General features: G+C 35.0%; 66 protein-coding genes and 2 pseudogenes (2 of these 68 cut by a window edge). 18 read left to right on the top strand and 50 right to left on the bottom strand.

Going from position 1 to position 57,520, the window contains the following annotated elements:
* Positions 1–119: the 3' portion of an acid-soluble spore protein SspO gene (sspO, locus tag ABH957_RS06345; protein WP_000518057.1), read on the top strand. 31 nt of this gene lie to the left of the window's left edge; 119 of the gene's 150 nt are visible here — the last part of the coding sequence; its start codon lies off the left edge, out of view; its stop codon occupies positions 117–119.
* A 37-nt stretch (positions 120–156) separates the two neighbouring features.
* On the opposite strand, the gene pdaB is transcribed toward sspO, so the two are convergent.
* Positions 157–882: a polysaccharide deacetylase family sporulation protein PdaB gene (pdaB, locus tag ABH957_RS06350; protein WP_404456570.1), complete on the bottom strand. Its 726-nt coding sequence runs from the start codon at positions 880–882 to the stop codon at positions 157–159.
* A 45-nt stretch (positions 883–927) separates the two neighbouring features.
* Positions 928–1,191: a hypothetical protein gene (locus ABH957_RS06355; RefSeq protein WP_002014282.1), complete on the bottom strand. Its 264-nt coding sequence runs from the start codon at positions 1,189–1,191 to the stop codon at positions 928–930.
* Between the two features lie 121 nt (positions 1,192–1,312).
* Here ABH957_RS06355 and ABH957_RS06360 point away from each other — a divergent pair, with 121 nt between their 5' ends.
* Both ABH957_RS06360 and ABH957_RS06365 read left to right on the top strand, forming a co-directional pair.
* The gene (locus ABH957_RS06360; protein ID WP_002014281.1) at positions 1,313–1,456 is read left to right on the top strand and encodes a small acid-soluble spore protein P; all 144 of its coding nucleotides are present in this window, start codon (positions 1,313–1,315) and stop codon (positions 1,454–1,456) included.
* A gap of 125 nt (positions 1,457–1,581) precedes the next feature.
* Positions 1,582–1,962: an Hsp20/alpha crystallin family protein gene (locus ABH957_RS06365; protein ID WP_002014278.1), complete on the top strand. Its 381-nt coding sequence runs from the start codon at positions 1,582–1,584 to the stop codon at positions 1,960–1,962.
* A 58-nt stretch (positions 1,963–2,020) separates the two neighbouring features.
* Here the strand turns inward: ABH957_RS06365 and ABH957_RS06370 are convergent, their stop codons facing one another.
* Positions 2,021–3,259 (bottom strand): MDR family MFS transporter, encoded by a 1,239-nt coding sequence (locus ABH957_RS06370; protein ID WP_002014277.1) that lies wholly within the window; start codon positions 3,257–3,259, stop codon positions 2,021–2,023.
* Positions 3,260–3,343: 84 nt separating this feature from the next.
* A complete protein-coding gene (locus ABH957_RS06375) occupies positions 3,344–3,736 on the bottom strand; it encodes a hypothetical protein (RefSeq protein ID WP_002137716.1) in 393 nt (130 codons plus the stop codon).
* Positions 3,737–3,869: 133 nt separating this feature from the next.
* On the opposite strand from ABH957_RS06375, the gene ABH957_RS06380 reads away from it, so the two are divergent.
* Positions 3,870–5,072 (top strand): alanyl-tRNA editing protein, encoded by a 1,203-nt coding sequence (locus ABH957_RS06380; RefSeq protein ID WP_404456567.1) that lies wholly within the window; start codon positions 3,870–3,872, stop codon positions 5,070–5,072.
* Between the two features lie 234 nt (positions 5,073–5,306).
* On the opposite strand, the pseudogene ABH957_RS06385 reads toward ABH957_RS06380, so the two are convergent.
* Positions 5,307–5,749 (bottom strand): annotated as a pseudogene (locus ABH957_RS06385) (NUDIX hydrolase).
* A 104-nt stretch (positions 5,750–5,853) separates the two neighbouring features.
* On the opposite strand from ABH957_RS06385, the gene ABH957_RS06390 reads away from it, so the two are divergent.
* Entirely contained in the window at positions 5,854–6,435 is a 582-nt protein-coding gene (locus tag ABH957_RS06390) for a DUF6434 domain-containing protein (protein WP_404456565.1), read from the top strand.
* 8 nt (positions 6,436–6,443) lie between these two features.
* On the opposite strand, the gene ABH957_RS06395 is transcribed toward ABH957_RS06390, so the two are convergent.
* From ABH957_RS06395 to ABH957_RS06435, 9 genes and pseudogenes are all read right to left on the bottom strand, one after another.
* Positions 6,444–7,541 carry an acetyl-CoA C-acyltransferase gene (locus tag ABH957_RS06395; protein WP_404456563.1) on the bottom strand — a complete coding sequence of 366 codons (1,098 nt, stop codon included), beginning with the start codon at positions 7,539–7,541 and terminating at the stop codon, positions 6,444–6,446.
* The gene (locus tag ABH957_RS06400) at positions 7,534–8,997 is read right to left on the bottom strand and encodes an acyl-CoA synthetase (protein ID WP_404456561.1); all 1,464 of its coding nucleotides are present in this window, start codon (positions 8,995–8,997) and stop codon (positions 7,534–7,536) included. Before ABH957_RS06400 ends, ABH957_RS06395 begins: the two co-directional genes overlap by 8 nt.
* Positions 8,998–9,062: 65 nt before the next feature.
* Positions 9,063–9,638: a biotin transporter BioY gene (locus ABH957_RS06405; RefSeq protein WP_404456559.1), complete on the bottom strand. Its 576-nt coding sequence runs from the start codon at positions 9,636–9,638 to the stop codon at positions 9,063–9,065.
* Positions 9,639–9,761: 123 nt separating this feature from the next.
* Positions 9,762–11,375 carry a long-chain fatty acid--CoA ligase gene (locus tag ABH957_RS06410; protein WP_016096349.1) on the bottom strand — a complete coding sequence of 538 codons (1,614 nt, stop codon included), beginning with the start codon at positions 11,373–11,375 and terminating at the stop codon, positions 9,762–9,764.
* A gap of 136 nt (positions 11,376–11,511) precedes the next feature.
* On the bottom strand, positions 11,512–12,162 hold the full coding sequence (locus ABH957_RS06415) for an ABC-2 transporter permease (RefSeq protein WP_002146309.1): 651 nt from the start codon (positions 12,160–12,162) through the stop codon (positions 11,512–11,514).
* Positions 12,163–13,014, bottom strand: coding sequence for an ABC transporter ATP-binding protein (locus ABH957_RS06420; RefSeq protein WP_404456557.1), 852 nt, complete (start codon positions 13,012–13,014; stop codon positions 12,163–12,165).
* A gap of 58 nt (positions 13,015–13,072) precedes the next feature.
* Positions 13,073–13,861: a helix-turn-helix domain-containing protein gene (locus tag ABH957_RS06425; protein WP_002146304.1), complete on the bottom strand. Its 789-nt coding sequence runs from the start codon at positions 13,859–13,861 to the stop codon at positions 13,073–13,075.
* 264 nt (positions 13,862–14,125) lie between these two features.
* Positions 14,126–14,686: pseudogene (locus tag ABH957_RS06430) on the bottom strand (GNAT family N-acetyltransferase).
* Positions 14,683–14,886 (bottom strand): hypothetical protein, encoded by a 204-nt coding sequence (locus ABH957_RS06435; protein ID WP_002146302.1) that lies wholly within the window; start codon positions 14,884–14,886, stop codon positions 14,683–14,685. The pseudogene ABH957_RS06430 and the gene ABH957_RS06435 overlap by 4 nt, the downstream one beginning before the upstream one ends.
* Before the next feature lie 152 nt (positions 14,887–15,038).
* Here ABH957_RS06435 and ABH957_RS06440 point away from each other — a divergent pair, with 152 nt between their 5' ends.
* A complete protein-coding gene (locus ABH957_RS06440) occupies positions 15,039–15,851 on the top strand; it encodes a GNAT family N-acetyltransferase (protein WP_098167686.1) in 813 nt (270 codons plus the stop codon).
* A 171-nt stretch (positions 15,852–16,022) separates the two neighbouring features.
* Positions 16,023–16,226, top strand: coding sequence for a CsbD family protein (locus ABH957_RS06445; RefSeq protein ID WP_000160408.1), 204 nt, complete (start codon positions 16,023–16,025; stop codon positions 16,224–16,226).
* Between the two features lie 87 nt (positions 16,227–16,313).
* On the opposite strand, the gene ABH957_RS06450 is transcribed toward ABH957_RS06445, so the two are convergent.
* The 12 genes from ABH957_RS06450 to ABH957_RS06505 form a co-directional block, all read right to left on the bottom strand.
* Positions 16,314–17,300: a HoxN/HupN/NixA family nickel/cobalt transporter gene (locus tag ABH957_RS06450; protein ID WP_002128522.1), complete on the bottom strand. Its 987-nt coding sequence runs from the start codon at positions 17,298–17,300 to the stop codon at positions 16,314–16,316.
* A complete protein-coding gene (locus ABH957_RS06455) occupies positions 17,287–17,919 on the bottom strand; it encodes an AmiS/UreI family transporter (RefSeq protein ID WP_242247998.1) in 633 nt (210 codons plus the stop codon). The genes ABH957_RS06450 and ABH957_RS06455 overlap by 14 nt, the downstream gene beginning before the upstream one ends.
* A gap of 18 nt (positions 17,920–17,937) precedes the next feature.
* The gene (locus ABH957_RS06460) at positions 17,938–18,759 is read right to left on the bottom strand and encodes an urease accessory protein UreD (RefSeq protein WP_404456555.1); all 822 of its coding nucleotides are present in this window, start codon (positions 18,757–18,759) and stop codon (positions 17,938–17,940) included.
* Entirely contained in the window at positions 18,756–19,373 is a 618-nt protein-coding gene (ureG, locus tag ABH957_RS06465) for an urease accessory protein UreG (protein ID WP_000594929.1), read from the bottom strand. Before ureG ends, ABH957_RS06460 begins: the two co-directional genes overlap by 4 nt.
* A gap of 14 nt (positions 19,374–19,387) precedes the next feature.
* Positions 19,388–20,086: an urease accessory protein UreF gene (locus ABH957_RS06470; protein WP_404456835.1), complete on the bottom strand. Its 699-nt coding sequence runs from the start codon at positions 20,084–20,086 to the stop codon at positions 19,388–19,390.
* Complete coding sequence (locus tag ABH957_RS06475; protein ID WP_000582803.1) at positions 20,064–20,519, bottom strand: urease accessory protein UreE; 456 nt, start codon at positions 20,517–20,519, stop codon at positions 20,064–20,066. The genes ABH957_RS06470 and ABH957_RS06475 overlap by 23 nt, the downstream gene beginning before the upstream one ends.
* A gap of 18 nt (positions 20,520–20,537) precedes the next feature.
* On the bottom strand, positions 20,538–22,250 hold the full coding sequence (ureC, locus tag ABH957_RS06480) for an urease subunit alpha (RefSeq protein WP_404456553.1): 1,713 nt from the start codon (positions 22,248–22,250) through the stop codon (positions 20,538–20,540).
* A 1-nt stretch (position 22,251) separates the two neighbouring features.
* Positions 22,252–22,581, bottom strand: coding sequence for an urease subunit beta (locus ABH957_RS06485; protein ID WP_098167684.1), 330 nt, complete (start codon positions 22,579–22,581; stop codon positions 22,252–22,254).
* Between the two features lie 14 nt (positions 22,582–22,595).
* A complete protein-coding gene (locus ABH957_RS06490; protein ID WP_001241327.1) occupies positions 22,596–22,898 on the bottom strand; it encodes an urease subunit gamma in 303 nt (100 codons plus the stop codon).
* Positions 22,899–23,037: 139 nt separating this feature from the next.
* Positions 23,038–23,289 (bottom strand): DUF2164 domain-containing protein, encoded by a 252-nt coding sequence (locus ABH957_RS06495; RefSeq protein ID WP_002033529.1) that lies wholly within the window; start codon positions 23,287–23,289, stop codon positions 23,038–23,040.
* Positions 23,290–23,306: 17 nt separating this feature from the next.
* The gene (locus tag ABH957_RS06500; protein ID WP_404443967.1) at positions 23,307–23,759 is read right to left on the bottom strand and encodes a peptidoglycan recognition protein family protein; all 453 of its coding nucleotides are present in this window, start codon (positions 23,757–23,759) and stop codon (positions 23,307–23,309) included.
* Between the two features lie 15 nt (positions 23,760–23,774).
* Entirely contained in the window at positions 23,775–24,578 is an 804-nt protein-coding gene (locus ABH957_RS06505) for a protein phosphatase 2C domain-containing protein (RefSeq protein WP_404443964.1), read from the bottom strand.
* Positions 24,579–24,721: 143 nt separating this feature from the next.
* Here ABH957_RS06505 and ABH957_RS06510 point away from each other — a divergent pair, with 143 nt between their 5' ends.
* Entirely contained in the window at positions 24,722–25,531 is an 810-nt protein-coding gene (locus ABH957_RS06510) for a YitT family protein (protein WP_000251329.1), read from the top strand.
* 20 nt (positions 25,532–25,551) lie between these two features.
* Here the strand turns inward: ABH957_RS06510 and ABH957_RS06515 are convergent, their stop codons facing one another.
* On the bottom strand, positions 25,552–25,923 hold the full coding sequence (locus tag ABH957_RS06515; RefSeq protein ID WP_002087825.1) for a VOC family protein: 372 nt from the start codon (positions 25,921–25,923) through the stop codon (positions 25,552–25,554).
* Positions 25,924–26,159: 236 nt separating this feature from the next.
* Between ABH957_RS06515 and ABH957_RS06520 the strand changes: the two genes are divergently transcribed.
* Complete coding sequence (locus tag ABH957_RS06520) at positions 26,160–27,692, top strand: BA3702 family sensor histidine kinase (protein ID WP_098167683.1); 1,533 nt, start codon at positions 26,160–26,162, stop codon at positions 27,690–27,692.
* 114 nt (positions 27,693–27,806) lie between these two features.
* Here ABH957_RS06520 and ABH957_RS06525 read toward each other — a convergent pair whose 3' ends face one another.
* The 11 genes from ABH957_RS06525 to hutP all read right to left on the bottom strand — a co-directional run bounded on the left by ABH957_RS06525 (position 27,807) and on the right by hutP (position 40,907).
* Positions 27,807–28,601 (bottom strand): phosphotransferase, encoded by a 795-nt coding sequence (locus ABH957_RS06525; RefSeq protein WP_219303316.1) that lies wholly within the window; start codon positions 28,599–28,601, stop codon positions 27,807–27,809.
* Positions 28,602–28,738: 137 nt separating this feature from the next.
* Positions 28,739–29,353 carry an alpha/beta hydrolase gene (locus ABH957_RS06530; RefSeq protein ID WP_404444321.1) on the bottom strand — a complete coding sequence of 205 codons (615 nt, stop codon included), beginning with the start codon at positions 29,351–29,353 and terminating at the stop codon, positions 28,739–28,741.
* Positions 29,354–29,380: 27 nt separating this feature from the next.
* A complete protein-coding gene (locus ABH957_RS06535) occupies positions 29,381–30,319 on the bottom strand; it encodes a ring-cleaving dioxygenase (protein ID WP_404443959.1) in 939 nt (312 codons plus the stop codon).
* A 483-nt stretch (positions 30,320–30,802) separates the two neighbouring features.
* A complete protein-coding gene (locus tag ABH957_RS06540; RefSeq protein WP_002185146.1) occupies positions 30,803–32,377 on the bottom strand; it encodes an FMN-binding glutamate synthase family protein in 1,575 nt (524 codons plus the stop codon).
* 71 nt (positions 32,378–32,448) lie between these two features.
* Positions 32,449–33,576 (bottom strand): alkene reductase, encoded by a 1,128-nt coding sequence (locus ABH957_RS06545; protein WP_404443956.1) that lies wholly within the window; start codon positions 33,574–33,576, stop codon positions 32,449–32,451.
* 601 nt (positions 33,577–34,177) lie between these two features.
* Positions 34,178–34,639: a CarD family transcriptional regulator gene (locus tag ABH957_RS06550; protein WP_170935206.1), complete on the bottom strand. Its 462-nt coding sequence runs from the start codon at positions 34,637–34,639 to the stop codon at positions 34,178–34,180.
* Between the two features lie 291 nt (positions 34,640–34,930).
* Positions 34,931–35,902 (bottom strand): formimidoylglutamase, encoded by a 972-nt coding sequence (hutG, locus tag ABH957_RS06555; protein WP_404443953.1) that lies wholly within the window; start codon positions 35,900–35,902, stop codon positions 34,931–34,933.
* Positions 35,881–37,152 carry an imidazolonepropionase gene (gene hutI, locus ABH957_RS06560; protein WP_000887529.1) on the bottom strand — a complete coding sequence of 424 codons (1,272 nt, stop codon included), beginning with the start codon at positions 37,150–37,152 and terminating at the stop codon, positions 35,881–35,883. The genes hutG and hutI overlap by 22 nt, the downstream gene beginning before the upstream one ends.
* A gap of 12 nt (positions 37,153–37,164) precedes the next feature.
* Entirely contained in the window at positions 37,165–38,823 is a 1,659-nt protein-coding gene (gene hutU / locus ABH957_RS06565) for a urocanate hydratase (protein WP_404443950.1), read from the bottom strand.
* Positions 38,824–38,846: 23 nt separating this feature from the next.
* Positions 38,847–40,364, bottom strand: coding sequence for a histidine ammonia-lyase (gene hutH, locus ABH957_RS06570; RefSeq protein ID WP_063219752.1), 1,518 nt, complete (start codon positions 40,362–40,364; stop codon positions 38,847–38,849).
* A gap of 102 nt (positions 40,365–40,466) precedes the next feature.
* Positions 40,467–40,907, bottom strand: a complete 441-nt coding sequence (hutP, locus tag ABH957_RS06575; protein ID WP_000926519.1) for a histidine utilization transcription antiterminator HutP — start codon at positions 40,905–40,907, stop codon at positions 40,467–40,469.
* A 202-nt stretch (positions 40,908–41,109) separates the two neighbouring features.
* Between hutP and ABH957_RS06580 the strand changes: the two genes are divergently transcribed.
* Positions 41,110–42,057 (top strand): class I SAM-dependent methyltransferase, encoded by a 948-nt coding sequence (locus ABH957_RS06580; protein ID WP_404510788.1) that lies wholly within the window; start codon positions 41,110–41,112, stop codon positions 42,055–42,057.
* A 13-nt stretch (positions 42,058–42,070) separates the two neighbouring features.
* On the opposite strand, the gene ABH957_RS06585 is transcribed toward ABH957_RS06580, so the two are convergent.
* Complete coding sequence (locus ABH957_RS06585; RefSeq protein WP_002137752.1) at positions 42,071–42,643, bottom strand: DJ-1/PfpI family protein; 573 nt, start codon at positions 42,641–42,643, stop codon at positions 42,071–42,073.
* Complete coding sequence (locus tag ABH957_RS06590) at positions 42,640–43,215, bottom strand: AAA family ATPase (RefSeq protein WP_002137753.1); 576 nt, start codon at positions 43,213–43,215, stop codon at positions 42,640–42,642. The genes ABH957_RS06585 and ABH957_RS06590 overlap by 4 nt, the downstream gene beginning before the upstream one ends.
* 254 nt (positions 43,216–43,469) lie before the next feature.
* Here ABH957_RS06590 and ABH957_RS06595 point away from each other — a divergent pair, with 254 nt between their 5' ends.
* Together ABH957_RS06595 and ABH957_RS06600 are read left to right on the top strand one after the other, a co-directional pair.
* On the top strand, positions 43,470–43,766 hold the full coding sequence (locus tag ABH957_RS06595) for a hypothetical protein (RefSeq protein WP_002014228.1): 297 nt from the start codon (positions 43,470–43,472) through the stop codon (positions 43,764–43,766).
* 103 nt (positions 43,767–43,869) lie between these two features.
* Positions 43,870–44,301 carry a DUF2621 domain-containing protein gene (locus ABH957_RS06600; RefSeq protein WP_002165260.1) on the top strand — a complete coding sequence of 144 codons (432 nt, stop codon included), beginning with the start codon at positions 43,870–43,872 and terminating at the stop codon, positions 44,299–44,301.
* Positions 44,302–44,856: 555 nt separating this feature from the next.
* On the opposite strand, the gene ABH957_RS06605 is transcribed toward ABH957_RS06600, so the two are convergent.
* Together ABH957_RS06605 and ccdA are read right to left on the bottom strand one after the other, a co-directional pair.
* Positions 44,857–45,363 (bottom strand): CcdC family protein, encoded by a 507-nt coding sequence (locus ABH957_RS06605; protein ID WP_002014224.1) that lies wholly within the window; start codon positions 45,361–45,363, stop codon positions 44,857–44,859.
* 90 nt (positions 45,364–45,453) lie between these two features.
* Positions 45,454–46,161, bottom strand: a complete 708-nt coding sequence (ccdA, locus tag ABH957_RS06610; RefSeq protein ID WP_404443938.1) for a cytochrome c-type biogenesis protein CcdA — start codon at positions 46,159–46,161, stop codon at positions 45,454–45,456.
* Positions 46,162–46,648: 487 nt separating this feature from the next.
* Here ccdA and ABH957_RS06615 point away from each other — a divergent pair, with 487 nt between their 5' ends.
* Positions 46,649–47,557, top strand: coding sequence for an EamA family transporter (locus ABH957_RS06615; protein WP_002033502.1), 909 nt, complete (start codon positions 46,649–46,651; stop codon positions 47,555–47,557).
* Between the two features lie 88 nt (positions 47,558–47,645).
* Positions 47,646–48,806 (top strand): M20 peptidase aminoacylase family protein, encoded by a 1,161-nt coding sequence (locus tag ABH957_RS06620; RefSeq protein ID WP_002014221.1) that lies wholly within the window; start codon positions 47,646–47,648, stop codon positions 48,804–48,806.
* A gap of 21 nt (positions 48,807–48,827) precedes the next feature.
* Here ABH957_RS06620 and ABH957_RS06625 read toward each other — a convergent pair whose 3' ends face one another.
* From ABH957_RS06625 to ABH957_RS06635, 3 genes are all read right to left on the bottom strand, one after another.
* Positions 48,828–49,775, bottom strand: coding sequence for an ABC transporter permease (locus tag ABH957_RS06625; RefSeq protein WP_002128553.1), 948 nt, complete (start codon positions 49,773–49,775; stop codon positions 48,828–48,830).
* The gene (locus ABH957_RS06630; RefSeq protein WP_002014392.1) at positions 49,768–50,679 is read right to left on the bottom strand and encodes an ABC transporter ATP-binding protein; all 912 of its coding nucleotides are present in this window, start codon (positions 50,677–50,679) and stop codon (positions 49,768–49,770) included. The genes ABH957_RS06625 and ABH957_RS06630 overlap by 8 nt, the downstream gene beginning before the upstream one ends.
* Positions 50,680–50,773: 94 nt before the next feature.
* Positions 50,774–51,349, bottom strand: coding sequence for an FtsX-like permease family protein (locus ABH957_RS06635; protein WP_404443934.1), 576 nt, complete (start codon positions 51,347–51,349; stop codon positions 50,774–50,776).
* 176 nt (positions 51,350–51,525) lie between these two features.
* Here ABH957_RS06635 and ABH957_RS06640 point away from each other — a divergent pair, with 176 nt between their 5' ends.
* Positions 51,526–52,125: a histidine kinase gene (locus ABH957_RS06640; RefSeq protein ID WP_404443932.1), complete on the top strand. Its 600-nt coding sequence runs from the start codon at positions 51,526–51,528 to the stop codon at positions 52,123–52,125.
* 92 nt (positions 52,126–52,217) lie between these two features.
* Here ABH957_RS06640 and alsR read toward each other — a convergent pair whose 3' ends face one another.
* A complete protein-coding gene (gene alsR, locus ABH957_RS06645; RefSeq protein ID WP_002066566.1) occupies positions 52,218–53,126 on the bottom strand; it encodes an acetoin biosynthesis transcriptional regulator AlsR in 909 nt (302 codons plus the stop codon).
* Positions 53,127–53,276: 150 nt separating this feature from the next.
* On the opposite strand from alsR, the gene ABH957_RS06650 reads away from it, so the two are divergent.
* Together ABH957_RS06650 and ABH957_RS06655 are read left to right on the top strand one after the other, a co-directional pair.
* Entirely contained in the window at positions 53,277–53,642 is a 366-nt protein-coding gene (locus tag ABH957_RS06650) for a CidA/LrgA family holin-like protein (protein ID WP_000872360.1), read from the top strand.
* The gene (locus ABH957_RS06655; protein ID WP_404456538.1) at positions 53,639–54,316 is read left to right on the top strand and encodes an LrgB family protein; all 678 of its coding nucleotides are present in this window, start codon (positions 53,639–53,641) and stop codon (positions 54,314–54,316) included. The genes ABH957_RS06650 and ABH957_RS06655 overlap by 4 nt, the downstream gene beginning before the upstream one ends.
* Positions 54,317–54,328: 12 nt before the next feature.
* Here ABH957_RS06655 and ABH957_RS06660 read toward each other — a convergent pair whose 3' ends face one another.
* Positions 54,329–54,742 carry an NUDIX hydrolase gene (locus ABH957_RS06660; RefSeq protein ID WP_242248016.1) on the bottom strand — a complete coding sequence of 138 codons (414 nt, stop codon included), beginning with the start codon at positions 54,740–54,742 and terminating at the stop codon, positions 54,329–54,331.
* Positions 54,743–54,883: 141 nt separating this feature from the next.
* Here ABH957_RS06660 and ABH957_RS06665 point away from each other — a divergent pair, with 141 nt between their 5' ends.
* Complete coding sequence (locus tag ABH957_RS06665) at positions 54,884–55,084, top strand: DUF3903 domain-containing protein (protein WP_113936933.1); 201 nt, start codon at positions 54,884–54,886, stop codon at positions 55,082–55,084.
* A gap of 326 nt (positions 55,085–55,410) precedes the next feature.
* Here ABH957_RS06665 and ABH957_RS06670 read toward each other — a convergent pair whose 3' ends face one another.
* The 3 genes from ABH957_RS06670 to ABH957_RS06680 all read right to left on the bottom strand — a co-directional run.
* Entirely contained in the window at positions 55,411–56,166 is a 756-nt protein-coding gene (locus ABH957_RS06670; RefSeq protein WP_002128564.1) for a sulfite exporter TauE/SafE family protein, read from the bottom strand.
* A 108-nt stretch (positions 56,167–56,274) separates the two neighbouring features.
* Positions 56,275–56,421: a BC1881 family protein gene (locus ABH957_RS06675; RefSeq protein ID WP_002033491.1), complete on the bottom strand. Its 147-nt coding sequence runs from the start codon at positions 56,419–56,421 to the stop codon at positions 56,275–56,277.
* A 165-nt stretch (positions 56,422–56,586) separates the two neighbouring features.
* Positions 56,587–57,520, bottom strand: partial view of an S-layer homology domain-containing protein gene (locus ABH957_RS06680; protein ID WP_404443924.1) — the 3' portion only. It continues 794 nt past the right edge of the window; only the last 934 of its 1,728 coding nucleotides appear in the window; its start codon lies beyond the right edge, outside the window; the stop codon is at positions 56,587–56,589.

The raw sequence follows: 57,520 nt of genomic DNA on the forward strand, positions 1-57,520 counted from the left end.
CAGGAATGAATGCTGCATCCGCACAAGGACAAGGAACTGGTTATAACGAAGAGTTCGCAAATGAACCTTTAACTCCGGCAGAGCGACAAAATAATAAAAAACGAAAAAAGAATCAGTAACGAAAAATCCCAAAAGGTATACCTTTTGGGATTTTCTCTAATGTTTATAACGTAACAACTCCGAAACTGTTACAAATCGATAACCCTGCTTTTTCAGCTCAGGTAAAATTTTTGCTAATGCCGCCACTGTTTGACTACGATCACTTCCTCCATCGTGCAACAGTACAATATCTCCACTTTTAGCATTTTTCACAACATGATTTACTATGGATTCTGTACCTGGATTCGCCCAATCACGAGGGTCTTGATGCCATGACCATAGAACAATTTGATACCCAGCTTTTTTTGCCGTAGTAAATACAGCATCATTAATATATCCACCTGGCGGACGGAACAATAAAGGTTCTTTCACCCATTTTTCAAAATATTTCTTTCCATTTAAAATATCATGTTCTAATTTTTCATCTGATGAATTACTCGCATACAAATGATTCATCGTATGATTTCCGATTTCATGCCCTTCTTTCAACACTCGCTTTACTAAGTACGGATTACGCTGAACTCGAAAGCCAATCATAAAAAAAGTCGCTTCCGCTTTATATTGACGTAATAACTCTAATACTTGCGGTGTATAAGTTGGGTCCGGTCCATCATCAAATGTAATTGCGATAATTTTTTCATTATTTGGTACTTCCCATGTTACATAGCCAGTTGGCTCTAGCTCTTTTCTTAACAACATTTTAGCTTCCACTTTGTCCACTTGAAATATATGTACTGCACAAATTAAAGAAAAAATTGATAGAATAATTTTTCGTTTCAGCATAGTAGCACTAAAAGTAATGAGATTGTTGAATTCACAACAACCTTTTCACTTTTCTATTTGATCTACATTTCGCATAATATTTTGGAGATTACTTTCATATTGCTCAAGTTGTGGACGCTGCGTTTCTGATGCTACTTCAAGTGCATTTTGAATTTGTTCGTACGCCTCTTGCACTTCTTGGCGTAACTCTTTTAAATCATGGCCGTAATTCGGGTCATTTTTCACAATATTATTGAATATATTTTCCGCTTGAACAACCCCTTGCTGCGCGGCCTGAAAAGCCTGTTGCTTATCTTTATGATATGGCATAACACTTTCCCCTTCCTATATGAGTTAGTCCTACTTATCTTTACCCGTTTCTCAAAAAACATTCTCGTATAAATTCGCAAACTTCTCTCATTCTAAATAGGGAGAGGAGGTGTAAAATACAATGGGTAAAAACAATAATCAATCTAATCGTCAAAACGAGAAAAAAGGGCAATCTTCTGGACAGCCCGAACCTTTAAGTGGATCTCACAAAGTTAAAAATCGTAATCATTCACGTCAAAAAAATCATGCACATCATGATATGTAAAGCAAAAGCATTCACACACACTGTATCTTTCACATAAAATGTTTATATTTTTCTATTTGTTCTTCACCTCTATTTCATTCATGCATAACATAGTATGAATTGAGATTTTACGGAGGGTGTCTTTCATGGGCAAGAAAAAGAAGGATTGTCTTTTTCATGTTGATGGTTTCGAAGAATGGATGGATCAATTTTGTTCTGATTCTTGTAGCAACTTTAGTTTTCCAAATCAAATTCATATTGACCTTTGTGAAACAGAACAAGAATACATTTTGGAAACAGATGTACCAAATGCAACTGCACAAAATGTACTCATTAAAAAGATGGAGACAGGCCTAAACATTTGTATACTTTATAAAAACACTTCTTTACAGCGGATTGTTCCTTTACCTACTAATATCATTTATAACAAGATGCTAGCCTGTTTAGAGAATGGATGTTTAGCCATTCATATTTCCAAAAACGAAGTTGCCAATAAGCATGAAAAGAAAGTTCTTTTTTCAAATTAAGGATTACTATAAACACAAACATGAGCCCGAGCAACCTTTTAGTTTGCTCGGGCTCATGTTATTTCGCATGTATTTCTATTTTAGAATTTCTAATATATCTTTTTTTCATTAAACCTTTTGTCACTAAAAGAACTGGGAACGCTATGCTTGAAAATATAGCTAATATTAAAAATACTATAAAGCCATTTTGATATCCATAATGATCGAGAAGTATCCCGCCAAACCAAGGACCAATTACTACTCCAATTCCTGAAAATCCCATAGCTCCAAAATATGTCCCTTTCAAATGTGGAACAGCTATCTCATCAATAAATACATCTGTCATTGAAAACATTAATACTTCTCCGAATGTAAAAATAATTGTACATATAGCAGCCCCTAACATAGATTCTACTAGTCCAAATCCAAACAATCCCCCGCTCACAAATAACGTTCCAACCATAATAGATGCTAACGGCGTATACTTTTTACACATTTGAATAACAGGGTATTGAATAACTACTACTGTAATCGCATTTAAAGTTAGCATATATGAGAACAACTTTACTCCATCTTGAAATATATGTGCGTTTGCAAAATATTGAGATAGTGTCGTCGTTAAATGTGAAAAACCACTATTACTCAAAATGATTCCGACTAAAGCAACTAAAAATACTATGTCTTTTCGCAAAATCCGAACCGCACTTAACATTGTGACCGGATTTTCTGTAGCTACTTTCTTTTTATCAAGTGGATATTTCTTAAATTGAAACGCTAATATAACTGTATATAAAATGTACACTCCAGCGGCTACTAAAAAAGGAATCGTTGATTTTGCACTTCCAATCTGTAATCCAACAAGTGGACCCATCGCTACTCCAACATTTATTGCACCGTAACGCAAATTATATACGAGTAAACGATACTCTGGTTTCGTTAAATCTGATAATAAAGCTCTTGATGTCGGTTCAAAAAAAGAACGACATAAGCCATTCAAAGCGTTTAATAGAAAGAAACTCAAAACATGCTCTGCAACTGAAAATCCTATAAATACAAACACCCAAACAATCATGGACCATATTATAATCATCTTTCGACCAAATCGATCAGATAAATTGCCCCCAATAAAACTAGCAAACACTCCAACAAGCGCACTCGTTCCAATGATAGCACCGGTCATTCCAGCCGATACGTCTTTAACAGTCGTTAAATAAATCGCTAAAAAAGGAATGCTCATTGAAGTTGCAAACCTAGCAAATAATGTCCCTATAATGATACTCATTCCAAGTGGATGAATATTTTGTAACTTCCCCTTCATCTTTAAACCTACTCTCCCTTTTCCTACATAAAAAAAGAAAGCAAAGGATCTGCTTTCTTTTTCCTTTTTCTATACTTGAGATGTTTATACCCGAGCTGTTCTCGTTATTTCCATATCAATTCCATATGTAAACTGTAGTTCTTTACAAACATCTTTAATCAAAATAGCTACGTTATACTTTTCATTAAATTCTAAAACAATGCTTTCTACTTCTTCATATGTATACTTATATTCGCCAGTAATTACACTTTTTAAATCAAAGCATTCATTAATACAAAGCTGGACGAGTAATTGTTCATACTTCTCTATGACATCTTCTTTTTTCCAAAGTAACTCCTTTACATATAACCGATCAAATTTCACACTTTCTCGATTACAATCCGTTAAAATCCGGGTCATCTCATTTAATTCTCGATATAATTCGGAAATATTTCTGCTTAAACTAAGCAATTTATCTACGCCGTTTTCATATGGCATTTTCATTCCCCCCCGCATTTTCTTCTTATTATAGCAAGAAAATTCTAAAAAAAGTTTCTTTCTTCTGAAATATTAGGAAACTAATTTCAATTGCTTTACAATGAAACTAGCTAACACGAAAGGGGAAAGAAAATTGGAGAAAAAATTATATTACATCGATGCTTATCAGCAAACCTTTACAACTAAAGTTATAAAACAAGAGCATGATACAGAAGGAAACTTATATGTTGTCTTAAATGAAACTGCATTTTATCCAGCAGGCGGCGGGCAACCACACGACACTGGAACCTTAAATGGTATTCCGGTAAGTAACGTTCAAGAAGTAAATGGAGAAATTCGTCATTTCATAATAGAACAATTACATACAGAAGAAGTAGAGGGTAAAATAGATTGGGAGCGCCGTTTTGATCATATGCAGCAACATACAGCTCAGCACATTTTATCCGCTGCTTTTTGGGATCATTTTAACATACCGACGATCGGATTCCATCTTGGAAAAGAAACGGTAACAATTGATTTAGAAACGGCAAACCTGCCTACAGAAACGATTGAGAAGGCTGCACAAATTGCTAATCAAATTGTTTTTGAAAACCACCCTATTCGTATTGAATGGATGAACTTAGAAGAGGCCAAAGCATTACCCCTTCGCAAAGAACCAACTTTGACAGAAAATATACGCGTTGTTATTATCGAAAACTATGATTATAACGGTTGTGGTGGAACACATCCGAAGCATACAGGTGAAGTAGGTCCTATTCAAGTACTAGGATGGGAGCGCAATAAAGGTGGTATACGCTTAACATTTATTGCTGGTTGGCGTTCTCTTAAATTAATGGGACAACATCAACAAATATTAACAGATGTTTCTAAGCAATTGAACAGTAGCGAAACTGATATTCCAGTAAAAGTGGCACAGCTTCTTAACTCCCAAAAAGAAAACGAAAAAGCAGTACAAGCAATGAATGAAAAATTATTATTTGCAGAGGCAAATGAACTATTACAACAACCTGCAGAAATATACGCTGGAATACTCATTTCTAAAGTATTTACAAATCGTTCCATGCAAGAAATCGCAAAACTATCCGCTATTATTACAGAACAAAAAGAACACGCAATTACATATTTCGTTATTGAAAATGGGGAAAAATTACAATGTATTCTTGCTTGTGGTAAAGCAGTGATACTCGATATGAATGCTCTTTTAAAAGATGCCCTTCCTTCTATTGAAGGAAAAGGTGGCGGAAATAAAAAAAGTGCTCGCGGCGGTGGAAAAGCAATTATGACTGGGGACGAGTTTTTAAATCAACTTGTTTCTTCTTTACAATCTGCAGTGTAGATTATTTTATGAAGTGGATGTCATTGAACTGTGTGACATCCACTTCTTTTTTCTGTTTCGTGCACAGTAGTACAGTAAATGAAATTATATGAACGATTCTGCAAATATATCTATCACAACTCGCAATATATCAACGCTTATATAAGAAATATCGATTTACCGACAAAATACGAATATAAATACAACTTATAGAGTAAGAGGAGACTGCTGCACAATAACAGCCTCCTCCTATGTTTACAAACCAATATTTTGTTTTAATCCTTGATAACTTCCTGCGTTCAAGAACTTTTCAGATGCAAGTTTAATGAACCTCTCAGAAAAACCATAACTACTTAATTCTTCTATCGCTACCATTTGTACATCATGAATCGGATTATGATCAAACTCGTTAGAAGGAAGCGTAATTTCACCTTCTACCTTTTCAAGTAAAAATGTAATATGTAATAAAGATGGGCTAGCATCTGGTCTGTCACAAACGTAGAGTAGCTTCTTAATTTTAACTTCTAACCCTGTTTCTTCTTTCATTTCTCGAATCATTGCTTCTTCTAACGTTTCACCATTCTCTACCCTTCCCCCAGGTAAAGACCAATTCCGATTAGCAACGTTTTGTTGTACTAGCACACCTTTTCATCTTCAATTAAAATTCCCGTAACACGAACTTGCATTAAATCAGTCATAATCTCCCTCTTCTTCCTATTAAATTTACAAATTAATCCTTCCATAAAAAGAACGTACGTTTTATAATTAAAGGAAATTATGGAAGAAAGAAGTTGTTATATTCATGCGCCCACCTTTAACAAAGTCTATATCTCTTGAAGATTTCAAAAACTATTATTGGTTAAAAACAGAACTGCAAACATTTTGTCGTGATCATGATTTACCAACTAGTGGCTCTAAGATCGAAATAAGCGGGCGTATCTCACATTATTTAACTACGGGTAAAGTATTACAAAACAGTTTTCATCAAAAAGTGAGTAAAACAGCCGTTTCCCATAAAGAACTTTCTTTACAAACAATCATTACCGAAAATCATCGTTGTAGTGAAGATGTGCGTGCTTTTTTCAAAGAAAAAATTGGAGCAAACTTCCGCTTTACAGTAGCCCTTCAAAAGTTTTTTAAAGAGAATATCGGAAAAACATATGAAAACGCGATAATGTTTTGGCATGAAGAAAACAAACGAAAAAAAGATCCTACATACAAAACAACTATCGGTACACAATTTGAATACAATCGTTTTACGCGCGCTTTTTTTGAAGACCCATATAACAAAGGAAAATCAAAAGCTGATGCTATCGCTGCTTGGGATGAAATAAAAGCAAAGCCTGGTAGCAACGCTTATATTCCTCAAAAAGTAGAAAACTAATTAACTTGCTAGTCTTCTACTTTTTCAAATAAAAGAGCAAGCCCAATTCCCCCACCAATTCCTAATGTCACAATTCCATGTTTCATACGTTCTCTTTGCGCCTGATAAAACAAGCGCGTTACAAGCATAGCTCCAGACGCACCGTACGGATGACCAAGTGCAATTGCACCGCCATTTACATTTAATTTTTCATACGGGATTTGTAACGTTTGCGCACATGCAACAACTTTAGCAGCGAACGCTTCATTCATCTCAATACAATCAATATCTTCTATCACTAAATCCATTTCTCTAAGTAGTTTTTGCACGGCAAATATCGGACCAGTTCCCGGAAGATTCGGATCCACTCCAACTACAGCACTACGAACGAAACGAAGAACAGGCTTGTATCCTAATTTTCGGGCTTGCGCCTCTTCCATTACAAGAACAGCACATGCTCCATCGTTTACACCACACGAATTCCCTGCTGTTACCGTTCCATTTTGTAAAAATACAGGTTTCGTTCTCTTAATCATTCTTTCATAATTCATTTCTCGCTTAATAGATTCATCTAATAATCCATTAAAATAATGAGGTAATATCTCTTCTTGTATATATCCTTTTTTTAATGCTTGCAGCGTTCTTTTATAGCTAAGACAAGCATATTCATCTTGCATCTCTTTCGTTATGTTATAATGCTCTGCAACATACTCAGCCGCTAATCCCATATCCGGATCCCCAATTTTTTCAGGCGAAAACCGCGCTCTATTTTGAAAAGGTGACGTACTTGTACTCTCTACTCCCCCAGCGATATAGCAATTGCCAGCCCCACCTTGAATAAGATGACATGCAGTGCGAATTGCTTCTAATCCAGCACCGCATTGCCGATCAATCGTTACACCAGGTATATGATAACTGAGCCCTGCTTCTAAAGCAGACAACCTTGCGATATTCCCTCCTGGTCCAACGACATTTCCTAAGATGACATCATCTATTTCTCTCTCAATCCCTTTACTTAGAAACATAAGAAGCGGCGCTAGTAATTGCTGAACTTCATAATCTTTCAACATCCCATTCTTCTTGCCAATAGGCGTTCTTTTCGCTTCTACAATAACCGCTCTATTCATATATCTTCTCCTGATTTCCAATGATACTTTTTGCTGCATTGCGAGCTATTTTCCCGCTACTTGTATAAGGGATGTCATCTACAAAATGCCATTCTTTCGGTATTTTAAAAGAGGATAATCGTTGTAGGCAAAAGCTCTTTAATTGTTGCTTCGTAGCACTTCCTTTTACGATAGCGACAGGTTTTTCACCCCAATAACTATCTTTTATACCGACAACAACAATTTCTTCAACAGCTGGATGCGTATATAGCAAACTTTCTATCTCTTCTGGATAAATATTGATTCCTCCAAATAAAATCATGTTCTTCTCTCTACCAACAATATATATAAAGCCTTCTTCATCTTGGTAGCCCACATCCTGCACTGTCATCCAACCACCCTTGGACAATTGCGGGATTATAGCTCCATTCGATACATAGCCCATAAAAAACTGATCACTTTTTACATAAACAGTTCCTACCTCGCCTGCTTGTACTTCTTCTCCTGCTTCATTACATATTCGAACTTGTACATTATGACAAGGTTTCCCTACTGAATTCGGTTTTCTTTCACTCTCTTCATCAACCAATGCCGTTACAAAGCTTAGCTCAGACGCACCATAAAACTCATATCTTTTTGCATAAGGAAACACATTTTTCATCTTTTCTTTTGCTTCAGCTTCCCATTTCGCTCCTGATGAAATAATTTTCATTTCACTTTCAATTACTTTATTTTCTTTATACAATGACTCAAGCATTGTAGGGACTGTATACATTACAGAAATATTCTCTATCTTTATACTAGATAGCACTTGAACTGGTACAAACTTTCTCATTATATGTACCGTTTGTCCCAAATATAAGGCACTTATTGCTCCATATAAGAATAAAGAATGAACAAGCGTCCCAGCTATTAAAATAGAATCTGTATTTTTCATATAAAAATCATGTACATTGCAATCAAAACTATGTACCCATGACTGTTGAGCACGTAAAAATGCTTTTGCTTTTCCAGTCGATCCTGATGTAAATCCCATATAAAAAGAAGCGTTTTGTACATTTTCTACAGGATGATATGTAGGAAGATAGTTCTCAATCATTTCTTTCCATTCTTCAATCTCAATAACCCTTCCTTCTTCGCAGGATATATCACTAAGCCTATACTGCTCCGCCACAATAATATCCGGTTTACTAATCGCTATTCTTTCTTTAAGTTCATCTCGTTTCCATTTTATATCTAGCGGCACACAAACCCATCCAGCCATTGCGGAACCCGCAAATATTTGTAAAAACTCAGTACAATTTTCTAATACAATTACTACTGTTTTATTCTTCGATTCTTTTTCATTCAACCAGTTTGCTACTTTACAAACTGAATCGTACCAATCTTTATAGGTTAACACTCTATCATTTTCTTTAATCGCTATTTTATTCGGTTGTAAAGAGGCATATTTTTTGTATTCTTTTGTAATCCCCATATTAGACATCCTTTCTTTACAAAATAATAAAAAGAAACACGCACGTAACGTGTTTCTCCTTTTTCTTATCCTACATTTGTAATTTTTTTATTCTTCAAAGCAGGCGTAATAATATGTTTCAATGAGCGATGTAATCTTGTCACGAGAACTGCTGCTATAATCGCTTTTATGCAATCACCTGGTAAAAATACAACACTCACTTTCATCGTTTCCCATACGGAAATATCCATTACGAAAGCTTGTACAATGATACCAAATACATAAACTACGAAAATACCACCAATTATATTAATACATAATACTTTTATAATAGAAACTTCACGTAAACGTTCAATTAAATAACCAATTACAAATGCTCCTGCAATATAACCAAGTAAATATCCTGCACTTGGCCCAACAAATACGCCAGGCCCCCCGCGTCCACCTGCAAGTAGTGGTGCTCCAACTCCTACAATAAGTAAGAAAATAAGCTGACTTAGTGCACCTAGCCGTGAGCCTAACAACCCACCTGCAAGCATGACTCCAAGCGATTGCAGTGTAATAGGAACAGGTGTAATAGAAAGAGCAATCGGAGGAATTAACCCTAACACTCCCATAATCGAACTAAATAAAGCGACGAAAACTAAGTTTTTTGTATTCATGTTTGCTTCTCCTATTTGTAAACCTAAATTAGATTTTAGGTAACATATTATAGGAATTATATTATCTTTCTATCTACCCTTTGTCAACCTTATTTCTACATAAGTTTACAAATATAAATTCAATCACTTCTCCTTATGCAAATGCTCAAGTTCTTTCCTAAGCGCCTGTTTTAAAAACTTCCCAACAGATGTTTTCGGGATTTCCTCCATAAATACAATATCGTCTGGTAACCACCACTTCGCAAACTGTGGTTTTAAAAACTCATATAATTCTTCTTTTGTAACTGTGCTATTTTTCTTTTGAACAACGCAGGCAACTGGGCGCTCTTGCCACTGCGGGTGTGGAATTGCAACGACAGCCGCTTCAAATATAGCGTCATGTGCCATTAGAGCATTTTCAAGGTCAACTGAGGAAATCCATTCTCCCCCGCTTTTAATAACATCCTTCGTACGATCAACAATCTTTACGCACCCTTCCTCGTCAACCGTAACGACATCTCCTGTATATAACCAACCATCACGAAAACCTTCGACAGTACGTTCATCGTTATAATAGCTTGCAGCGATCCATGGCGCTCGTAAACATAGTTCTCCCATCTCCGTACCATCCCACTTCACTTCACCATTTGTACCGACTACTTTCATCTCTACACCAGGGACAAGATATCCTTGCTTCGATCTTATCTCAAGTTGTTCTTCATACGCCAAATCTGTTTCATAGCTTTTTAGACGTGCAAGCGTTACGAGTGGACTCGTTTCAGTCATGCCATATGCATGTACGAAAGGAACATTATATTTTTGCTCAAACGCTTTAATAACGCTTTTCGGTGCAGCTGCGCCTCCGCATAGTAATCTCGTTATACTAGATAAATCATAACTATTATTTTCTAACTCTTGTAAAACACCGAGCCAAATTGTCGGCACACCTGCTGCTATCGTTACTTTTTCAGCTTGAATCATTTCTAATAAAATTTTCGGAGTAAACATCGGTCCTGGAAGAACTTGTTTAGTTCCAAACCAAGTGGCTGCAAAAGGAAGTCCCCAAGCATTCACATGAAACATTGGTACAATAGCCATTGCCGCATCACTTTCTGATAAAGCTGTCGTATCTGCTAAACCAAGTGCCATACAGTGCAGAACTGTACTACGATGTGTATAAACAACACCTTTTGGATTCCCTGTAGTCGCTGACGTATAACACATACCAGCAGGTGTATTTTCATCAATATCTTTTACAAATTGGAAATTGGAATCGCCTTCTTCTAATAGCTTTTCATAATGATATACAGGCTGCAGTGTAGTTTTTGGAAGTTCGTCTTTATCAGTCATAATAATGTAGGCTTGTACGGTTGATAATTGTGATTGAATATTTTCAACAAGTGGTACGAGATCTTCATCAATAAGTAAAATTCGATCTTCTGCATGTTGAATAATGTATGAAATATGTTGAGGAGATAAACGAATATTAATTGTGTGTAAAACGGAAGCAATACCTGGAATAGCAAAATATGCTTCCACATGTCGATGATGATTCCATGCTAACGTTCCTATGCGCTCGCCTTCTTTAATCCCAAGCTTTTTTAACGCACTGGAAAGCCTTCGTGTCCTTTCCCCTAGCTGCTTATACGTTAAGGTCGTAACTGTATCATGCGTCCGTGAAATGATTTCTTTCTTTGGGAATAGTTTTTCTGCCCTTTCCATCATAGAACTAATCGTTAGAGGTACATTCATCATCATATTGTTTACATCCTCCCTTTAAAGCGTTTTCATTTTGTTCATTATAACAGACTTCTACAAAAAATTACGATATTTTTTCTGTATTTTCTGAATTATTTCTTTGGAAATAATTCAGAAAATACTAGGAGAGAATCTATTAAAATTCCTTCTTACGATATATAAATACCGAAATAAAAAAAGAAAAGATATATAGGATAACGCCAAATATTGTATATAGAATTGAAATGTATACAGATGAATTTAAATTTGATATTGGAAATTGTTCTATTAGATAGCCAATTACACTTTGTAATCCAAAATAAGTAACAAGTCCCCCGCATGCGCCTCCAATTGTAATAGCATCAGATTTTTCTGCTCCAAAAATATAGAGGAGTGGATAGGCTATTGCTCCGGCATTAAGAATGATGAAAGTCCCTAAAGAAACACTCTTGAATATACCATCATCAATTGGTGTATCTGAAACTAAACCATATACATAAAATACGCCATAAGATAATAAGGTACCAATAATTACAACTAAAAAATAGAAAAAATAGTGACTTTGCACAATATTACTTCTAGTAACCGGTAAAGTAAGTACATACTTTTCATAACCCGACTTACTCTCATATTTAATAACTTCAAGTGCAGGAATCGCAGCAAATAAGATAATGAACGTAGCAATTAAACGGTACATTGAAGCATCACCAAAATAAAACACGAATCCCGCTCCCAATATCGCTATTCCCATGAACATAAAGAAAGTTCGATACACTAGGTAATAGTTTGTCAATAATAAACCTCTCATTTATTTTTCACTCCTCGTTAATAAGACACTCATTTCTTCTATCGAGATGGTTCTATGAGCAATCCCACTTGGTAATTTATGTACATCTGATACGAGTACATTGAAATAAGAACCATGGTTCCTCTTTGCCACAACTATATCTTTGTTGATTAAAGTTAGTTGTTCCACATCAACATCTACAATGGCGTAACTGTCCAAAACCTTATCTTTTTCTTCATTCAATAAAATTTCTCCATCTTTTATAATGATAAGGTGGCTAGCTATTTTTTCTACATCACTCATAATATGAGAAGAAAGTAATATACCACCATTACTTTTACTCACAAAACTTTTTAATTCCTCTAACACGCCCTCCCTAGATGAAGGATCAAGACCTCCCGTCGCTTCATCTAGGATTAATAATTTTGCATTATGCGACAATGCAACAGCTACGGATAGTTTCATTGACATCCCACGTGAGAATTCACCTACTTTTTCATCAGTAGGTAAAGAGAAAGAATGAACTAATCGATAAAAATTTTCTATGTCCCAAGATTCAAACATCTTTTCAAAAACCTTATTTAGTTGTTTTATTGTAAGATGAGCCGGTAGATTCATAGCATCAAATACGACTCCAATCTTTTCCTTAATCTTGGCATGTTTATTTATATTTTCTTCACCAAATATTTTTACTGTACCGCTATCTTTAGAAATTAATTGTAGTACTGTTTTAAATGTTGTTGATTTACCTGCTCCATTATCACCAATAAATCCAACAATTGATCCAGACGGCACACTGAATGATACATCTCTTAAAACAACTTTGTTTCCAAATGATTTACTCAAATTTTCAATTTCTAAAAGGTTTGACATCATTCCACTCCTATCTTAGCTTTTAATAAAAAAACGAATTAAAACACGTTTTCTCCTATTAAAAATTATCCACTTTTTCTCTCACTTTCTTTTTTAGTTTAAAGATAAAACGATTGCTATATTCTTTATTTTCCGCTAAAATTCTGTACGTTTCTAACACTCCTAAAACACTAACAAAAAGATAAAAACCAATTGCAATAAGAACCACACAGTAAGGATAATACTGTACTAACTCTCCTGAAGTGATATGCTTTTTCTCAAACAAAAATGGTATTGCACCCGCTGCTATGAAACAAAGTCCAACAATTACTACTGCAGCATATTTCTTTTTAATAGTCGCATATCTTTTTGTCAATTCTTTTAAAAAGTTTGGATCAAATAGTAGTTCTTCCTTTTTCAATACATTGTATCGACTCTCTTCTATCGTTACAGGTACCATAATCGCTCCAATTCCAAGGACAGCAATAATAATGATAAGGAATGTAGACATTGTTGGATCTTCTTTGAATAATAAATACGGTATTGTAGATAAAATAAGCAAACTAAACCCTAATGCGATATATTTAGAAATTTTTTGCCCATATACTATATACCCTTCTGCCATTTCCTTACTTACATAATAACCATGTTCCTTTTCATTACTTTGCTCAGCAGTTTCTTTTAATAAGTAATCAAGCGATACTTCAAATACATTTCCAATCATTATTAGCTTTTCAGTTTCTGGAAAACCTTGACCGTTTTCCCATTTACTAACCGCTTGCCTTGTCGTGTTTAATTTCTCAGCTAATGCTTCTTGAGAAAGGCCTTTTTCCTTTCTTAATTTAAAAAGTTTCTCACCAAATCCCATATGTGTGTCCCCCTTGTTTTCTTAACTAAATTGTATGTAAACATTGCCCCTATCTCTATCTTCCTGCGGTTGCACTTTGTCAACTTACGGTTGCGATTATGTTATATGGCGGTTTTGTATACGTTTTAGCTGTTTTTCTTCTATGATTATGGCGTTAATAAAACAACCCCTCTCAATAACCAATTATAACAATTAAAGGTAATTATTGTTATAGAAATAAAAAACTCCCTTATTCATTTAAAGGAGTTTTCGTTATGACATATTTCATTTATTCCTATATCTTTCTCGGGATATACAATACCTTTTCGTATCACGATATTTACCTTTTACAAACAAATCATTTTGAATCGTACACTCATACTCCATATTTAAACGTTTCATTAGTCTTTCAGTTGCTTCATTTTCTGAATTACATCCCGCTTCGATGCTATTAAGATGTAACTCATTAAATCCATAACTAAAAAAAGCTAACGCCGCTTCGGTAGCTAGTCCTTTCCCCCAATATTTTCGCGACAAGGTGTATGCAATTTCCGATTTATGTATAGTTGAATCATAACTTATAAATCCACATGTCCCTATGAGTTTCTGCTTCTCTTTTAATACTATTCCAAGAGGAGCGACTTTTTCTTTCTCATATCGTTCCATGATTTCATAAATAAACTTTTTCGTACCATTTAACGATCGATGTTCATCTCATACAGTATAAGTTGTTAATTTATTATCCGAAGCATACTCGGATATATGTAAAATATCACTCATATTAATTTCCCTTAATATAAGACGTTTCGTATACAACGCTGGATATGACCACTTTTCAACAATCATAACGGCTTCTGTTTAAACTTTTCATAATTCCGTACCTTTAATAAAAGGATATTCCCGCAATCTGTACAAATATAAGCATCCACTGGTGAAGATGTGAACATCGTCTCCTTTTTCCGTATTTGTGCATAACCGATAAACTCACCTTCTCCTATGTTATGAGAACCGCAATGAGAGCATGTCTGCACGTCTTTCTGTTTCATGAGAGCACCACCTTTAATCTGTTTCTACTCCCTTCGACAGTTCACTTCCATTTCCCTTCCAAAAAACCTCTTATTCTCTTACATTTCAACAGGAATCTCAGAACAAAAATCGTATATGTACTATGAACTATATTAATTGACGGAGGAATCTTATGAGTACTATTATGACATTCAATGCAGCACAAGAAATTGAAAACGCAGAAATAGATATGCTCTCTTCTAGATTAGCGGCACTGCAAGCGATGAGCGGAAATCCAATGCAAATACAAATGAAAAAATTCGGGAGTGCTACTGCCTTTTCATCAAAAGTAATTGCTGGTCCTGCTTTTAATACGGTAAAAGGCATTACATATACAAATACAGATGCGATAGATGAAATCATCTCTTATTATGAATCGCTACAAATCCCTTGTCGTTTTGAAATTACACCAGCGCAAGGTACAGATGAACTATTTCAATACTTATCTAAAAAAGGTTTTTATCAATCTAGCTTCCATACCGCTTTATATAGTATACCGGGACAAGATTTTCCGCTTCCCCCTTCTAACATTTCAGTACGCAAACTGAAAGAAAATGAGTTTCATACTTTTGCAGATATTTATATACGTGGATTTAATATGCCGTCCTTTACAAAAAATGGTGTTCGTCAAAATAATGAAATTCTTTACAATAAACCAGGATGGCATTTTTTCATAGCCGAAGTTCAAAACACTCCTGCTAGTATAGGGGTACTTTATATAAATAAAGGTGTTGCTTCATTAGCTGCTTCTGCTACTTTGCCAGAATTTCAACGTAAAGGTTGTCATACCGTATTAATTCAAAAACGAATTGAGACCGCTCTTGAATCCAATTGTAATTTAATAGTTGGACAAGCAAGATTCGGTAGCGGCAGTCAAAATAATATGGAACGTGCCCATATGAAAATTGCTTATACAAAATCAATATGGACTGCGAAAGACATATAATTAACTTTCTTTTTCTTTCCATTACGAATGTATACATTTTATGACAATTACCTTTCTATCCTGTTACTCATTTGAATATTCAAACTAAATTTGTTACGCTATTACTAGATACATCATTCAACTTGCAATATGAAAAGAGAATTCTACTCAAACTACAAGGAGGAGAAATGTATGACTAAACATGATCATGGTTTAAAAGAAAAAGTAGAAGGTGCCATTGATAAGGTAAAGGGTGAAGTAAAGGAAGTTGTCGGGAAAGTAACTGACAATAAAAAATTACAAGCCGAGGGAAAATGGGATAAGGTGAAAGGCACTGCTAAAGATACTGTCGGTAATGTAAAAGAAAAAGTACATGAATATAAGGAACATAAATAATAAAAAACACGTTAGATGCATTTTCATCTGACGTGTTTTTTAGTTCAGCTTATATACATAATTAACCAAATATCATACGGTATATTTTTATTTCTCTATACTCTTTGTAAGTGGTTCTTTAAATGCATTTCTATTCCATACAGCGAAAACAATAAGAGAAATAATAAAGAATACAACAAGACATATACCCAAATAATCAAAATTAACTACCTGAATGAGATTCCAAAACGGTCCCTGTAAATTATAGCTTTCAATAAGTAAAGATAATAGTTGATAACCCCCTATTAAAAAAGCCGTTATAACAGATATTGAGGTAATTAATACGTTATATGAATTTCTAATTCGACTATTTTCCATTGCCCACTTATAATTCGTATTCATGAATGTACTATCTAATGTATCCATCAACGACATTCCTGCAGCAAACAAAATGGGAAAAGCAAATATACTTACAAGCGGGATAGATTGACTTGTTGCAGTTACTGTAGAAAGAGCAATTAATCCGATTTCACTTGCTGTATCAAAACCAAGCCCAAATAAAAAACCGATCATATACAATTGCTTTTGACTATCAATAAACCTAAATAAGCGCTGCGTGAAACGATATATAAATCCTAAGTTTTCTGGTTGCTTATCCTCTTGGCTTCGTAACACTTTAATAAGGTACAACAGATTGGTAAGCCCAATAATAATAAGAAATGTACTAGAAACAATTGTACCGATAATACCGCCTATAGTAGAAAAACTCTCCATTCCATGTTTTGCTGTTTTTCCAATTAAAGCAATTAATACGATCATCACAAATACTACAGTAGAGTGTCCTAATGAGAAGTAAAACCCCACCCCCTGTGAGTTTTTACCTTTTTCAATTAATTTCCGAACAGTATTATCAATTGCGACAATATGATCACTATCAAACGCATGACGCAATCCTAAAGAATATGCAATAATAGCCATTCCAATTATGCTATTGCCTTTATACAGTGCAGGTAATAATAAGAGAATTCCAAGCACATGAAGAAATATAATAATAACAAAAAAATTAGTTGCTTTTTTCAGTTCACTTTTCCACATAGTTACTAACCCTTTCTACTTTAGATTGAATACTCTTGAAAAAGAAAAGTGCCATAATAAAAACTACAATCGTTATAATAGTCACTAAAATAATTACAAAATCATTTAACATGCCTGTATGATTTGTAAGTGTTAACAGGGCTGGTATCGTTGCAGTAATCCAAGATTCAACGAAGCAAACAATCCCTACATAAATATGAATCTTCTTTTTCAACCCATCTTGCAGGAAAAATAAAAACCAAAGGAACGCCCAAAAGAACCAAATTATTGTACTTTGTAGACTTCCACTCTCATGTAATTGATTCGCTATTCCCATAACCGTTGCAATAATAGCAACCCAAAGAGAATAGTAACCTACACCTGAAGAATCAAGTTCTAATATATTCGTAAGGCCAACATATAAATAAGTAAAACCAAATAAAAAAATAGTTCCATTAGATAGGATAGTCCACTCATTAGATTGACTTCCTGTAAATAATAAATATAATGGTGTCAAAGTTTGTAATGCCCCTACAAATAAATTGAAGTACCCTACACTTTTGCTATCAATGAGTTTAAAAGCTGCTAGTGCATTCATGAATAGAACTGCACCGACAAATAATAATCCCACATTAGTCATAGTATCCCCTTCTCCTACTTAATATTTTCGATAGGATGTTAATTCTTCATGCAGACAATTCTCTCTAACAAAACGATGACACTGAAAAAATATAGACTCCATATCCTCTGTATTATGACTAAGTATGCGTATGACAAAGCCTTTACATGGCATAGAAGATATTCCAATCTTCATATTGTTAGTGTTAGAAAGCGAAGTTTTCAATGCTGCAATTAAATCATTTGTAATGTTCTTATTAATAACCATGAAAGTACCATAATGGGAATATTGATTTAATATTCCCATTTGATCTAACGACTCTTTGAAAGGGTTTAACAATAGATGATCGTAAACTACAAGTTTGTTTTCCATATATACTTTTGTTAGCGAATCAAAATACTGGTATGTGAACTTCTCCATATTTGGAGACCAACCAGGCGTAACTGAATCGCATAAAATCAATGTAGAATTATTTTGCATATATATATTTACTTTTTGCTTATATGCTGCATCCTTGTACATAATCAACGGATCTGGTAAATACTCCATAACAGCATTTTCACCAATATAAACATTCAATTCTTGCAAAGCATAACTATTTGGAGTCTTGTAAACTTTCGTTGCTGATTGGCTTGTTATATATGTTTTCGCATCTTCATGAACATTTATATTTATAGAATAGAAGTCTCCTTTTAAATAACCTCCACCAGAATTCATGATATAGTAATATGCTCTACCATAATCGTCCAAATATATTGGCTGCGTTACTTTTAAGGCATCTTTATGATAAACCTTAATAGGTACCGTTTTATGTCTTTTTTCCATCACATCAATGTTTAAGACACCTGTAGGGGCTTTCATTTCTTCAATCCTTCTAACATGATGTTTTGTCGCATCCAATTTATTAATCCCTGTAAGCCTTCCTCATCCTTCAAATTTGTAAAAAAATATGGTTTATTATGTCGGTAATTTTTCGTATCCTGCTCCATAACTCCAAGATCAGCCCCTACATAAGGTGCCAAATCCGTTTTATTAATCACAAATACATCAGATTTGATCATTCCTTGTCCACCTTTACGAGGAATCTTTTCTCCTTGTGCTACATCAATAATATAAATTGAAAAATCCACTAGCTCTGGACTAAATGTGGCAGCTAAATTATCACCCCCACTTTCAATAAAAATAATATCTAAATTACTATGTCTAATCATGAGCTCTTCAATTGCTTCAAAATTCATAGAAGCATCCTCTCGAATTGCTGTATGTGGACACCCTCCTGTCTCTACACCAATAATTCTATCTTCTGGTAAAACACCCGTTTTCAATAAAATCTTTGCATCTTCTTTCGTATAAATATCGTTTGTAATTGCTGCAATTTCATAATCTGTATTTAAATATTTTGTTAACTTTTCAACTAACATTGTTTTCCCAGCACCTACGGGGCCACCAATACCAATTTTAATAGGTTTTATCATTTTATTTTTCCTCCCTATGACATGAAGACTCTTACATTTACATCTTCATGTTGCATTTGATTTATTTCGAATTCAGGATCATTCAATCCAAAATTCTCTAATGAAAGTATTTGAATTCTATCAATAGATTCACAGATCAATTCATGGCATTCTTGTAATAGTTTTTGACCATCTGTTTGTCCAAGAGGAATGGCTCTCACACCATTTTGAATTATGCTTCCAATACTTGAATATAAGAAAACTAAGAGCGTTTCTTCTATTGTCATTTTCAATTCCGCCCCTAATATTCCGTATACGATACTCGGATGACCTTGTAATTTATTACCCATAACATCTTCTTTGTATATATTTAAATTTGCAAATGAGAACAGTTCACACAATAGTTTAGAAGTACTTTTACTAATCATTCTATTTGCTCTTCTACATTCAAAAGGCAATGTTTGTGCTGTTATTAAATCATCTAAAAATGTAATTTGTTTTCCATCATTATTCTTAGTGGCTTCGTAAGTATATTTGCAAATTAAGCCGTCCGTGTGTGTTAATTGCACTTTTACATATCGATTAATCCATTTGAAAAATTCGCCTTTATTTGTAACTTGTCCCTCTTGAATAAATGTTTCTAATCCAAAAGAGTGACTAAAACTTCCTGTCGGGAAGTTCGAATCACTAATTTGGAGTAGGTTAAGTAGGTTAAATATGTTTGTGTGAAGCATGCTTGAACGGTTTGGGTAATACTCTATTTTCTTTTTGATAAGGAACACCTTCCTTTTTGAGTAAATCTTCTACTAAGTAGTCGTTCGCCAAAATCATACACCCTTCATCGAATTGTGCTGGCAAATGTCTATTTCCTAAGTTATGCGCAATAATTCCCATTTCTTTTATTGACGTTGGAGTAATTACAATTACCTCTTCTGGTAACACTTCAATATATACAATACGATGTTCATCTTCATATAAAATATCACCGTTCTTTAATGTTTCTCCATTATCTAAAGACACCCCAATTTCAAAACCAGATTCTGAATATAATTTCTGAACCCTCTTTAGTAAAAGCTCACTAGAAATCAATATTCTATCAAGATGCTTTTTTGTATTTGCAAAATCATTCATATTGCATACGTTGTTATTAATTTTTTCAATAATCATTTTATCTCCTCCGTTATATCAAAATAAAAAATATCTTTGAGCCATAGGTAATACATCTACTGCTTCACACGTAATAGCTTGTCCATCAACTTTAACTTCATATGTCTGCGGATCTACTTCAATTTCTGGTGTTGCATTATTCAGCTTCATATCTTGCTTAGAAATCTCTCTCGTATTTCTAACAGGTAATACAACTTTATTTAAACCTAATTTTTCTTTAATATTATTCTCATAAGCTACTTTAGATACAAATGTAATCGAACTTGACTGTACCGCTTTTCCATATGCACCAAACATCTTTTTTTCATAATATGGTTGTGGTGTGGGGATCGAAGCATTCTCGTCTCCCATTAATGCCATCACTACCATCCCGTTTTTCAAAACCATATCTGGCTTAACACCGAAAAATTGTGGATCCCATATTACAAGGTCTGCATATTTCCCAACTTCAATAGAGCCGACATATTCTGAAATCCCATGTGTAATAGCTGGATTAATTGTATACTTAGCTATATAGCGTTGAATTCTATTATTATCGTTATACTCTTTATCTCCCTCTAAACTACCAATCTGCTTTTTCATTTTATCGGCGGTTTGCCAATTGCGAATAATAACCTCTCCAACCCTCCCCATCGCCTGCGAGTCAGAGCTAATCATGCTGAAAACCCCTAAATCTTGCAAAATATCCTCTGCCGCAATTGTTTCTTTTCGAATCCTTGAATCCGCAAACATTACATCTTCTGGAATATTTGCTTTTAAATGATGACATACCATGAGCATATCTAAATGTTCATCCAACGTATTCACTGTATATGGCAAGGTCGGGTTCGTTGAAGAAGGTAAAATATTATTCAGTGCAGCAATCTTTATAATATCTGGTGCATGCCCACCACCAGCCCCTTCAGTGTGGTACGTATGAATAACACGATTATCAATAGCCTTTATCGTTTCTTCCACAAAACCACATTCATTTAACGTATCAGTATGAATAGCAACTTGAATATCATATTTATCAGCAATCTGTAACGAGTGATTAATTGCTGAAGAAGTCGCTCCCCAATCTTCATGAATTTTTAATCCAATAGCTCCTGCAAATATTTGTTCTTCCAGGGCAGGTAAACTTGAACTATTTCCTTTCCCTAAAAACCCAATATTTATAGGAAAAGCTTCTGCTGCCTCTAGCATTTTTCTTAAATTCCAAGATCCAGGCGTTATTGTAGTTGCCTTAGTACCCTCTGCCGGTCCTGTTCCTCCACCAATTAAAGTTGTTATACCTGAAGCTAATGCTGTATCAATTTGTTGTGGGGATATGAAATGCACGTGTGTATCAATACCTCCAGCTGTAACGATTTTTCGTTCGCCAGAAATTACTTCCGTTGATGTTCCAATGATGATATCAATATTATCCATAACTGAAGGATTACCACTCTTACCAATTGCTGAAATCTTTCCATCTTTTATACCAATATCCGCTTTATATACTCCTGTATAATCAATAATAATTGCATTCGTAATAACAACATCCACAACACCCTGTTCCCTTGTAAGTTGCGAATTTTGTCCCATACCATCCCTAATTGATTTTCCTCCACCAAAGACAGCTTCATCACCATATACCGTGTAATTTCGATCAATATGTGCGAATAATTGTGTATCCGCTAAACGAATAGAATCTCCTGTAGTTGGACCATATAAATCAGCATATTGTTTACGTGACATCTTAAAACTCATGCTATCTCCCTCTTTTTTTGTAAGATTGAATATCGCCATCCACTTTATTTTTAAATCCATATACTTCTTGCTTCCCTGAGTATGGAACTAATTCAATCGTTTTTTCATCCCCAGGCTCGAATCTTACCGCTGTACCCGCTGGAATATTTAAATGTTGTCCAATTGCTACACTACGATTGAACCTTAACGCCTCATTCACTTCATAAAAGTGGTAATGAGATCCAATTTGAATCGGCCTATCTCCCTGATTTAACACCTTAACTTTCGTTGCTTTTTTATTTCCATTACATACTATGTCTTCTTTCGCAAGGATATATTGCCCTGGAATCATAACATTCACTTCCTTTAATGAATTGGTTGATGAATAGTTACTAATTTTGTTCCATCAGGAAAAGTTGCCTCAACTTGAATATCTGATATCATGTCTGCAATACCATCCATAACATCTTCAGCACTTAAAATATTTTTTCCAAGCTCCATTAATTCCGCTACATTTTTACCATCTCTTGCTCCTTCCAAAATTTCATACGTAATAATAGCGATACTTTCTGGATAGTTTAACTTAAGCCCTCTCTCCTTTCGTCGATACGCTAAATCAGCCGCAACAACTACCAGCAGTTTATCAATTTCTCTTGGAGTTAATCTCATTACAATCTTCCTTTCTAAAGTATTTTAAAACTAAGAATATTCTAAAAATAAAAGATGTACTTCCAATGTCCTTTCCGTGTTTTCTCCATGTTTTTTTCTGCTAATCAAATAAAAAAAGACTAGAATTTCTAGTCTTTTTTTATTTCCCTTCATTCTTCTCTAACACATACAAATCTTCTTCAATATTTGTTAATTTCTCACTTACAAGTTTTCTTGCATCTCCAATTGCTTGATTGTATGCAAATGGTCCTACTAACTTTATCATTTCTTCTATTAAACGTTCTGCTTGGAAGCGTCCAATTTCATCTAAATCTTCTTCAACGAAAAATTGCTGAATTTGTGCTACAAGCTCTTCTTTTTTATCATTCGTTATTTTTATGTTCATCATCATTCGTTACTCCTCTATATTTAAGATAATACTTTTCTTAACTCTACCATAGAAAAGCGATTTCCTGGACAAGTTTTTGTAACCCCTTCTAACTCCCTATGGCCGAGTATATTTCCTTTCTCTATGGCAAACTGCTTCATAAACATTTTACATAAAGAATATAATGAATTCATTTGTGCAGTATTTGGATCATATTTATCAAAATTTCCCGTCATACATATTCCAATTGTGTCACTATTATTATCTTTCGCATGTGCTCCAATATGTAAACCTCGCCCTTCGACTACAGTTCCATCTTCTTCAATAAAATAATTGTAACCAATCCCGCTCCATCCTCTTACCTTTTGATGAAATTCGTGAGTTTTATACACATCCCATCCATCTTCTGACGTATGGTGGACAATCAGTTTATTTACTTTCTCTAAAGGAACTAATTCATTTTGAAATGTTAAATTTACACATTTAATTTCCATTTGAACTTCCTCCCCTTAAAAATCAATTATAATAATTGTTTTATCATCCGGTCTTATTCTATTTTCTCCTTCTAGCCTTTCAATGATTGCTACATATTCTTTTATACTATTCTTTCTTATATATATCACAATTTGTTCTAACGACCACTCCGGATGGAACAATCCGTCCGAACAAATAAAGATCCCACTTACATCAGCTACATGTAATTCCCCATGTTGTAAATAAGTCATCGCTTCTTTCATCCCATTTGCAACTGCGTAACCGTTTGGCACATTCGCAAGATAGCGGTTGTATTTCAACTGCTCCCGAACATCTTGAAAAACATGTTCTTCCGGGACTGGTAATCCTTTTTTACGATCCTCTTCTCTCTTCTTTTTTGCGCGTTTACTAATTCCCTTAACTGTATCTTTCGTTAATACTCTTATCGCTCCATCCTGAAATATTGCAACGATCATACAATCACCTAATTGTGCATATTCAAGCTTATCGCCTTCTATTTGAACTGCTGCAATACATGTACACCACAGATGGTCTTTTTTTCTCGTATCAACCTTGTACTCTAGCATCTTGTTTTGCAATAATTCATTCGCCTTTGCAACTTCATCTTGTAAACTATTGATCTCTCGTAGCGAAGTAAAATGACTTGCAAATAAATGTGAAGCGATGTATGCTCCATTATGTCCTTCTTCATCACAAAATGGAACTAACGGTGTTGCTCCATCGCATACACCGTAAATCATTTTATCTTCATTACAAAAAAATGAATCCTCACACTCTTGTTTTAAAGGACTCTTCTGTTGATACGTCGTTATCTGCATATCTGTATCCCCTCCCAATTTATCAAACACTCTAACTATTTAGATTAATCTAATTTTCCGAAATAAACTGTTTTCCCCAAAAACTTTCAATTTCATATATAATCTTGAAATAATATGATTATTTAGTGAAGGACGGGAAAGAGATGGTCAGATTTCTTGGTGTTATTTTTGGTTCTATTATTATCGCAATTGCCTTTAATCTTTTCCTTATCCCCCATAAAATTTTAAGTAGTGGAATTGGCGGAATTGCTATTATTTTAGGGATTGTAACCCCTGTAAACACAGGTATTATTAACTTTGTATTGAACTTACCTATCCTTATTTTAGGATACATAGGTCTTGGAAAAAAAGTGATTTTTAACACGGTTGTTTCTGTAATTGTATTATCTGTTGCATTATACTATGTTCCAGTAAAAGTCGTAGCAACAGATCCACTTTTATCATCTGTATTTGGCGGTGTCATCGCCGGAGCTGGTATCGGTCTTGTCTTTAACTGCCATGGTTCGACTGGTGGATTTGATATTATCGGTATGTTGTTATCTCGTAAGCGAGATATTAAACTTGGTGGATTCCTTATTGCATTAAATACTGTTGTTGTTGTCATTGCAGGATTTTTCTTCACTTGGGATGTTGCCCTTACAAGCTTACTTTCAATTTATGTAACTGGTAAAGTAATTGATGCCGTTCATACGAAACATCGTAAAGTTACACTTATGATTGTAACAAATCAAGCGGAAGAAATGAAAAAAAAGCTTCTTTCAACTGTAGTACGTGGAATTACGTTACTTGATGGTGAAGGTGCTTATTCAAACGAGAAAAAACGTGTACTTATGACAGTCGTTTCACGTGAAGAATTAGCAAGTATGAAACTAACGATTTCGGAAATTGATCCTCATGCATTCGTTAATATTACGGAGACTGTTGAAGTATTAGGATTGTTTAGAAAAGTGTAAAAAACTAGATGGATCTCCACCTAGTTTTTATTTTCCATAAATTCAATTCGATTTCCAAACGGATCTGACACGTAAAATCTGATTACATCTGGTCGCGCATGATCATCTATTACTTCAATACCTTGCTTTATTAACCCTTGTTTAAATTCATTAATTTTCAAAACATAAAAAGCTGGATGCGCTTTTTTAGCTGGATTAAAGTTTTGCTCAACTCCGATATGAATCTCTTGATTTCCACACTTAAACCAACACCCACCACGCTTCTTTAATTCCTCCGGCTTTGGAATTTCCTCCATACCAATTTTATTACCATAAAATTCTCGTGCTTCTTCTTCACATCCTACTGGCGCCGCTACTTGTACATGATCAATTCCTTGAATATAATTTTTCATATTCCTTCCCCCTCTTCTATTCTAATGTTATAACGAAAATACATTCATGTAACTTAGAAAATATTAATAAAGCAATATAAGATTCTCTTATTACTACCTTTTTTTACCTTCCACTAAAAATAAAAAAGAAAATTTATTATATAATTTCCATTTTTTATAGAAATACACATTGCACCTATATTATAGTTAGTACTAGATTCATCTTTTTTAGATGCTAGTTGTACGGAGGAAATATTATGAGTCGTAAAAAACATTCATCTACTCAAAAAAAGCGTCACCCAAACGTATCGGAGCGCTTGCGAAACCATATACAAAATCGTTCTTTAGCAGAAATGTATGCATCTCTTTTTGAACATAACCCTGATAGTATTATTTCATTGAATTTAGAAGGAGTTATTTTACATATTAACCCCTCTGCGGAAAGAATATTAGGTTATACTTCTAACGAATTAGAGCGGAAAACAATCACTTCTATTTTAGAAGCACATATTTCTGATCAAGTGCTACAATACATAAAAAATGCTGCAGCTGACAATCAAAAAGAGTATATTGTCTCTATTTATCATAAAGACGGATATTTACTAGATGTCGTAACAAAATTAGTTCCTATTTTTGTTAAAAACCGTTTAACAGGTGTATACGCCATTATGAAACCCCTTGAAAAATCAGAAAGAATTGAGAAAGCATTACAAGAGAGTGAGAAACGATTACGCACATTAATGAATTCAATGCCTGCATTTGTTATTTTTAAGGATCATGAAGGACGCTGGCTTGAAGCGAATGACTATGCGCTTTCTTGTTTCAATTTCCATAACGTTCCTTATCATGGAAAAAGAGATAATGAACTCATTCAATATAACGAAGCATACCGCGAATCTTTTTTGCATTGTGAAGAAGTCGATGAACTAACATGGCAAAAAGGACAAATTCTTCACGGAGAGGAATTTATTATACATAGAAATGATTTCGACCTAGTTTTAAGCATTTCAAAAGTCCCACTCTTCCATCCTGATGGCTCACGCAAAGGTCTTATAGTGATGGGAAGAGACGTTACCGAACTAAAAGAAACTGAAAAGTTATTACGGAAATCCGAAAAACTTGCAGTAGTAGGACAACTGACAGCTGGAATTGCCCATGAAATTAGAAACCCGCTCACTTCATTAAAAGGATTTTTAACGTTATTACATCCAGAAATAAATGAGGAAAATAAATGGTATGTGGACGTTATGTTGAGTGAAATTTCACAAATGGAATCTATAACAAGCCAATTTATGGCGATGTCTAAACCACAAGTGTTATCTATTCATACATGCAACGTACAAACATTAATTGAAGAAGTTGTAACTTTTATTTTACCAACAGCAATTATGCATAGCGTTCATATCATCATGGATCATTTCGATTATATTTCTGACATTCAATGTGACAGTAATCAATTAAAACAAGTTTTGATTAACATATTAAAAAATGCAATCGAGGCGATGCCTGATGGTGGTAACATTTTCATTCAAACAACTTCGTTAGAAAATGATTTTGTTTCAATACGCATTATGGATGAAGGTTGTGGGATTCCTGAAGAGCGCATGGCTCGTCTTGGCGAACCTTTTTATAGCTTGAAAGAAAAAGGAACTGGCCTTGGCTTAATGATGTGCTATAAAATCATTCAAGAGCATCACGGGAAATTATTCATTTCCAGTGAATTAAACATAGGAACAACTGTCGATATCCAATTACCGATTGCTACAGCTCATCCTGTAACAAACTCTTAACTATACATCTACAAGATATTATAAGTAGTTCAGTTATTGTGGAAAACATCTACACTAAAAAGCTCAAAGTCCCTATATGACTCTGAGCTTTATTTTTGTATACGATTTATTTTATTAAATCCACTCTTTTCCATGTTTACGAATAAACTGAATATCATTTTCATAATGTTCAAGATGCCCTTCATCTATCATCTTTTGGAAGTTCATATCGCCTTCTAGTGCTTTTCTTTTCATGTATTTACATAATCCTTCTAATCGTAGAAGTACCATCTCCAAATAATCCTCGGCGATGCCATCACTTTTATAGGACTCAAAAAACAATTTAACTCTTTGCTTTATGCGGTCTGCATGCTGTAATGAACTATAATAAACTGCCTCACCTGTTTCCTTATAATAAACTCTACTTAATGGGACACAAGTGTAAAGAGTATAGGCTATGTCCCAAAGTCTTGGTCCAGGACCAGCAACATCAAAATCGATAATACCTACTGGCTTTTCGTTATTAAAAATAATGTTGTATATTGCAAAATCATTATGGCATACAACCTCTATTTTATTTGGAGTATTATCCATCGGTTTCCAATCATCTGATAACGGGAAATCACTCACAGCATCATGATAAAGACGGAGCATCTTCGCTATTTCTTTTAAAACATCATTAGACCACATATACTTTTTTAAAGGATAATTACCAGCTTCTCCTTCAATAAATGATAATATCTCTCTATCTTTATCATCAATACCTAAAAACTTTGGTGCATAACTAAAACCTTTGTTTTCCAAATGATTTAATAGCTTATGAATTTTGGTACTGCCTTGCTTTAATTCTCGTCGAACAGTATCTTCCGAACGATATACGTTTGAGACATTCCCTCCCGTTAGCATTTCTTCCTTTTCGTAGTTTGACATCTAATACTTCCCCTCCATTATTCTACATTTTCTTTATATTTTAACATAACTTTCCTATTCTCTTTTAACCCCTTAAATTGCAACAAAAAAATCGAGTATAAAATCTTTATGATTTTACACTCGATTTAGTCTACTATTTATACATGTGAAAATATTTTTTCATACCATTCTGTTGCCTTCTCTACTTCATTCATCGTTAATTGATGTCCTCTATTTTCCCAATGCATTGTTACATTAGCATCTACATTTTCTAATAGCATCTTCAATTCCTCTGACTCAGAAGGTGAACAAATTGGATCATTTGTTCCAGCAGCGATAAATACGAATTTCTCTGCTAAATTAGGTAATTCTATTCCTCTTCTAGGCACCATGGGGTGATGAAGGACTGCACCTTTTAATGCATTTTTGTAATGGAATAATAAGCTCGCCGCAATATTTGCTCCATTTGAATACCCAACAGCTACGATATTATCTCTATCAAATTCATATGTTTTTGCTGCTTCATTTAAAAATTCATTTAATTCCTTCGTACGGAAAACAAGATCCTCTTCATCAAAAATACCTTCTGCTAATCGGCGGAAGAAACGAGGCATCCCATTTTCTAATACATTTCCACGAACACTTAATACAGAAGCTTCCCGATCAATTCTTTCTGCAAGCGGTAATAAATCTAATTCATTTCCTCCTGTACCATGAAGCAATAACAACACTGGTTTTGACGTATCTTTTCCTTTTTGAAAAACATGTTTCATCATATTCCTTTTCCCCTTTCAATCACTTTAATCTAGATTTCTCACTTCAAATGGTAAGAGTGTCTGTTCAATTTGTTTTCTATGTTGTTCATATCGATCCGGTAATTTTAACTCCTCACCCATCGTCTCTAAAGATTCGTCATGGGCAAAACCAGGAGGGTCTGTTGCAATTTCAAATAAGATTTCGCCGTGTTCTCTAAAATAAATTGCGTTAAAATAGTTTCGATCTTGTACAGGGGTTACACCATATCCAAAGCGAGACACATGCTCTTTCCAGTCTAATTGATCAGCATCATCATTCGCTCTCCAAGCAATATGATGAACTGTACCAACACCCATTTGCCCACGTCCAATTGTTGATAATCTCAAATCGATAATATTTCCAATATCAGCAGAAGAACGGAACCGCATAAACTCTCCCTCTTCTCCTACTTTCTCAAGACCCATAACACGCTCTAGCAATTCAGCAGTTTTTTGAGGTTGTGCAGATAAAAGAACAGCACCGCCAAATCCTTTAATTGCTACTTCTGGCGTAACTTCCCCAAAAGTCCAATTATTTAATTCGCCCTCTTCTCTTTCAACTAATTCTATATGCAAACCATGTGGATCATCAAATTCTATATACTGTTCTCCAAACCGAGTCATTTTTGTATACGGTACGTCGAATTTTTCTAATCTATTTTCCCAAAACTCCATTGTGCCTTTTGGTACGACATAAGACGTAATGCCTACTTGACCGTCCCCAATAATACCTTGACGAGCACCTGCCCATGGGAAAAACGTAATAATTGTTCCAGGCTTTCCTCCTACATTACCAAAGTAAAGATGATACGTACCTGGATCATCAAAATTCACTGTTTGTTTTACTAAACGCAATCCTAATACACCTGCATAAAAATCTACATTTTCTTGTGGGTGACCTACGATTGCTGTAATGTGATGAATTCCCATCGTTTTCTTTTCCACTTTCTCCACCCCTTTTTTTATTTCATTACAAAAAACGTTTATTCGCTAAAATTCATTATTCATTTTGTCCATATGATAAAGTTCAATCCGCAATACTATCTTTTTCAAAATTGAGGTATTTCTCTAAAAAACTAACACATTTCATTTAGTTCAAAAAATATCTCGGATTCGAGATATTTTACAAAAAAACTACAGTTCTTATGATTATATTTTAAATATTGATTTTATGATTTTGACTATCCTTCAAAAAATATCTTGAATTCGAGATTTATTATAGTCTAATTAGTTTTTATTGTCAATGCGGATATCATTTCATTTTTTCATCAAAAACAATATTCTGACAACTCATCTCCATCAAATAATTTGTTTGAAAAAGAGCAACCGAAAAGCGGGAACATTCATGTAATAAATTTCTACTTTTCCCATAACCAAAAAAGCCATACAAATGTATGACTTTTTTGATTTTTTTGTTCAGCTACATATTTACTTCCCAATTACGGAAGGAAACAATTCCGAAAGTGGAACTACTTTCCCCATCTCATCTTTAAACACAATATGCTCTCTCGTTAAGTGGCGTGGGCTCTTTACCCCTGCTGCTGCCGCTAATGAAAACAAACTATATCTCATACTAATAACATAGTTCATTACTCGCCATTTTTTCTCATACGGATCTAATGCTTTTTGGTAGTGTGGATTCGTAGTTGCAACCCCCGATGGGCATTGCCCTGAATTACATTGAAGTGCCATAATACAACCACTTGCCATCATGAATCCACGTGCTGAATTTACGGCATCTGCACCGATAGCTAAAGCAATCGCTACTTTATCTGGCGTGATTAATTTCCCGGAGGCAAACACCTTTAATTTATCCCTGACACCGTAATGATTTGCTGTATCAATAAATGTAAGTAGTGCCGGTATAAGCGGAAGCCCCATACTATCTGCCATCGATTTATATGTTGCCCCTGATCCACCTTCTGAACCGTCGATTGTAATAAAATCTGGATAGATGTTTAATTCTTTCATTGCTTTTAATAAATCTTCCAAAGGCTTCTGTTGACCAATTACAATTTTCATACCCACTGGTTTACCACCGTTTTCTTGTAAATCTTGAATAAAATATAAAGCCTCTGCGGCACTACTAATAAATGAAAAACGATTTGGCGAATTAATCGTTTCTCCTTCTCGTACTTTCCGAACGGAAGCGATTTTCTCATTTACCTTCTGTCCTTCTAAATGACCACCACGTATTTTTGCTCCTTGCCCAAATTTCAATTCAAACGCTTTAATATTACTTTCTTTCGCCTTCTCCATAAATTCCTTCATCGAAAAATTCCCGTCCTCGTCACGGTATCCAAATAATCCCGGACCAATTTGGGCAATGATATTTGCACCCGTATGTAAATGTTCTGGAATGACACCCCCTTCCCCAGTATTAATCCACGAACCACCTGCCATTTTTGCACCAAACCCAGCTGATAAAATATAATTTTCTCCAATCGCACCGTAAGATGTCGCTGACGCTCCAAACATCCCATACAGTTTCCATGGATATTTACGATTTTCGCCGACTATAATTGCATCATCTTCTTCATACAACCAAAGATTTGTTGTATCCGCTGTCAATTTTTCTCTTCTTGAAAATAACCCTTCTTTATGAATCATATATTTTTTCCCCTCACGTTCTTGCGTGAGATTCACACTTAATTCATCTGTTAATGTGGGGAATAATGTATTAGCAATATAATAGCCAGATTCCTCAAAATCTCGTTTTGATCCAAAACCAAGTATTTCAGAACGGTATTTTGCTAGAAACATAACACTTTGAAAATCATAGCGCGAAAAGGGCTTTCCGTCAGTATCATGATCAAACCAATATTGCCGAAATTCCGGGCCTATTTTTTCGAGCAAATAGCGCATTCTACCTAAGTATGGATGCAGTTTTAATATAGAATGATGCGTCCGTTTTTTAATAAAAAATGTAATGATAAAAAAGACAATTAAAAGTAGCATCAAAAAGAGCAATATACTAATAATAATGAGTAGCGCTTCACTCATTCCGCTTCCCCCTATATATAAAATTCCATAATAAAAAGAGAACACTCCATGTGTTCTCTTTTTATCCTTATTCACACTAACGTAGCAAGATGCTCTTTCGCGTCATATTCAACCAAACTTTCAGCATTTTTAATTCGCTGAACAAAATCTGGATTAGCGATTAATGGTCTTCCGAACGCCGCTACATCAATTGTTCCTTCTTGCAGTGCTTCTTCTGCCTCTTTCGGATTCAAATTACCTACTCCTACGATAGTACTATCCCAATACTTTCTTACTAATTGATGAAAATTCTTGCCGTCAGCAATAACTTGCGTATAATTCATCGTTGAAGGGTGAATCATCGTTAATCCAACTTCTTTAAACATATTTACAAACGTTTCAATTGCAAGTTCAGGATGTTCCCACATATAAGTAGGATTATCACCTTTAAAGGCAGAGAAGCGAAGAAGCGTTTTATCAGCTCCAACTGCTTCAATTACAGCCTGAACAACTTCTTTCATAAACGTTAACCTTTGTTTTAAGTCACCGCCGTATTTATCAGTACGCTTATTCGCAAATTCATAAGTAAATTGGTCAATTAAATATCCGTGTGCACCGTGAATTTCTACACCATCAAATCCAGCTTCTATCGCATTCTTTGCGGCTTGTGCATATTGACCGATAACTTCTTTTATTTCTTCTATTGTCATTGCTTCTGGTGTATCAAATGGTTTACGAAAACGCGGAACATTCCCCTCCGCAGCAATAGCAGAAGGTGCTTGCGGCATTTGATCACCAATTATTTCGTGATGACTCATACGTCCAACATGCCATATTTGAGCAATAATCGTTCCGCCTTCTTTATGTACTGCCTCTGTAACAGGTTTCCAAGAATCGACTTGCGCTTGTGTATAAATACCTGGTACTCCTGGATTCCCTTTTGCTCTCGGGCTAATGACAATTCCTTCTGTAATAATTAATCCAATCCCATCAGCAGCACGTTTTCGGTAATATTCGACTACGTCAGCACCAACGACTCCAGTCTCATTATTTGCAAAACATCTCGTCATCGGTGCCATCGCTATGCGATTACGAAGAGACCAAGATCCAATTTGAATCGGATGAAATAACTTCGTTTCTTCAATATTTTCAAAAGACCCCCAAGCGTTTATATTTGTTCCTTCATAAATACTTGCCGCTTTATTATTTGAACTTGTCATTTTTCTTCCCCCTAAAAAAATCTAACTATAATCGCATCATACTTACTTTTAGATAGTAACGTCAATTTATACGTCTTTACCATTAAAGATTCGAATATTAAACAAATAGAATGATAAAAACAAAAATTAAAAAGGTTTCCTAAGTAGGAAACCTTTTTTAGTTGACCATATAAGGCTAACAATTCGTTTATCTCTTTTAAATAAAGAAAATAAACAATTATTATCTCCTCACATATGGAAAATCTCTTAACAATAGAAGTGGGAGTGGTTCAGTATTCTTCTAAAAATAATAACTTATATACCTAAAACAATGAAAGCCCTACCTCTCTTTCATCCTTACGGCTCCTCGTCCGTGCCAGTGTGAATCAGGATTGCAAAAATCAAGTAACTATTTTATCGAGTTATTTAATTAAACTTCGAACATTCGTAAAAGAAATTAAAAAATAAAAATGGATTAAATTGTAGTAATAACAAAAGAGGTTAATGCTCTAAAAGTGGTTTGAAAGAGTTGAATGTCTTTGAAATGATTGATTTTCTATAATTATATTCCCAAAAAATTCAAGATCTTTTTTGGGATGTAATACATTATCTACAATGAATCTTAACAAAAGCTTTTTATTTGATTTTCTGTGATACCTTCAATTAATCCCAGCTCACTAATCAAAAATTCATGTGCGTTATCTAACATTTTCTTTTCGCTTGCATTAAGTGCTTTTTCTTTCTGCATACGTAATAAATCACGTACAACTTCAGCACCTTCTTGTATTTTACCCGTTTTTATTTTATCAGTGTTCAATTTATACCTTTGTTTCCACGTAAGTAATCTATCTGATTCCCCATGCTGAAAAATATCTATTATGTTTGTTAATGCCTTTATATCTGTAACTGGTCGTATATTTGAACTCAATATTTTCCCCATAGGAATCATTACTTCCATATTACTAGCCGACATTTTTATAACATAATACTGTCTTTTTTCTCCTGAGATTTCCTTTTCTTCTATGGCTTTAATTATACCTGCTCCGTGCATTGGATAAACGATGTTATCGCCAATTTGAAACAAATAATCCACCTCCATATATGGTAACCTTCTCAATCTTAACACACATTTATTTTTTTAGCAAAATTTTTATAATATCACAAAATTATTTTCTATGTCAATTTATTTACACATAAAAATTCAAGCTGTACAGAAACACTAAAAAACCCGCGATTTTGTTACATTTCTACACCCATTTTCTCCAATTTTATATACCTTGTAAAACAAAAAAACACATCACTACATATAAGTAGCGATGTATTTTTATATAATGACAAAAACGGTTGCTTCAAAACTTCACACACGATCCTTCGCTTATATACTAACCTGTTTACTAATCGTTTCTCGCGCTAAAAGAAAACTCATAATCACTTGCGCAGCTACTCTACTCGTCATATCCCTAAAATCAAGAGTTGGATCAATTTCTACTATATCCATCCCTCGAACGAGTGGCTCTTTACCAAGGAATTCAATTGCATCAAGTAAAGTTGTACTATCCATCCCACCAGGGCCAATTGCTGGACAGCCTGGCGCAAACGCTTGGTCTAGTACGTCCATATCAAGAGAAATATAAATAGAAGTCACATCTTGTTTTCTTAATACTTCAATACTTTCTGAAATAAGATCTTTTATTTTTCGCTCTCTTACATCTTTCATTGTATACACTGTCACGCCATGCTCTTTTGCATATTCATGGTACGCTCGTGCATTTGAAAAATTACGAATCCCAATTTGAACGAGTTGTTTTCCTGTAATCACATCATTTTCTAGCAAACTACGGAACGGTGTACCATTTGATGGACCACCATCATCTAAATTACGTAAATCATGATGGGCATCAAATTGAATAATACCGACCTTCCCTTTACTATTTGCAAAACCAGTTATACTCGGAAAACTAATCGAGTGGTCACCACCAAGAACGATTGGTATCATTTTCGGATTTACTTTCGTCAAGTGACCAACTGTTTTCGCAATTCGGTTATGACTCTCTTTTATATCTGTCACATGCATCGTAATATCACCACAATCATGAAGAACACTTTCTTTCATATCGTGTTCTTCTGTAATTGCGTACGTGCTATATGCATCCAACATTGAACGAATTGTTTTTGGTGCAAAACATGCTCCTGAATGACTAATAGATGGTTTAGAAAGGGGTGCTCCAATTAAGGCAGCACCGAATATTTCTACGCCTTCCTCCCAATCTTTAATCATTTCGCTCCATTTCGTCACTTCCCGATCGATAAACTTTGCATTTTTCTTTAAATAGTGGCCGTGCTCCACGATTGTTCACCTCTTGTATATGCGATATTCCCATTCTTCCATACTGTATTTACATGACTTACGCCGTAATGGTACGGTACGTAAGCGTAATTATAAGCATCCCATAAAACTAAATCCGCCTTACGACCAACTCTAATTTTCCCAGCTACATCGCCTCGATTAATGGCATAAGATGAGTTCACTGTTACCGCATTCCAAACTTCTTCTGGTGTCATTTTCAGTTTCAGCATCGCAATGCTCATAATAAGCTGAATGTTTTCAGTTGGACAGCTACCTGGGTTAAAATCTGTAGCTAAAGCAACTGCAACACCTTCATCAATCATTTTGCGGCCGCGTGCGAAGCTTTCTTTATTTAAATAGAAAGTTGTTCCTGGTAATAAAGTTGCTACTGTATTAGAATTCGCAAGCATTTCAATTCCTTTGTCAGAAGCGCCAACTAAATGGTCCGCTGATGCTGCACCAATTTCAGCCGCTGCTTCCGCACCACCAAGAGGGTCGATTTCATCTGCATGAATTTTCACATCAAAGCCAAGCTCTTTCGCTTTTAATAAAAATTCTTTTGATTCTTCTACAGAGAACACACCTGTTTCACAGAAAATATCAACGAACTCAGCTAATTGCTTCTCTTTCATTTCTGGTAATAGATCTAGCATCCATTGTAAAAATTCTTTCGATCTTCCTTTATACTCTTTCGGAACTGCATGAGCACCTAAAAATGTTGAAACTAAATCAATTGGATGCTCTTTTTGTAATTGTGCAGTTGCCTCTAATTGTTTCCATTCTGTCTCATCATCCAATCCGTAACCACTCTTCGCTTCTACAGTTGTAACTCCGAAAGATAGCATACGGTCTAAATGGAATTTAGCTTTTTGAACAAGTTCTTCTTTCGACGCTTGTTTCGTTGCATTTACAGTTGAAAGAATACCTCCACCTTGTTCTAAAATTTCCAAGTACGGAACTCCTTGTAGTTTTAGCGCGATTTCATTTTCACGAGATCCACCAAATACAAGATGAGTATGCGGATCAACAAGACCAGGAGACACCATTTTCCCGCCGCAATCAATAACCTCTTTCGCTTGTAATCCTTTAGCTTCTTCCGCTGTTCCAACAAAAGTAATTACACCATTTTCAATTCCAACCGCACCATTTTCAATAACAGGAAGCGTATTCATCGCTTCCCGTCTTAACAAGCCATCTTCTTGATCCATTGTTAGTAATTGACCGATATTTATTAGTAAAGTGTCCAGCATGTTTCTGCCTCCTTATTTCATCATTGGGATGTTAACGCCTTTTTCTTTCGCAGTTTGAACCGCTAAGTCATAGCCAGCATCAACGTGACGAACAACACCCATACCAGGGTCAGAAGTTAATACGCGTTCAATACGTTTTGCCGCTGCTTCTGTTCCATCTGCAACGATAACCATTCCAGCGTGAAGTGAATAACCCATACCAACGCCTCCACCGTGATGAACAGACACCCAGCTTGCACCGTTTACACTGTTAATTAATGCATTTAAAATTGGCCAGTCTGCTACTGCATCACTACCGTCTTTCATAGATTCTGTTTCACGGTTTGGAGATGCTACTGATCCACAATCTAAATGGTCACGGCCGATAACGATCGGTGCTGATAATTCACCATTAGCCACCATTTCATTAATAATGCGGCCAAATTTTGCACGCTCGCCATAACCAAGCCAACAAATACGTGATGGAAGACCTTGGAACTCAACTTGCTGACGTGCCATACGAATCCAATTACATAAATGCTCATTATCCGCGAACTCGCGTAAAATAACTTCGTCTGTTTTATAAATATCTTCTGGATCACCAGAAAGTGCTACCCAGCGGAATGGTCCTTTTCCTTCACAGAATAATGGACGGATAAATGCTGGAACGAATCCCGGGAAATCGAAAGCATTTTTTAATCCTTCATCGAAAGCAACTTGGCGAATGTTATTTCCGTAATCAAATGTAATCGCGCCTTTTTCTTGCATTGCAAGCATTGCTTCTACATGTTTTTTCATACTTTCTTTTGATAATTGTACGTAACGTTCTGGATCTTCTTCACGAAGCTTCGCTGCTTCTTCTACTGTGTAACCTACTGGAATATAACCGTTTAATGGATCATGGGCAGAAGTTTGATCCGTAACTAAGTCAGGGATAATATTACGGTTTACTAACTCAGGTAAAATTTCTGCTGCATTACCTAATAATCCAATTGAAATAGGCTCTTTCTTCTCTTTATATTCGTTTGCAATAGTTAACGCTTCTTCTAATGATTCTGTATACTTATCACAATATCTCTTTTCAATACGACGATCGATACTACGCTTATCTACATCAATAGCAATTACAACACCGCCGTTCATCGTTACAGCAAGCGGTTGTGCGCCACCCATGCCACCTAAACCAGCAGTAATCGTTACAGTACCTTTTAATGAACCCTCGAAATGTTGACGTGCCGCTTCACCAAATGTTTCATATGTTCCTTGTAAAATCCCTTGTGTCCCAATGTAAATCCAGCTACCCGCTGTCATTTGTCCGTACATCATAAGACCTTTTTTCTCTAATTCACGGAAGTGATCCCAGTTCGCCCACTTCGGTACTAAGTTTGAGTTCGCTAAAAGAACGCGAGGCGCATCTTCATGTGATTTAAAAATTGCAACTGGTTTTCCTGATTGAACAAGTAACGTTTCATCGTTTTCTAACGTTTTTAATGAATCAACAATTGCATGGTAGCTTTCCCAGTTACGAGCTGCACGGCCAATTCCGCCGTATACAACTAATTCTTCTGGTTTTTCAGCTACTTCAGGGTCTAAATTGTTCATTAACATTCGAAGTGCAGCTTCTTGAACCCATCCTTTCGTTTGTAACTCAGTACCTCTTGCCGCACGAATTGTTTGTTGTACTTTTTCCATTTCAATCTCTCCCTTTTCTCGTTTTATAGTGCTGCATTTACATCCAATCTTTCCTTTATTGAATAATTCGTTTTTAACCAATGCGCGATATTTTCAATATCCGTTGAGAATATACGGTCATTTGTAATAGATGGCACTTGCTGACGACCTTGATGATAGAACGTTTTTGTAACTGTACTCATGTTTTCAATTCCGCGATATTCTGCTGCTTGCATCGCACAGATCATCTCAATTGCAAGAACGCGTCTTGCATTTTGAATAATTTGATGCGCATGACGTGAAGCGATTGTTCCCATACTTACGTGATCTTCTTGGTTAGCTGAAGACGGAATTGAATCTACACTCGCTGGATGAGCTAACGTTTTATTTTCTGAAACGAGTGAAGCCGCTGCATATTGCATAATCATGGCACCTGATTGAAGTCCTGGTTCTGGACTTAAAAATGGTGGTAAGTCATTTAATTGCGGATTTACTAGGCGTTCAATACGGCGCTCTGAAATATTTGCAAGCTCCGCCATCCCTACTTTTAAGAAGTCCATTGCAAATGCAATTGGTTGTCCGTGGAAATTACCACCAGAGATTACTTTTTCACCGCCATCAAAAATAAGTGGATTATCTGTTGCTGCATTCATTTCAATTTCTAATTTTTCTTTCACATAATTTAAAACTTGCCAAGAAGCACCGTGAACTTGCGGGATACAACGAAGTGAATATGCATCTTGTACACGAAGTTCTCCTTGTTTTGTCACAAGTTTACTATCATGAAGAATATCACGAATTCTGCTTGCCACTTCGACTTGCTCTTTATAACCACGCGCTTTATGAACATTTTCATCGAATGCATCAATAATGCCGCGTAATCCTTCCATTGTCATCGATGCAATTAATTCTGATTGATAAGCACTTGCTTCAGCTTCTATATAAGAAAGAACCCCTTGCGCTGTCATTGCCTGCGTACCATTGATTAACGCAAGACCTTCTTTTGCTTCAAGTTCAATAGGTTCAAGTCCTTCTTCTGTAAGAGCAACCATCGCATGAACTCGTTTTCCTTTGTAGAACACTTCACCTTCACCTAATAAAACGAGAGCAAGATGAGATAAAGGTGCTAAATCGCCACTCGCACCAAGTGATCCTTGTTGCGGAACGACTGGATGAATTTTACGATTTACAAACTCAAGAAGCATGTTTACAACAAGTGGTCTAACACCCGATACTCCTTTTAACATCGTATTAGCTCGTAAAATCAACATACCGCGTGATACTTCTTCAGGGAATGGATCGCCTATTCCGCACGCATGTGACTGAATTAAGTTGTGCTGAAGTGCTTTTACATCATCTTTTTGAATAAGCACATCACTAAACTTTCCAAATCCAGTTGTAATACCGTAAACGACTTTTCCGTCCTCTACGATTTTCTCAACTACTTCGCGGCACTCTGCTACCTGTTGCATACTATTTGGACAAGCTGTTACACCTTCACCTTCAAGTAACAACCTCTTCATTTCTTCAACTGTCAATGTGTGTCCTGTTAGCGTAATCATTCTTTTTCCTCCTTATAAAGGCAAAAGGGGACCTTATCTTTTTAAGACAGACTCCTGTCCTAAAAAATAAGGCCCCCTTCTAACTAATAGACTATGGGCAAATCATATGTGATTAATTCCTAAACCAATCGCCTCATGCTCAGATCCTTTTACAGGTGCACCAATCGTTCCATAAAGCGCAACAGCAACCCATTCGCCTTCTTTTTTTCCGTCGTATGGTGTACCGCGCACAATCGCAAAGCGAAGTCCTACTGTACGAAGAACGTCTGCTAACTGAATTTGACCTCTCGTCACTCCGTACAAAGCTTCCATAATTGCATGATAAAGTGCATGTGTTTCTCTGTAAACATCTGTTTCAATAACTCGGTTGCTCTTAGCCGCTGTTTCCATTGCTGCTACTACTTTTTGCGAATTCATAGAACCAACTTTCCCAGTACAATATTTCCAACCTTTCGGAATAGATAATACGGGACTTTCATTCTCATCCGCAAGTGCCAACAGCATGGCCATACGACCAATTCGATGTGTTCCTTGAAGAAGCATGTGACTCTCTCATTTCTTTTGAATTATTTGAATATTACTTAATTTAAGAATATATGAAAACGGTTAAATCGTCAATAGTTTAAAATATTATTCAAGCAATTTTTTATCCCTCTCATACTTGTACTTGTGTACACAATTTATTTACAGATTTTTTTCAGACGTGCTATAGTCTCACTAACAGATACAAAGGGGCGAAATTTCAGTGGCGAAGCGAAAAGATATTCATTTTCGAATTGAAGAAAAATTACTTACAAGGTTTGAAGACGTACTCCATTACGAAGGTTTAAATAAAACAGACGTATTAACACATGCGATTCAGCAATTTTGCATAAAGGTGGAATGTGAAAAAATGAATGATGTAAAACGTCAATACAACGTTAGTGACCATTTACAAACACGTATCGATACGCATAAACATTACGAAGAAAAACAAGTGAATGTAGATGAAGTCGTCATTGAACATTTACAACTCCAAGAGGAAGAAAAAATATTAGAGGTCGGGTGTGCTAACGGAAAATTTCTTTCCCTTTTGCAAACTAATGGTCATAAAGGCCAGTTAACCGGCTTTGATCAATCGAAAACCATGATTTCTGAAGCCGCTATAACGAATAATACGATTGAATGGAAACTCGGTGATGCTAGTAAACTTCCTTTCGAAGCTAATTGTTATGACCTGATAATCGCAAGGCATATGTTATACCACATGAAAGATGTCGAAAAAACAATTCAAGGATTCCATAAAGTAATTTGTCCCGGTGGCGCCCTTTTAGCTACAACAAATTCTAAAGTTTCAATGCCTCGTATAGTTGAAATGTGTAACAGTATGCTAGACGCATTTGACTTACCGAAAACATCACCAGCTGTAGCTCCATTTTGTTTAGAAAATGGTAAAGAGATACTACAATCTATTTTTTCAACTGTTGAAGAAACAATTATTCATAATGCACTCGTTTTTCATCATGCCACTCCAATCGTTAACTATATTTCTAGCATGTTCCCGTCGCTGAATATACCTGATAATATGTCCCTTCACACCGAAATGAAGGAATGGCTAAAAGAAGAAATAGAAAATGATCTATCACTTCACAACGGTATATGGCGCGATCCGAAAACGTTAGTGATTTATCGATGTAAAAAAGAAAAGAGCTAGCATTCGCTAGCTTTTACACGTTTTCCGGTAAAAGATTCTCCATCATTATATTGCCCTTTCCACTATAAAAATTTGTATTATGTTCATTCACTACTCCAAAATAGGAGGCAATCGCTAGTCCAAATGGCACAAATGCATGTCCTTGTGCTGTAATAATATTTGCGTGCTGTACAACTTCTGTATACACAAAATTTTCTACTGGAAAACAATCTAATTTTTGATAATCTATAGTCACTGTATAAGAGATTTCTTTAAATAAACCTGCTCTTGCTAACGCATACGGTCCAGCACAAATCGCTGCCACTAATTTTCCTTGCTCAGAAAATTGACGAATAACTGAAAAAAGCGGTTTCGCCTCTTTCATATGTATTTCATCTCCGCCCGGAATGATAATCCCCTCATATTCTTCTACACGCACTTCACTTAATTCTATATGCGGCTGTACTTGTAAGCCTGTTTCACTTATAATCATTTCTTTTGTTAAACCCGCTGTAATGATTTCATATTTCTTTTTCAGCAATGCTGTTGCTACCGTTATTTCAAACTCTGCAAATGTCGGGTATACGAATAATAATATTTTTTTCATAGCCTTTTCTCCCTTAGCCACCCTATAAAATATGCCTCTAATTCGTCCACTGATAATATATTAGTGTCCACATAAGTTACGGGAAATTGTTTATACCATTCTTTTTCAACTTCTACTAATTTAAATTGTTCCTCAAATGTACTTCGATTTCTTGTCCTATCATTATTTCTCCTATCATACAAACTCTCTTTCGAAACATCTAAATAAAAAATTGCATCCGAACGGCATTCTCTTAATTTATACAATTCATCTTTTAATTCTGTTTCTATATCCCACTCTTTCCCTATCATCTTCGGATAAAAGAGTGTATAAAATTCAATATCTTCTGGTCCGCGGTCAAAAATCATGACTGATTTCACATTTTGAAACTCTTTTATTTTTGCTTCAATAAACATTTTTTGATTTGTAATAAACCCCTCTTTTGTGTAAATATCCAAATTTAATTCTTTCCGCTTTTCTACAATTGGATAAGGGTTTTCATATATAACTGAAAGCCCACATCGCTCTAAGCTTTTGGCCAATGTTGTTTTTCCACTTGCCATCGGTCCTTGGAGTGAAATTACGTATGTCATCTCTCTCATTCCCTTGTACTGTAATACATAAATAATAAACAGAATTTTGAAAACTATCAACAAGATATATATCATCTTGTTTCTTATTCTTATCTAACTTATAATAAAAAATAGAGATTATGACGGACGCATCAATAATGTAAGCTTGGAAATCCAAGCTTACATTATTTTTTGCTTTCCCTTTTCTTATAAAAAGAGTATACTAGATTAGAACGTATGTTCTTAATAATTACATACAGTAAGGAGATAAAACAATGGTATACGACACAAAAGCAATTTCTTGGAATGCATCTTTAAAACAACTTCAACGCCGCTATACAAACAAACAAGTTGACCGAAAAGAATTTGAAGATATTGAACTAATGGAATTCTTCCGCGATAACGACTACATTCCTTTACCTACACATATAAGCGGCCTATCAACAGCACGTTTTACTTCTTACTCTATTTTCACAACTGAAGATAAAGATCGTAAAGTTGGCACACTCATCATTGAATATGTAGAAAATGACAATGATATTTTATGTGTTGAACAACTATACTTCGTTTAAACTACAACGCTTGGTCAAATTGACCAAGCGTTCTTGCTTTCTATGAATCTCACTGTTTATAATATGAATAAAAGAAAACCGCAATCATTAAGGGGGGATACACTTGCTCGAAGGATGGTTCAGTTGGTTTATTGTATTATGGACTGTTATTTTATTAGGACTTATGTCTATCGGTGGATACTTTATGTTCAGAAAATTTTTAAAACGATTACCGAAAGAAGACGGTATGTCCATTTTAGATTGGGAAGAGCATTACATAAATAAAACGAGACATTTATGGGCTGACGAACAAAAACAATTGTTAGAAGAACTAGTAAGTCCCGTTCCTGAACTATTTCGTGATGTTGCCAAATCAAAAATTGCCGGTAAAATTGGGGAACTTGCAATAAAGGAAAACGCTCCAAAAATTACACAAGATTTAATCATACAAGGATATATCGTTGCCACACCGAAGCGCGATCATAAATTTTTAATTAAGAAACTACAAGAAAAAGAGATTGATTATTCTAACTATAAAACTTTACTTGCAAAGTAAGCCCATTATTCCTTATAAAAAAGATTGCTATTTTATAGCAATCTTTTTTATAAGCTCAACTTACAGTTACTGATTTTGTAGCAATTAATCTCGCTTTCGCTAAATCTATCTGTAACCCTACAGCACTCGTATAAATCGTATCACCAGTACCTGTAATATTTACAGAGGTATATGTTGTATTCGCAGCAATTGATCCTGTTGCATTTATATTTGCAATATTAGATTCGGCTCAAGACACTTAAGCTAAGCGAAATTTCGTCATTAACAATTACTCCACTTTCATGTTGTATCAGTACCATCAAGTGGAGTAATTGTTAATGAAGGAACGTCTCCTATACGATCCAACCTAATCTAACTTAGCCACCAATTACCGATGATAAAACTTCAAACCAAATAGTATTCCTTATATCGGTCCATTCGTAACGTCAAACTTAAATTGCTTCTTCGATGGTCGACAATTTATACATCACAACTAGAATTGAGGAAGTTACCTTTCAGTGATTAACAAAAAACAACGTCTAATCAGACGTTGTTTCTTTATACATATAACACTCTTTACGTTAACTTCATATCTTTTTCATTATAAAAACCATCTTCTTTTTCCATTTCCTTCTGTAATTTCGTAAAGGAACGGTACATTGCAATTCTCCATGAAACGATCATTGCAAACGCAAGTAAGAAGAACATGCCACTAAGTTGTCCTAAATCAAGAGACTGGCTTAAGTATGTTTTAAATACAATCCGCACGACAAGTAACCCAATTAGTATAAAAACAAATGCTTTTGAACGCTTCAAATAAATCTCTTGTCCTCTAATTTCAAATTTAGATGTTTTAATAAGAAAAATAGAGAAAAACAAACCGACGCCAATTGCTTCTAACATTTCTGCTGGAGTTAATCGAAATTCAGGAAAAACAAACATCAACGCTCCCGTGCTCATAAAAAATGGGGGAAGTATAATTTTTTTCAATGTTGCAGGTTTCTTAGCTGCTTTTAAACGAATAAACATCGCACCGACAGCCATACAAACAGCAACGATACTTGATAACAGAACTATGTTCATATTTTCTCATCCTTTTTTGTGGCTATATGCAAAATATAATTTTATTATATGCTTTTCCGTTAGTATTTCCAACATTTTCACAGAATAATACTAAAAACCGGTAAAACCACCAAATAAACTTGAGAAATATACGATAATTTTCGTCATCCAGTTAAAATATAGGAAGATACCCATGACAATCATAACGTATCCTCCAATCTTCATGAATTTCATACTATTTCTTTTAATCCAAGACATTTTCGTAATAAAGAATGAAAGTACGAAAAACGGGATAGCAAATCCAAGTATGTAAGCAATCATATAAATCATTGCCGATTCTGGATTTGTTGCAGCTAATCCAATTACAGACACTAATATAGGCCCAGTACAAGGTGTCCATCCAGCAGCAAATGCCAATCCAATTAAAACTGAACCAAAATAACCACTCGGACGATTTTTAAACGTAAATTTACGGTCTTGCATTAAAAACTTCGGTTTAAACACACCGACAATAACAAGACCGAACACGATGATAAATATACCACCTAACTGTCTAATTAAATCTTTATAATTTGTAAAGATGCCTCCAATAAAACTTGTACCAAATCCAATTGCAATAAAAATAATTGAAAAACCAAGTAAGAAAAACGCTGTATGTATCATACTTCTTTTGCGAAGCATTGCATTTTCTTCTTTCAATTCAGAAACCGACATACCTGTTATGTATGATAAAAATGCCGGATAAAGCGGTAAGCAACATGGGGATATAAACGATAAGAACCCAGCTCCAAACGCTAAAAAAATACTAATATCTTGCATTATTCCACTCCTCTCCTCTTCAATATTGTAGCAAAAACAATTGAAAATACTATGGACATTTCATGAATTCACTTTTCCAACATGACAATAAGAAAAACTACCCTTTCACACACTTTCTAATAAAACGTTTTCATTCCCTTCTATTATATAGAAAAATCTCAATTGAATTATGAAACTCTTTCTAATTGTTACTAACATAACAAAGGTTCCACAGTTTCTCAAATGATTAGCACATTACAATTGACTTCACACCTATTGGCCTTAAAATTTTTTTTCAAATGCTGTCTTTATACAACATAAAGCTGATTTTACAATACTTTAATTATTATTAATTTCAAGATTATGCATAAATATCATACTTTTATTATTATTCTATAAAATTTTGCACTTTTCTTTCATTTGACCCTTCATTTTTAATTTTGTATACTTCCATCTAGTTATATATGTCCGTTACGGAACAAGTTCATATAGATGGGAGGAATTTTTCATGCTTCGTTATTCTCTTTTAGTTTTATTAGGAGCGTGTAGTTATGGGGTTTTAGCTATTTTTGTTAAACTTGCATATGCAGAAGGGTTTTCACTTGGAGAGGTAATTGGTAGCCAGTATTTGTTCGGTTGGATTATTTTACTTGCTATTACACTTCTATTTTCTAGACATCGTGTTCCACTAAAACAAATGTTAATTTTATTCGTCGCAGGAACGTCTGCAAGTTTTACTGGAATTTTTTATTACGCTTCTTTAAAAACTGTACCAGCTTCTATTGCAATTATACTTTTATTCCAGTTCGTTTGGGTTGGGATTATCATTGAAGCAGTCGCAACAAAAACATTACCTTCCAGAGAAAAAGTTATTTCAGTAATCTTCTTACTTGCAGGTACATTTTTATCAAGTGGATTATTAGAAACATCAGCTGGTGATTTCGATACGACTGGAATCATTTTAGGTTTATTATCTGCTGTTACATTTGCAACATACATTTTCGTAAGTGGGAAAGTTGCCGTTGAAGTACCTTCATTAACACGCGGTGTCCTTTTAATGGCTGGCGCTTTAACTTTAGTCATGATCGTATTCCCGCCAACATTTATTTTTAACGGGGCGATCTCTCAAGGCCTTTGGAAATACGGCTTAGGATTAGGAATATTTAGTATCGTTATTCCGTCCATTGCCTTTACAATTGGCATTCCAAAAATCGGTTCTGGCTTAGCAACTATTCTTGGTGCAGCAGAACTGCCAGTTACAACAATTATGTCTGTATTCGTTTTAAAAGAAGCTGTACTATCGTCACAATGGATCGGTGTATCACTTATTTTAATCGGTATCGCAATTCCGCAAATTGCATACGCAATGCGTGGACGTTATAAAAAACAGCATACTCATAAAAAAGTTGCAGCATAAAACGAGAGAGGATTTTCATTTGAGAATCCTCTCTTTTATTATTGTATAATTAATACAAATACTTCACTTAAGAAAGAGGGCATAATAAGTGGCATCTATTCCTGATCAATTAACAGAAAAACTTATTTCCATTCGTCGGTATTTACATGAAAATCCAGAACTATCATACGAAGAATTTGAAACGACAAAAGCGATAAAAAATTGGTTAGACGAGGCCAATATCACTATTATTGATTCCAATTTAGAAACAGGAGTTATCGCTGAAATTTCTGGTAATAAAAAAGGACCGGTTGTAGCGCTTCGTGCTGATATCGATGCCCTTCCTATTCAGGAAGAAACAGACCTTCCATACACTTCAAAAATACAAGGTAAAATGCATGCTTGTGGGCATGATTTTCATACAGCTGCTGTATTGGGTGCGGCTTACTTATTAAAAGAAAAAGAAGCTTCTCTTAATGGAACTGTCCGCCTTATATTCCAGCCAGCTGAAGAAAGTAGTAATGGTGCTTGCAAAGTTATTGAAGCTGGGCATTTACGTGGCGTGCAAGCTATTTTCGGTATGCATAATAAACCTGATTTACCAGTAGGTACAATCGGTATTAAAGATGGGCCACTAATGGCCGGAGTTGATCGATTTGAAATTGAAATCCATGGTGTTGGTACACATGCAGCTGTGCCTGATGCCGGCGTCGATCCTATCGTTGCATCATCTCAAATCGTTATGGCACTTCAAACGATTGTAAGCCGAAATATTAGTTCTTCTCATAACGCTGTCGTAAGTGTAACAAACATTCATTCAGGGAATACGTGGAACGTTATTCCCGAAAAAGCAATATTAGAAGGAACTGTCCGTACATTCCAAGCTGAAACACGTGAAAAGATTCCGGCATTAATGAAACGTATCATTAAAGGCGTTTCTGATGCACTAGGTGTAAAAACAGAATTTCGATTTTACCCAGGTCCTCCTGCTGTTCAAAACGATAAAGTACTCACTGATTTTTCTATTCATATTGCAGAGAAAATGAATCTAAACGTTATCTCTCCTACACCATCAATGGCAGGAGAAGACTTTTCTTTTTACCAACAAGAAATACCAGGCTCATTCGTCTTTATGGGAACAAGTGGTACACATGAATGGCATCATCCAGCTTTTACAGTAGATGAAAAAGCATTGCCTATTAGCGCAGAGTATTTCGCACTATTAGCCGAAGAAGCTATTCATCAATTATTACAAACAAAAAGCCGTTAAGTTACCCTTAACGGCTTTTGCTTATGCTGTTAAATCTCGTTTTATAAATACAGTATAGGAAACCCCTAAAAATACAGCTAAGTATAGAAGAAGCATACAAGAAGCAAATGGGAATGTTACTCCATCAATAAAGCTTCCACCCTTTAAAAGCCCATATAAATCTGTATTCGCTGGTAATAAATATTTCGCCCATTCATATCTTGCTGCCGGAATTAGCGCTATTCCCCCTGATAATGCAAGAAATAAAGAAATCCCGATTGCACCTCCGCTCGATCTCGTTAAAACGGAAATCATAAAGGCAAATGCAGCATACACAAGAGTTGGTAACCAAGATAAAATATAATATTTACTTGCTTCTACGAAAATATTTTGTTTTATTATATTTCCATTTTGAACGACAAATTCAGCCCAAGCTGGTTGTTGGAATTTATAAATAATCAACCCGCATAATACGGAAAAAATCATATTAAATATAAATAATAATGCCGCAAATATAACGATTGCCAAAAACTTAGATGTTAAAATTTTAAATCGGCTCGCTGGACGAATTGTTAAAAATTTATATGTTCCCCAGCTATATTCATTCGCAAAAATCGTACTCGCATATACGAGAATAAACGGAAGTAAAATTGGAAATACGATAAAACCTGTATCTCTCATAAATGAAAGCGGAGAACTACTTGCTGGCGCTGTATTCGTATCTAAATGCTTCATTTTAAGCTGGTATTCCTTTACAAGCTCGTCTCCTGACTTTTCTGTTAAAATATCCTCTTTTTTCATGCCGAGCTTTTTCTCAATTTCTACAGTGCGTTCTGTATAATCCGCTTTCCACCCTTTTGTTTCTGGCTCTAAATATTTTACCGTAACCCATCCTAATCCAATAATTAATACCGCAATAACTGCAAAAGGAATAATCGTTCGCTTTCGCTTAAATATTTTATACAGCTCGTTATAAACTAAATTAAACAATATCTTTTCCTCCTGTTAATTCTAAAAACTGCTCTTCTAGCGTTTTTCTTTCTTCATATACACGATAAACTTGAATGTTTTTCTCCATCAATGTACGAAGAATATTTGGAACTTCTTCATCTTTCACGTTTATAATTAATTCGTTTTCTTTTACTAAAACATCGTATTCTAAAACCTCTGCCGCTTTATTCGCATCATCTACACGTATATGTATTTCTTCTGTTTCTTCCTTTTTATCACTTTGAATATTTTGTGTTGCGACATATTCTCCATGCTGAATAATAATAACCCTGTCACACATTAATTCAACTTCTGAGAGTAAGTGACTAGAAACAAGAACAGCTTTTCCTTGTTCATGCGCAATTTTCTTTATGTACATCCGCATTTCATGTATACCACTAGGATCTAATCCGTTCGTCGGTTCGTCTAGTATTAATACATCTGGATTATGTATAAGTGCCTGAGCAATTCCTAAACGCTGTCTCATACCGAGTGAATATGCTTTTACTTTACGGTCAATTACTTGTCCCATTCCTAACAATTGCACTACTTCATCGATACGCTCTTCAGTCACATTCCCATTCATTCGTCCGAAATATGTTAAATTTTCATAGCCGCTTAAGAAAGGATAAAATTCTGGTGTCTCAATTACAGCACCAATTTTCGCAGCAGTTTTTTCAAATTGCTGTTTTACAGATTGACCATCAATCCATACTTCCCCTTCTGTCATACGGATCATTCCGACCATCATTCGCATTAATGTCGTTTTTCCAGCACCATTTGGTCCTAATAAGCCAACTACTTCACCTTTTTTCACTTCAAAACTAATATTTTCTACTAACGTCTTTGAACCAATTCGCTTTGTTAATCGATCAACTTTTACGATCGCTTGCTCATTTATCATTCCATACAACCTTTCTTCTTAACTCTTTTTTTCAGTTCTTCCCACTGTATCATGATTAATAACATGTGTAAAATGAAGAAAAAGCCATGATTTCTCATGCCTTTCTCCTCGTTTCATATGACTTTTCACCCTTTAACCTTTGTGTAAACCTACAACATTGCCACATTGATATTATAATGACGGTTATCATAACAACTGCTGTTATCACTACCGCATACATCGTAATCGGTGCATTGGTTATCCCTTGGATTCCTACTGCTTTCATAAAAATAATAATAAATAATTTCAAAAATAACATACCATGAATTAATCCGAAAACAAAAGCTCCTCCGTAAGTTAATAATTGCTCCTGACATAATAAACATAACATTTCTTTTCCTGTCATATGCATCACTTCATTCGATGTAAACTCCTCTTTTCTTATCTGTAAAAGAGAAGCTGTCATTTTATATGTAATGAAAATACACACAAAAACTATAAATAGAAACATAGCATAAAACCACTTTACAAACATAGGTGTATATTCCGCTTTACTTATTACAGCTTCATTAAATCGGAATGATATCATAAAAAAACAAAGCATTGTATTCATAGCAATCCACATAAATTGTTTTAACCTTTGGGCAGCAAATGTTTGTATATTTTTTCTCGCTAACCGAAATAAAGACATAATTTCCCCCTACCTTGCTTCATAACATACGCATTCTATACTACTAGTGTATAAAAATATGACATTTTAAACATCGCACTTCAATCGGAATCTTTACTAAGCCTTTAGTCCTAGAACACAAAATGGTAATTAAAGGATATTTATAATATGATTGTAAAAAAAGAAAGGAGCATTATATGCGTATAAAATTGCTATTTACCTTATCCTTACTACTTCTCACTAGTTGTAGCCCACTAAAAAACAATGAAGGTGCCACTGTTAAACCTTATAAATTAACAAAAGAGCAATCTGATATTTTACAAATGACTCCTATAGGTGAAGGAAATAGAATGTTTTATGATGTTACAATCAAAAACAATAAAGATGAACTAAACGCTGTGATTGAATATTATCAAAATGGTACAAAAATGAAAGAGATTGCTAACATAGCCTCATCACATTTTTTAGAAAAGAAAATAAGGCTTTCTTTCATAGCACCACATTTCCAATTTGATAAAGATGTACTAGAAAAAGGTCAATGGTATATTAATATCGAAGGTGGTTCAACACTTGTTTCGGAAGAGGCTCCTCCAAACGTAAATAGTTCTGTAACTACTACAATTCAATCTACTAAAAACGTAAAATACAATCAAAAAACAATTTTAGCTGCTGTAATAAAAACAAGTAAAGATACTGTAATCGTCCCTACAATTGATGAAGAACCAAGCATTGAGTTACTCTTAAAAGAAAACGAACACGTTTATCTATTTAGTATCGAGCTAAAAAAAGAACAATAAAGTGGAAAGGCAACTCAAATGCATTTCCGCTTTATTGTTTAATAAGGTGTACTTTTATATATATAAATTAAATCGCTTTTTCGTCACGATTACTACTCGTCCTTCTCATCTCCTATTTCTATTCGTTTTTTCTCTCTTGCAATTTTCAAAAACTCTAACAACTCTGGATTGTTATTCATTTTTTTATAAGCCACTGACATTTCTGCAACAAAATTAGAATCACATAACTCTTTATATACAACTTCTGTTTTATACAATTTATTTGCGGATACAGGTATTACCGTAATTCCAATACCTGCCGCTACAAGCCCCATAACAGTTTGATACTCCGTTGCTTCTTGTACAATGTGCGGACTAAAACCTACATCACGGCAAAGCGATAAAATTGTATCATATAACGCTGGCCATACTGGTCTCGTAATAAATACGAACGGTTCATCCCTTAAATCTTCGATATGTATTTCGTCCTTTTCAGCAAGAGGATGTGCCTTCGGTAAACATAACGTACATGAAAGTTTTTGAATTGGTTCTAACTCAAGTAATTGCGTTGGAATTGGCGGACGTAAAAATCCAATATCAATTCGATTATCATGAAGTGCATGCACCTGATCCGGTGTGGACAATTCATGTAATGCTACAGACACTCTCGGAAATTTCTTTCTATACTCTCTGACGATTGACGGTAAAATATCATATATCGCCGCACCTACAAAACCAATTGAAAGTGATCCAACTTCTCCCCTTTGAGCACTTTGTGCAACTTCTACTGCTTTTTCAATTTGTTCAAACGCTTTTTTTACTTCTTTTAAAAACATTTCTCCTGCTTCTGTTAATTCAACCTTTCTCTTCGTTCTTGAAAATAACATAACTCCCATTTCTTTTTCTAATTGCTGAATTTGTTGACTAAGCGGTGGTTGTGTCATTTGTAAACGAGCAGCTGCTCGTCCAAAGTGTAATTCCTCTGCCACTACAACAAAATACTGCAAATGCCGTAATTCCATTTTGGACACCCTTTTCACTTTCGATTAATACATCTAATATATTAATAACATATAATTTATATATTAGACAAATATTTCGAATGAACGTATAGTAGAAATTGTTAATTCTTTTTACAATTTTTATGTAAAAAACAAAGAGGTGGTTACTGTATGAAATGGTGGAAGTTAAGCGGACAAATTTTATTATTATTTTGTTTCGCTTGGACAGGTGAATGGATTGCAAAACAGGCACACCTCCCAGTTCCAGGAAGTATAATCGGTATTTTTTTATTGTTAATCTCATTAAAATTTAATATAGTGAAAAAAGAATGGATACAAGACGGTGCAGACTTTTTATTAAAAGAACTTATTTTATTTTTCATCCCTTCTGCAGTCGCTGTCATTCGTTACAAAGATACATTATCACAGTATGGAATCGATCTCATTTTAATTATCGTGATTAGTACACTTTGTGTCACTCTCGTAACAGGACTTTTAACAGAATTGCTATTAAAGCGGAAAGGATCAACACAATGATCGGCTTTCTTTGTTTACTATTAACACTATTCACATATTGGGTATCTAAAAAAATGTATCAACGCTGGGATTGGAGTTTGCTTTCTCCCCTTCTTGTATGCCCAATCATTTTAATCGCTTTATTACTTGGATTAGATACACCATACGAAATCTACGAATCTGGTAGTCATTGGCTAACAGAATTATTAAAACCTGCAACAGTTGCTTTCGCATGGCCAATCTATAAACATTTTGATCTATTAAAAAAACACGGCACTGCTATTTTAATTAATGTCATTGTCGGTTCTTTTCTATCTGTTATTACTTCCGCACTACTAGCTAATTTTTTTCAAATTGACTCTACAATAGAACAAAGTTTAGCACCGCACATTGTAACAACACCTATTGCAATGGCTATTTCAGAAATGATTGGCGGCATGTCACAATTAACAGCAGTTTTCGTTGTATTAACTGCCTTAACTGGAGCTTTATTCGGTCCTACACTCATACGCATATGCCGTATTAAAACAGCGCTCGCAAAAGGTATAATGCTAGGTACTAGCGCGAATGGGACTGGAACATCAAAAGCATTTGAAATCGGTCCTGTAGAAGGTACAATTGCAAGTTTATCAATGCTTTTAACAGCTGGAGCTAGTTTAGTTATCGTTCCACTTTTCTTATCTTGGATACACTAAAAAAGCAAGTATTTACACACTTGCTTTTTTATTTATATATCGGTATATTAGCTCGTAATCCTCCGGAAAAGCTAATGCTAATTTTCCAACTTCATGTATCCCTTTCCAATCAATCTCATGTATTAACTCATCCGGATCTTGGATTTTCATATTACCGCCTATTTTTTTAACAAAGTAATAATGAACATACACCGGAATCCCGTATGTAATACCTTCTTTTTCGTATATTTTATTTACAACCTCCACATTGTAGCCTGTTTCCTCCCAAACTTCCCTGATACAACATTCTTCTAGTGTTTCTCCCTTTTCAAGTCCTCCACTTGGGACAGACCACCTTTTTTCTTCCCCTTCTTTTCCTTGCAATACCATTAAAATTTCATTTCTTTCATTCATACAAATAGCTGCCGTACCTATCCATCTCTCCATATACATCCCTCCCCTACTAAAATTCGTCTTCTTTTTTATTTCCCCTTTGAAAAAAGAGGAAATAAGTAAAAAGATGCCGAAAGTTTACATCAACTTCATGAGCAGTCCCTTCTTAGAAATTCAAACCGGAAGGATGAAATTATGATTTCTAAATATGTTGTGGAATGTGTTTTTTGTGAAGAAAACCGAAAACCTCGGCAAGCCATTGTCACAGTGCCTGCTACTTCTCAGCTACTAGCCATTCAAAAAGTACGAGCTGAATGTAAACGTCGCTTCGGAAAAACTTTATTATTGCAAACAGAAATTAAAGAAGTCTTACTCATTGAACAAAAAGAAAGCTGACCATAAATTGGCCAGCTTTCTTATCCGATCATATTTTCACATGAAGATTAGGGGCATCCTCTTTAAGGATCGGGATTTACCCATTATGTGCGTTCCATAATGGTCATCGAACAATATATTTCTATACAATAAACTATTGAATAGAATAGGGCAAAACTTGTTCGCATTTTTAGAAAAGGGATAGGGATAGGGATATAATTCAAGTAATACTTCGAATACTCGAACTTTACACTCATTATATTAAAGCAAATCCTTTTATATGGGAAATATGAATTACTTATATAATTCATTCGTAAAATATATTAATAGTTTTCTATATATTCTCTTTAATCTACTAACAACATACATCCAGCTAATATTGGTGTCATAATCATCGAAAACCTTAGAAGCATGCGAGGTGCATAATTTGTAAACTTAGCTCCTATATATGCTCCTAACATTGTCCCGATTAAAACTTGTACTAATAATACATAATCTAAATACCCTTCCGAACTATATCCAAACCCACCTCCAATTGCGATTGGTAATATAACGAGCATTGTCGTCCCTACAGATTGACGGATTGTTAAACCTAATAGAACCATTAATCCGAGTTGGATAAAAGGTGCTGAGCCAATACCAAATGCACCTGCTAAAATTCCAGTCACCAATCCGAGGAATATACATTTAATCACGTTATCTTTCGAAAGTTCTTTATGCCCTTTTAAAGATGACTGTGATCTTTTTTGAAACATAATCAACCGAATAAACATAAAAATTGCCGATAAAAATAACATACCAGCTGTAAACCAATGCAACAGATGTGCTGGTATTAACGAACCAAACTTTGAACCAATATAGGATCCAAACGCGCCAAATCCCCCAACAACTCCGCCTATTACAAGCACAACATTCCCTTCTCGGTAATGACTTACTACTCCAGATAATGTCGTAAATGCCATCGCAGTTAAAGATGTTGCAAGAGCAACATGAATAGGGATATGGAATACTAAAGTGAGTATCGCGATGATAAATCCTGCTCCCCCTGCTCCGACAAATCCTAATAAAACTCCCATTAATAACATTGTTATAATAATTGCCACATAATTCCCCTCCAATATCCCAATTATCTATCATATACACACTTCTATACAAACAAAAAGCACCCTAAGCGGATGCTCTTTCTACTTTTCTATATTAATAATATGTACTTACTCTTGATTAATCAAAATAACAGCTGGACCAGAAACAACTACTCCGGCCACTTCTATCTTTTCAAATTCCATCACTGTAATAGATATAACCCCTTCTCTTTCCATCAATTCCTTACTCAGGACATCAGTCGGTATTGATTTCACCGCCCTACCTCCTTTTCATTTTATACGAAATTACAAAAAATTACCCAATGCATCTAAATATATGCATCACCTCCACTTTCATTCCTTATTCCAGCCAAAATTCACATCCCCTTTCTATAACATATTGAAAAATAAAAAGCACTCGCCAAAGCGAATGCCTTTCCATTATTTACTCTCTATTACTTTTAACATTCTATTAATAAATGCTGCCGATTCCCCACGTGTTGCAGAACCTTTTGGCATAAACTCATTATTCTCATTCCCTTTTACAATACCTAACCCATAAACACGTTGAACCGCCTGTTTATCATACGCTAAATTTTGATCCGTAAATGGTAATGAAACTAAATTACCTTTTATATTTTTGTATTGCAATGCACGATCAATCATAATAACAGCTTCATCACGTTTAATCGTATCATTCGGAGCAAATATATCATTTCCTCGTCCACTTATAATCCCAGCACTAGCTGCACGATTAATACCATCTACTAACGATGGATGGGCTGTGCTTAAATCTTTGAAATTCGATTTCCCCTCTGGTAATTGCAATGATCTTGAAACTAAATTCGCAAATTCACCACGTGTTACAAGACGTTCTGGCCAGTAAGAACCCTTCCCGTCTCCAACCATAATACCTCTTTTATCTAATTCACGAATATCTGCTTCATACCAACCGCCAGTTATATCATCTTTATGATTCGTATCATAATAAGCTTTCGTTCCCTGTAAAAATGGCTCCCACGCATTATTCCTTATCATAATGGCCGGACAATTCTTTCCGCTCCAAAATTGATGTTTTTTCACATTTTCTAAGGGAATATTTAATTCCCCCATTAAATAGGCTGCTAGTTTGCGAGCATTTTCCACAGCTTTATTATAATCACCATCTTGATTGACAGCAATTTCAATTGCAATTGATTCTCTGTTACCAGTTCCTTCTGCTCCATCTCCAGCATGCCAAGCATTTTCATTTAATGGTAGATGTTGATAAATTTCTTTATCATCTACTGTAAAATGCCAAGATGCTGAACGATCAGTCGTTCCTGTTGCTTGGCTGTATAAATATTGTGCATGGTTTCTAGCATTTGCTCCAACA

Origin of the sequence: Bacillus sp. RC242, assembly GCF_044908245.1 — a bacterium.
Taxonomy (GTDB): Bacteria; Bacillota; Bacilli; order Bacillales; family Bacillaceae_G; genus Bacillus_A; species Bacillus_A mycoides.

What these genes read in the sequence shown, in the direction of transcription:
- ABH957_RS06450 (WP_002128522.1), bottom strand. Translation starts at nt 17,300, where the DNA reads ATGTGGAAAAGTGAACTGAAAAAAGCAACTAATTTTTTTGTTATTATT.
- ABH957_RS06455 (WP_242247998.1), bottom strand. Translation starts at nt 17,919, where the DNA reads ATGACTAATGTGGGATTATTATTTGTCGGTGCAGTTCTATTCATGAAT.
- ABH957_RS06485 (WP_098167684.1), bottom strand. Translation starts at nt 22,581, where the DNA reads ATGATTCCAGGGCAATATATCCTTGCGAAAGAAGACATAGTATGTAAT.
- ABH957_RS06360 (WP_002014281.1), top strand. Translation starts at nt 1,313, where the DNA reads ATGGGTAAAAACAATAATCAATCTAATCGTCAAAACGAGAAAAAAGGG.
- ccdA (WP_404443938.1), bottom strand. Translation starts at nt 46,161, where the DNA reads ATGCAAGATATTAGTATTTTTTTAGCGTTTGGAGCTGGGTTCTTATCG.
- hutI (WP_000887529.1), bottom strand. Translation starts at nt 37,152, where the DNA reads ATGCTGGACACTTTACTAATAAATATCGGTCAATTACTAACAATGGAT.
- ABH957_RS06420 (WP_404456557.1), bottom strand. Translation starts at nt 13,014, where the DNA reads ATGTCAAACCTTTTAGAAATTGAAAATTTGAGTAAATCATTTGGAAAC.
- ABH957_RS06505 (WP_404443964.1), bottom strand. Translation starts at nt 24,578, where the DNA reads ATGCAGATAACGACGTATCAACAGAAGAGTCCTTTAAAACAAGAGTGT.
- ABH957_RS06530 (WP_404444321.1), bottom strand. Translation starts at nt 29,353, where the DNA reads ATGAAACATGTTTTTCAAAAAGGAAAAGATACGTCAAAACCAGTGTTG.
- ABH957_RS06370 (WP_002014277.1), bottom strand. Translation starts at nt 3,259, where the DNA reads ATGAAGGGGAAGTTACAAAATATTCATCCACTTGGAATGAGTATCATT.
- ABH957_RS06445 (WP_000160408.1), top strand. Translation starts at nt 16,023, where the DNA reads ATGACTAAACATGATCATGGTTTAAAAGAAAAAGTAGAAGGTGCCATT.
- ABH957_RS06495 (WP_002033529.1), bottom strand. Translation starts at nt 23,289, where the DNA reads ATGATGATGAACATAAAAATAACGAATGATAAAAAAGAAGAGCTTGTA.
- ABH957_RS06665 (WP_113936933.1), top strand. Translation starts at nt 54,884, where the DNA reads ATGATTTCTAAATATGTTGTGGAATGTGTTTTTTGTGAAGAAAACCGA.
- ABH957_RS06585 (WP_002137752.1), bottom strand. Translation starts at nt 42,643, where the DNA reads ATGAAAAAAATATTATTATTCGTATACCCGACATTTGCAGAGTTTGAA.
- ABH957_RS06375 (WP_002137716.1), bottom strand. Translation starts at nt 3,736, where the DNA reads ATGCCATATGAAAACGGCGTAGATAAATTGCTTAGTTTAAGCAGAAAT.
- ABH957_RS06660 (WP_242248016.1), bottom strand. Translation starts at nt 54,742, where the DNA reads ATGGAGAGATGGATAGGTACGGCAGCTATTTGTATGAATGAAAGAAAT.
- ABH957_RS06475 (WP_000582803.1), bottom strand. Translation starts at nt 20,519, where the DNA reads ATGATTATTGAAAAAATTAATAACAACGTATGCAATATGAATGATTTT.
- ABH957_RS06460 (WP_404456555.1), bottom strand. Translation starts at nt 18,759, where the DNA reads ATGAAAGCCCCTACAGGTGTCTTAAACATTGATGTGATGGAAAAAAGA.
- ABH957_RS06410 (WP_016096349.1), bottom strand. Translation starts at nt 11,375, where the DNA reads ATGATGATGAATGTACCTCTAACGATTAGTTCTATGATGGAAAGGGCA.
- ABH957_RS06655 (WP_404456538.1), top strand. Translation starts at nt 53,639, where the DNA reads ATGATCGGCTTTCTTTGTTTACTATTAACACTATTCACATATTGGGTA.
- ureG (WP_000594929.1), bottom strand. Translation starts at nt 19,373, where the DNA reads ATGATAAAACCTATTAAAATTGGTATTGGTGGCCCCGTAGGTGCTGGG.
- ABH957_RS06635 (WP_404443934.1), bottom strand. Translation starts at nt 51,349, where the DNA reads ATGTCTTTATTTCGGTTAGCGAGAAAAAATATACAAACATTTGCTGCC.
- hutP (WP_000926519.1), bottom strand. Translation starts at nt 40,907, where the DNA reads ATGCTTCTTCAAGGAACACATCGAATTGGTCGTATGGCCATGCTGTTG.
- ABH957_RS06500 (WP_404443967.1), bottom strand. Translation starts at nt 23,759, where the DNA reads ATGGAAATTAAATGTGTAAATTTAACATTTCAAAATGAATTAGTTCCT.
- ABH957_RS06590 (WP_002137753.1), bottom strand. Translation starts at nt 43,215, where the DNA reads ATGACATACGTAATTTCACTCCAAGGACCGATGGCAAGTGGAAAAACA.
- ABH957_RS06615 (WP_002033502.1), top strand. Translation starts at nt 46,649, where the DNA reads ATGCTTCGTTATTCTCTTTTAGTTTTATTAGGAGCGTGTAGTTATGGG.
- ABH957_RS06470 (WP_404456835.1), bottom strand. Translation starts at nt 20,086, where the DNA reads ATGCTTCACACAAACATATTTAACCTACTTAACCTACTCCAAATTAGT.
- ABH957_RS06395 (WP_404456563.1), bottom strand. Translation starts at nt 7,541, where the DNA reads ATGAATAGAGCGGTTATTGTAGAAGCGAAAAGAACGCCTATTGGCAAG.
- ABH957_RS06355 (WP_002014282.1), bottom strand. Translation starts at nt 1,191, where the DNA reads ATGCCATATCATAAAGATAAGCAACAGGCTTTTCAGGCCGCGCAGCAA.
- ABH957_RS06435 (WP_002146302.1), bottom strand. Translation starts at nt 14,886, where the DNA reads ATGAAACAGAAAGACGTGCAGACATGCTCTCATTGCGGTTCTCATAAC.
- ABH957_RS06650 (WP_000872360.1), top strand. Translation starts at nt 53,277, where the DNA reads ATGAAATGGTGGAAGTTAAGCGGACAAATTTTATTATTATTTTGTTTC.
- ABH957_RS06440 (WP_098167686.1), top strand. Translation starts at nt 15,039, where the DNA reads ATGAGTACTATTATGACATTCAATGCAGCACAAGAAATTGAAAACGCA.
- alsR (WP_002066566.1), bottom strand. Translation starts at nt 53,126, where the DNA reads ATGGAATTACGGCATTTGCAGTATTTTGTTGTAGTGGCAGAGGAATTA.
- ABH957_RS06520 (WP_098167683.1), top strand. Translation starts at nt 26,160, where the DNA reads ATGAGTCGTAAAAAACATTCATCTACTCAAAAAAAGCGTCACCCAAAC.
- ureC (WP_404456553.1), bottom strand. Translation starts at nt 22,250, where the DNA reads ATGAGTTTTAAGATGTCACGTAAACAATATGCTGATTTATATGGTCCA.
- ABH957_RS06510 (WP_000251329.1), top strand. Translation starts at nt 24,722, where the DNA reads ATGGTCAGATTTCTTGGTGTTATTTTTGGTTCTATTATTATCGCAATT.
- hutH (WP_063219752.1), bottom strand. Translation starts at nt 40,364, where the DNA reads ATGATTACGCTAACAGGACACACATTGACAGTTGAAGAAATGAAGAGG.
- ABH957_RS06425 (WP_002146304.1), bottom strand. Translation starts at nt 13,861, where the DNA reads ATGGGATTTGGTGAGAAACTTTTTAAATTAAGAAAGGAAAAAGGCCTT.
- ABH957_RS06595 (WP_002014228.1), top strand. Translation starts at nt 43,470, where the DNA reads ATGGTATACGACACAAAAGCAATTTCTTGGAATGCATCTTTAAAACAA.
- pdaB (WP_404456570.1), bottom strand. Translation starts at nt 882, where the DNA reads ATGCTGAAACGAAAAATTATTCTATCAATTTTTTCTTTAATTTGTGCA.
- ABH957_RS06525 (WP_219303316.1), bottom strand. Translation starts at nt 28,601, where the DNA reads ATGTCAAACTACGAAAAGGAAGAAATGCTAACGGGAGGGAATGTCTCA.
- ABH957_RS06365 (WP_002014278.1), top strand. Translation starts at nt 1,582, where the DNA reads ATGGGCAAGAAAAAGAAGGATTGTCTTTTTCATGTTGATGGTTTCGAA.
- ABH957_RS06605 (WP_002014224.1), bottom strand. Translation starts at nt 45,363, where the DNA reads ATGAACATAGTTCTGTTATCAAGTATCGTTGCTGTTTGTATGGCTGTC.
- hutU (WP_404443950.1), bottom strand. Translation starts at nt 38,823, where the DNA reads ATGGAAAAAGTACAACAAACAATTCGTGCGGCAAGAGGTACTGAGTTA.
- ABH957_RS06545 (WP_404443956.1), bottom strand. Translation starts at nt 33,576, where the DNA reads ATGACAAGTTCAAATAATAAAGCGGCAAGTATTTATGAAGGAACAAAT.
- ABH957_RS06415 (WP_002146309.1), bottom strand. Translation starts at nt 12,162, where the DNA reads ATGAGAGGTTTATTATTGACAAACTATTACCTAGTGTATCGAACTTTC.
- ABH957_RS06400 (WP_404456561.1), bottom strand. Translation starts at nt 8,997, where the DNA reads ATGGGGATTACAAAAGAATACAAAAAATATGCCTCTTTACAACCGAAT.
- ABH957_RS06405 (WP_404456559.1), bottom strand. Translation starts at nt 9,638, where the DNA reads ATGAATACAAAAAACTTAGTTTTCGTCGCTTTATTTAGTTCGATTATG.
- ABH957_RS06540 (WP_002185146.1), bottom strand. Translation starts at nt 32,377, where the DNA reads ATGAGTGAAGCGCTACTCATTATTATTAGTATATTGCTCTTTTTGATG.
- ABH957_RS06490 (WP_001241327.1), bottom strand. Translation starts at nt 22,898, where the DNA reads ATGAGATTAACTCCAAGAGAAATTGATAAACTGCTGGTAGTTGTTGCG.
- ABH957_RS06515 (WP_002087825.1), bottom strand. Translation starts at nt 25,923, where the DNA reads ATGAAAAATTATATTCAAGGAATTGATCATGTACAAGTAGCGGCGCCA.
- ABH957_RS06390 (WP_404456565.1), top strand. Translation starts at nt 5,854, where the DNA reads ATGCGCCCACCTTTAACAAAGTCTATATCTCTTGAAGATTTCAAAAAC.
- ABH957_RS06630 (WP_002014392.1), bottom strand. Translation starts at nt 50,679, where the DNA reads ATGATAAATGAGCAAGCGATCGTAAAAGTTGATCGATTAACAAAGCGA.
- ABH957_RS06640 (WP_404443932.1), top strand. Translation starts at nt 51,526, where the DNA reads ATGCGTATAAAATTGCTATTTACCTTATCCTTACTACTTCTCACTAGT.